This window comes from Streptomyces noursei, assembly GCF_016917755.1.
In the GTDB taxonomy this organism is placed as follows: domain Bacteria; phylum Actinomycetota; class Actinomycetes; order Streptomycetales; family Streptomycetaceae; genus Streptomyces; species Streptomyces yunnanensis.
The window spans coordinates 1,648,553-1,705,741 of sequence record NZ_CP070326.1 but is presented as its reverse complement, the minus strand read 5'-3'; the positions used below and the strand labels follow the sequence as shown (position 1 = coordinate 1,705,741).

General features: G+C 70.8%; 45 protein-coding genes and 7 pseudogenes. 16 read left to right on the top strand and 36 right to left on the bottom strand.

Annotated elements, in window-relative coordinates:
- Positions 1-38: 38 nt before the first annotated feature.
- Together JNO44_RS07270 and JNO44_RS44390 are read left to right on the top strand one after the other, a co-directional pair.
- The gene (locus JNO44_RS07270) at positions 39-209 is read left to right on the top strand and encodes a hypothetical protein (protein WP_167390785.1); all 171 of its coding nucleotides are present in this window, start codon (positions 39-41) and stop codon (positions 207-209) included.
- Positions 210-820: 611 nt separating this feature from the next.
- A pseudogene (locus JNO44_RS44390) lies at positions 821-1,090 on the top strand (cytochrome P450); the annotation flags it as partial.
- A gap of 29 nt (positions 1,091-1,119) precedes the next feature.
- Here JNO44_RS44390 and JNO44_RS07260 read toward each other — a convergent pair.
- Complete coding sequence (locus JNO44_RS07260) at positions 1,120-1,905, bottom strand: amidohydrolase family protein (protein WP_205362378.1); 786 nt, start codon at positions 1,903-1,905, stop codon at positions 1,120-1,122.
- A 469-nt stretch (positions 1,906-2,374) separates the two neighbouring features.
- Between JNO44_RS07260 and JNO44_RS07255 the strand changes: the two genes are divergently transcribed.
- Positions 2,375-3,772 (top strand): M64 family metallopeptidase, encoded by a 1,398-nt coding sequence (locus JNO44_RS07255; protein WP_240167467.1) that lies wholly within the window; start codon positions 2,375-2,377, stop codon positions 3,770-3,772.
- A 136-nt stretch (positions 3,773-3,908) separates the two neighbouring features.
- Here JNO44_RS07255 and JNO44_RS07250 read toward each other — a convergent pair.
- Together JNO44_RS07250 and JNO44_RS07245 are read right to left on the bottom strand one after the other, a co-directional pair.
- Positions 3,909-4,412: pseudogene (locus tag JNO44_RS07250) on the bottom strand (SDR family NAD(P)-dependent oxidoreductase); the annotation flags it as partial.
- Between the two features lie 83 nt (positions 4,413-4,495).
- Positions 4,496-4,816, bottom strand: a complete 321-nt coding sequence (locus JNO44_RS07245; RefSeq protein WP_073446211.1) for an NIPSNAP family protein — start codon at positions 4,814-4,816, stop codon at positions 4,496-4,498.
- A 103-nt stretch (positions 4,817-4,919) separates the two neighbouring features.
- Between JNO44_RS07245 and JNO44_RS07240 the strand changes: the two genes are divergently transcribed.
- The 3 genes from JNO44_RS07240 (at position 4,920) to JNO44_RS07230 (ending at position 6,987) form a co-directional block, all read left to right on the top strand.
- Positions 4,920-5,225, top strand: coding sequence for an ArsR/SmtB family transcription factor (locus JNO44_RS07240; protein WP_073446209.1), 306 nt, complete (start codon positions 4,920-4,922; stop codon positions 5,223-5,225).
- Positions 5,226-5,328: 103 nt separating this feature from the next.
- On the top strand, positions 5,329-5,682 hold the full coding sequence (locus JNO44_RS07235) for a MerR family transcriptional regulator (protein ID WP_189862410.1): 354 nt from the start codon (positions 5,329-5,331) through the stop codon (positions 5,680-5,682).
- 258 nt (positions 5,683-5,940) lie between these two features.
- The gene (locus JNO44_RS07230; protein WP_205362376.1) at positions 5,941-6,987 is read left to right on the top strand and encodes an ATP-grasp domain-containing protein; all 1,047 of its coding nucleotides are present in this window, start codon (positions 5,941-5,943) and stop codon (positions 6,985-6,987) included.
- Here the strand turns inward: JNO44_RS07230 and JNO44_RS07225 are convergent.
- From JNO44_RS07225 to JNO44_RS07205, 5 genes are all read right to left on the bottom strand, one after another.
- Positions 6,950-7,741 carry an SDR family NAD(P)-dependent oxidoreductase gene (locus tag JNO44_RS07225; protein ID WP_205362374.1) on the bottom strand — a complete coding sequence of 264 codons (792 nt, stop codon included), beginning with the start codon at positions 7,739-7,741 and terminating at the stop codon, positions 6,950-6,952. The two genes, JNO44_RS07230 and JNO44_RS07225, sit on opposite strands and share 38 nt — an antisense overlap.
- Positions 7,742-8,171: 430 nt before the next feature.
- Entirely contained in the window at positions 8,172-8,474 is a 303-nt protein-coding gene (locus JNO44_RS07220) for a beta/gamma crystallin domain-containing protein (protein ID WP_205369457.1), read from the bottom strand.
- Positions 8,459-9,073, bottom strand: coding sequence for a GOLPH3/VPS74 family protein (locus tag JNO44_RS07215; RefSeq protein ID WP_205362373.1), 615 nt, complete (start codon positions 9,071-9,073; stop codon positions 8,459-8,461). Before JNO44_RS07215 ends, JNO44_RS07220 begins: the two co-directional genes overlap by 16 nt.
- A gap of 278 nt (positions 9,074-9,351) precedes the next feature.
- On the bottom strand, positions 9,352-10,989 hold the full coding sequence (locus JNO44_RS07210) for an amidohydrolase (RefSeq protein ID WP_205362372.1): 1,638 nt from the start codon (positions 10,987-10,989) through the stop codon (positions 9,352-9,354).
- A gap of 93 nt (positions 10,990-11,082) precedes the next feature.
- On the bottom strand, positions 11,083-12,525 hold the full coding sequence (locus JNO44_RS07205; protein WP_205362371.1) for an APC family permease: 1,443 nt from the start codon (positions 12,523-12,525) through the stop codon (positions 11,083-11,085).
- Positions 12,526-12,699: 174 nt separating this feature from the next.
- On the opposite strand from JNO44_RS07205, the gene JNO44_RS07200 reads away from it, so the two are divergent.
- The 4 genes from JNO44_RS07200 to JNO44_RS07185 all read left to right on the top strand — a co-directional run bounded on the left by JNO44_RS07200 (position 12,700) and on the right by JNO44_RS07185 (position 17,606).
- Positions 12,700-13,416 (top strand): TetR/AcrR family transcriptional regulator, encoded by a 717-nt coding sequence (locus JNO44_RS07200; RefSeq protein WP_205362370.1) that lies wholly within the window; start codon positions 12,700-12,702, stop codon positions 13,414-13,416.
- Between the two features lie 138 nt (positions 13,417-13,554).
- Entirely contained in the window at positions 13,555-14,679 is a 1,125-nt protein-coding gene (locus JNO44_RS07195; protein ID WP_205362369.1) for a baeRF2 domain-containing protein, read from the top strand.
- Positions 14,680-14,936: 257 nt separating this feature from the next.
- On the top strand, positions 14,937-15,611 hold the full coding sequence (locus JNO44_RS07190) for a hypothetical protein (RefSeq protein ID WP_235092588.1): 675 nt from the start codon (positions 14,937-14,939) through the stop codon (positions 15,609-15,611).
- A gap of 135 nt (positions 15,612-15,746) precedes the next feature.
- Positions 15,747-17,606, top strand: coding sequence for a glycoside hydrolase family 15 protein (locus JNO44_RS07185; protein WP_205362367.1), 1,860 nt, complete (start codon positions 15,747-15,749; stop codon positions 17,604-17,606).
- Here the strand turns inward: JNO44_RS07185 and JNO44_RS07180 are convergent.
- The 16 genes and pseudogenes from JNO44_RS07180 to JNO44_RS07105 form a co-directional block, all read right to left on the bottom strand.
- Positions 17,596-17,814, bottom strand: a pseudogene (locus JNO44_RS07180) (cytochrome P450); the annotation flags it as partial. The gene JNO44_RS07185 and the pseudogene JNO44_RS07180 overlap by 11 nt on opposite strands.
- A gap of 181 nt (positions 17,815-17,995) precedes the next feature.
- Positions 17,996-20,824, bottom strand: coding sequence for a SpoIIE family protein phosphatase (locus JNO44_RS07175; protein WP_240167466.1), 2,829 nt, complete (start codon positions 20,822-20,824; stop codon positions 17,996-17,998).
- 73 nt (positions 20,825-20,897) lie between these two features.
- Positions 20,898-21,110: pseudogene (locus tag JNO44_RS07170) on the bottom strand (glycoside hydrolase family 3 protein); the annotation flags it as partial.
- A gap of 54 nt (positions 21,111-21,164) precedes the next feature.
- Positions 21,165-22,688, bottom strand: a complete 1,524-nt coding sequence (locus tag JNO44_RS07165) for a glycosyl hydrolase family 18 protein (RefSeq protein WP_205362366.1) — start codon at positions 22,686-22,688, stop codon at positions 21,165-21,167.
- A gap of 297 nt (positions 22,689-22,985) precedes the next feature.
- Positions 22,986-24,911: a helix-turn-helix domain-containing protein gene (locus JNO44_RS07160; protein ID WP_205362364.1), complete on the bottom strand. Its 1,926-nt coding sequence runs from the start codon at positions 24,909-24,911 to the stop codon at positions 22,986-22,988.
- A 257-nt stretch (positions 24,912-25,168) separates the two neighbouring features.
- Positions 25,169-26,266, bottom strand: a complete 1,098-nt coding sequence (locus JNO44_RS07155; RefSeq protein WP_205362362.1) for an alkene reductase — start codon at positions 26,264-26,266, stop codon at positions 25,169-25,171.
- Between the two features lie 121 nt (positions 26,267-26,387).
- A complete protein-coding gene (locus JNO44_RS07150) occupies positions 26,388-27,350 on the bottom strand; it encodes an Lrp/AsnC family transcriptional regulator (RefSeq protein ID WP_205362361.1) in 963 nt (320 codons plus the stop codon).
- A 251-nt stretch (positions 27,351-27,601) separates the two neighbouring features.
- Positions 27,602-28,771 (bottom strand): amidase domain-containing protein, encoded by a 1,170-nt coding sequence (locus JNO44_RS07145; RefSeq protein ID WP_205362359.1) that lies wholly within the window; start codon positions 28,769-28,771, stop codon positions 27,602-27,604.
- Positions 28,772-28,887: 116 nt separating this feature from the next.
- Positions 28,888-30,177, bottom strand: a complete 1,290-nt coding sequence (locus JNO44_RS07140) for a polysaccharide deacetylase family protein (protein WP_205362358.1) — start codon at positions 30,175-30,177, stop codon at positions 28,888-28,890.
- A gap of 60 nt (positions 30,178-30,237) precedes the next feature.
- Positions 30,238-32,223, bottom strand: coding sequence for a transglycosylase domain-containing protein (locus JNO44_RS07135; RefSeq protein WP_205369455.1), 1,986 nt, complete (start codon positions 32,221-32,223; stop codon positions 30,238-30,240).
- Positions 32,224-32,743: 520 nt separating this feature from the next.
- Complete coding sequence (locus tag JNO44_RS07130) at positions 32,744-32,914, bottom strand: hypothetical protein (protein ID WP_205362357.1); 171 nt, start codon at positions 32,912-32,914, stop codon at positions 32,744-32,746.
- A 270-nt stretch (positions 32,915-33,184) separates the two neighbouring features.
- Positions 33,185-33,460, bottom strand: a complete 276-nt coding sequence (locus JNO44_RS07125; protein WP_205362356.1) for a MoaD/ThiS family protein — start codon at positions 33,458-33,460, stop codon at positions 33,185-33,187.
- A 4-nt stretch (positions 33,461-33,464) separates the two neighbouring features.
- Positions 33,465-34,616 (bottom strand): acyl-CoA dehydrogenase family protein, encoded by a 1,152-nt coding sequence (locus JNO44_RS07120; RefSeq protein ID WP_205362355.1) that lies wholly within the window; start codon positions 34,614-34,616, stop codon positions 33,465-33,467.
- Complete coding sequence (locus JNO44_RS07115) at positions 34,613-35,446, bottom strand: hotdog family protein (protein WP_205362354.1); 834 nt, start codon at positions 35,444-35,446, stop codon at positions 34,613-34,615. The genes JNO44_RS07120 and JNO44_RS07115 overlap by 4 nt, the downstream gene beginning before the upstream one ends.
- 11 nt (positions 35,447-35,457) lie before the next feature.
- Positions 35,458-36,270 carry a methyltransferase domain-containing protein gene (locus tag JNO44_RS07110; protein WP_205362353.1) on the bottom strand — a complete coding sequence of 271 codons (813 nt, stop codon included), beginning with the start codon at positions 36,268-36,270 and terminating at the stop codon, positions 35,458-35,460.
- Positions 36,271-36,299: 29 nt separating this feature from the next.
- Entirely contained in the window at positions 36,300-38,021 is a 1,722-nt protein-coding gene (locus JNO44_RS07105; protein ID WP_205362352.1) for a class I adenylate-forming enzyme family protein, read from the bottom strand.
- 383 nt (positions 38,022-38,404) lie between these two features.
- On the opposite strand from JNO44_RS07105, the gene JNO44_RS07100 reads away from it, so the two are divergent.
- Positions 38,405-38,542, top strand: a complete 138-nt coding sequence (locus JNO44_RS07100) for a hypothetical protein (RefSeq protein ID WP_205362351.1) — start codon at positions 38,405-38,407, stop codon at positions 38,540-38,542.
- Positions 38,543-38,576: 34 nt separating this feature from the next.
- Here JNO44_RS07100 and JNO44_RS07095 read toward each other — a convergent pair whose 3' ends face one another.
- The 4 genes from JNO44_RS07095 to JNO44_RS07080 form a co-directional block, all read right to left on the bottom strand.
- Positions 38,577-39,275 carry an IclR family transcriptional regulator gene (locus tag JNO44_RS07095; RefSeq protein ID WP_205362350.1) on the bottom strand — a complete coding sequence of 233 codons (699 nt, stop codon included), beginning with the start codon at positions 39,273-39,275 and terminating at the stop codon, positions 38,577-38,579.
- 877 nt (positions 39,276-40,152) lie between these two features.
- Positions 40,153-40,479, bottom strand: a complete 327-nt coding sequence (locus JNO44_RS07090; RefSeq protein ID WP_205362348.1) for a group III truncated hemoglobin — start codon at positions 40,477-40,479, stop codon at positions 40,153-40,155.
- A 537-nt stretch (positions 40,480-41,016) separates the two neighbouring features.
- The gene (locus JNO44_RS07085; RefSeq protein WP_205362346.1) at positions 41,017-41,283 is read right to left on the bottom strand and encodes a protealysin inhibitor emfourin; all 267 of its coding nucleotides are present in this window, start codon (positions 41,281-41,283) and stop codon (positions 41,017-41,019) included.
- A gap of 30 nt (positions 41,284-41,313) precedes the next feature.
- Positions 41,314-42,366, bottom strand: coding sequence for a M4 family metallopeptidase (locus JNO44_RS07080; RefSeq protein ID WP_205362344.1), 1,053 nt, complete (start codon positions 42,364-42,366; stop codon positions 41,314-41,316).
- A 211-nt stretch (positions 42,367-42,577) separates the two neighbouring features.
- On the opposite strand from JNO44_RS07080, the gene JNO44_RS07075 reads away from it, so the two are divergent.
- Positions 42,578-43,927 carry an alkaline phosphatase family protein gene (locus tag JNO44_RS07075; protein ID WP_205362342.1) on the top strand — a complete coding sequence of 450 codons (1,350 nt, stop codon included), beginning with the start codon at positions 42,578-42,580 and terminating at the stop codon, positions 43,925-43,927.
- Positions 43,928-44,504: 577 nt separating this feature from the next.
- On the opposite strand, the gene JNO44_RS07070 is transcribed toward JNO44_RS07075, so the two are convergent.
- Entirely contained in the window at positions 44,505-45,080 is a 576-nt protein-coding gene (locus JNO44_RS07070; protein WP_205362340.1) for a CGNR zinc finger domain-containing protein, read from the bottom strand.
- Positions 45,081-45,162: 82 nt separating this feature from the next.
- Here JNO44_RS07070 and JNO44_RS07065 point away from each other — a divergent pair, with 82 nt between their 5' ends.
- The 3 genes from JNO44_RS07065 (at position 45,163) to JNO44_RS07055 (ending at position 48,908) form a co-directional block, all read left to right on the top strand.
- Positions 45,163-46,335, top strand: coding sequence for an epoxide hydrolase family protein (locus JNO44_RS07065; RefSeq protein ID WP_205362338.1), 1,173 nt, complete (start codon positions 45,163-45,165; stop codon positions 46,333-46,335).
- A 541-nt stretch (positions 46,336-46,876) separates the two neighbouring features.
- Entirely contained in the window at positions 46,877-47,254 is a 378-nt protein-coding gene (locus tag JNO44_RS07060; protein ID WP_235092569.1) for a DUF6193 family natural product biosynthesis protein, read from the top strand.
- A gap of 310 nt (positions 47,255-47,564) precedes the next feature.
- Entirely contained in the window at positions 47,565-48,908 is a 1,344-nt protein-coding gene (locus JNO44_RS07055) for an endonuclease domain-containing protein (RefSeq protein ID WP_205362336.1), read from the top strand.
- Between the two features lie 196 nt (positions 48,909-49,104).
- On the opposite strand, the pseudogene JNO44_RS07050 reads toward JNO44_RS07055, so the two are convergent.
- The 5 genes and pseudogenes from JNO44_RS07050 to JNO44_RS07030 all read right to left on the bottom strand — a co-directional run.
- Positions 49,105-49,185 (bottom strand): annotated as a pseudogene (locus tag JNO44_RS07050) (adenylate kinase); the annotation flags it as partial.
- An 8-nt stretch (positions 49,186-49,193) separates the two neighbouring features.
- Positions 49,194-50,498: pseudogene (secY, locus tag JNO44_RS07045) on the bottom strand (preprotein translocase subunit SecY); the annotation flags it as partial.
- 307 nt (positions 50,499-50,805) lie between these two features.
- A complete protein-coding gene (locus JNO44_RS07040) occupies positions 50,806-51,258 on the bottom strand; it encodes a hypothetical protein (protein ID WP_205362334.1) in 453 nt (150 codons plus the stop codon).
- A gap of 10 nt (positions 51,259-51,268) precedes the next feature.
- Positions 51,269-51,772, bottom strand: coding sequence for a SigE family RNA polymerase sigma factor (locus JNO44_RS07035; protein WP_039638587.1), 504 nt, complete (start codon positions 51,770-51,772; stop codon positions 51,269-51,271).
- A 350-nt stretch (positions 51,773-52,122) separates the two neighbouring features.
- Positions 52,123-54,786: a SpoIIE family protein phosphatase gene (locus tag JNO44_RS07030; protein ID WP_420882622.1), complete on the bottom strand. Its 2,664-nt coding sequence runs from the start codon at positions 54,784-54,786 to the stop codon at positions 52,123-52,125.
- Positions 54,787-55,195: 409 nt separating this feature from the next.
- Here JNO44_RS07030 and JNO44_RS07025 point away from each other — a divergent pair.
- Positions 55,196-55,748, top strand: a pseudogene (locus JNO44_RS07025) (flavoprotein).
- A 198-nt stretch (positions 55,749-55,946) separates the two neighbouring features.
- Here JNO44_RS07025 and JNO44_RS07020 read toward each other — a convergent pair.
- Together JNO44_RS07020 and JNO44_RS07015 are read right to left on the bottom strand one after the other, a co-directional pair.
- Complete coding sequence (locus JNO44_RS07020; protein ID WP_205362330.1) at positions 55,947-56,363, bottom strand: YeeE/YedE thiosulfate transporter family protein; 417 nt, start codon at positions 56,361-56,363, stop codon at positions 55,947-55,949.
- On the bottom strand, positions 56,363-57,013 hold the full coding sequence (locus tag JNO44_RS07015; RefSeq protein ID WP_205362327.1) for a YeeE/YedE family protein: 651 nt from the start codon (positions 57,011-57,013) through the stop codon (positions 56,363-56,365). Before JNO44_RS07015 ends, JNO44_RS07020 begins: the two co-directional genes overlap by 1 nt.
- Between the last annotated feature and the right edge of the window lie 176 nt (positions 57,014-57,189).

Below are 57,189 nucleotides of genomic sequence, written 5' to 3'. Positions count from 1 at the left end.
TCTTTGAAAGCTTCACAATGCCGGAAAGGGAGGAAGGTATGAGCATCATGCCATGGACCATCGAGCGTATTCGTGAGGCGCTCGCCAGCCCGTCCCTCGCCCGGCGCTTCGACGACGAGATGGATCGGGCGCCGGCTGACGAGCGGCCGCAGGTGTTCGCGAAGTGGCAGCGGATCGCGGGCGGCCTGCGGGCGACCGGCGACCACTGACGCCTGTTGTCTGTTGCCTGTTCGGGCGGGCCGGCCTGGTGACCCACCTGCTCGCGGCCCGTCCCGATAGCGGGCATCCGGGGCGCGCCGGTCGGGGATGTGCGTCGGGCCCAACCACGGCGACGTACATCCCCGACCCCACCCACCGGTCTCCAGGACCAACGCCGCGCGGCCGGAATGGTCACCGCCGGAATCGATGCGGGCGGGGCGGAGCGAAGGGGCCGAGGTGGCGAGGGGGAACCGGCCGAAGAGGGTGAGGGGAGGCAACCCGACCGGGCGGAGCAGCCGGGCCGGATCGGATCGACGTGCAGCCAGGGCCAGTTGACGATCGGGCCGGTTGACGATCCGGTTTCCGATGACGTCCAGGGGCATGGCCGCGCTCGCCGACCGGATTTCTGCCGGCTGCGCCCGACCACCTCTCATCGGGGCAATGTATGAGGGAACGGGATCTGGTCGTCGGCGTGGGAGGAGCAGCGGGTGGAGTCCTGTGAAGCGGGTCGCCAGGCGGACGGGTCGGCCATGAACATCCCGGGCCCGGAGCCCCGGGCCGACGGTGGGGCCGGCGCCATCGCGGCGGCCGGCGGGCTGCACGGCTATCAGTTGCGGCTGCACCCGACCACTGGCCCGAGCCCGAGAAGTTCGTGCCCGAGCGGTTCACGCCGGACGAGGTGGCCGCACGACCCAGGCTGGCCCACATCCCCTTCGGGTTCGGGCCGCGCGGCTGCGAGGGGGCCGCCCTGGCCGTGGTCGAGGCCACGTTGGTGCTGGCCGTGCTGCTCAAGCGCTTCCGGTTCCGACCGGTACCGGGGCACGAGGTGACGCCGATCGAGCGGTTCGTCCTCTGGGCGGCCGACGACATCCGGATGCGCGTGAGCCCGAGGGCTCCGGGTAGGCCGCGGCCCAAAGTCCTTCACAGGCCGAGCAGTTCGGCAATGGTGTCGCCCAGTACGCGATCGCGCAAGGCGCCCGGCCGGGTGACGCGTTCGACGGTGGCGCGGGCGAGGACCGGGTCGCCGTACGGGGCGTCCGATCCGAACATCGTCCGCTCAGGCACCTCGGTGATGGCCAGTCGTACGGCGAAGATGATGTGCGCCGTCGACAGTTCCAGGTAGACGTTCGGGGTTTGGCGGGCCAGCTCGATCGCCGTCAGCCAGTTGAGCCCGCCCAGTTGGCTGATCACCAGCGGGACGGTCGGATAGCGGCGCGCGAGGCCGGCCAGCGTCGCCAGGTCATCCGCGGTGGTCGGGGCGAAGCCGTGGACGACGACCGGCAGCCCGCGGTGGTCGGCGGCCGCCTGGAGCACCGGCTCGATCTGACCGGCTCCGTCCGGCGGCGGGGTGAGCTCACCGATGCCGCGGAAACCCCTGCCCACCACCTCCCGTTCGACCTCGGCCGCTATCTGCTGCGCCGTCAGGTCCAGACGCACCTTGCCGAATCCGAGGAAGCGGTCGGGGTGTGCCGCGCAGGCCGCGTCGAGTTCCCGCCGTGCGGCCCGGTAGCCGTCCGGGGCGTCCGACCGCCCACCGATCGTCTCGTGCAACACGCTCATCTCGCGGCGCAACGAGGCCAGATCGGTGGCCCGTTCGGGGTGCGGACGGGTGCCGAAGAGTACGGCGCGGTCGACCCCTGCCTCGTCGAGCAGGGCGAGGTGGCTGTGCACGGGGTCGTGGACGTGGCTGTGCGCGTCGATGATCAAGGAATTCTCCTGGTCGGAGGGGAACGGGCGGAGCGGTACGAGCGGCCGCGGGGGAGTGCGGTCGCCGTGGTGCAAGTGTCGAAGGTTGACACCGTGACAAGGTCAAGCCGAGTGGGGGGAGCTACGGACTGGACTGGACTGGACCGGGGCGGGGCGGGGCGGGGCGGGGCGGAGTGGGCCGGGGCGGAGCGGGTGTCGGGATCGGTGCGGATGCCTGTGAAATTTCCCCCGGGGGTCGGGTGCGGGGGCGGACGGCCCCCGCAGGCCGCGCCACGCCCCCGCGGTCTTTTCACACCCCACGCGCGGATTCACTTCCCGACCGCTCCCGACGACTCCACGTCGATCGGTCGGGCGTTCCGTGCCATCGTTGCCTGGCGTTCCGGCCGACCGCGTCAACTCGGCTCGGAGTCGACCGGCGCGCCATCAAGTAGCGTGGAAAGAGGAGCACTTCGTGCACATACCGATACCCATGCGTCGGATGAGACCGGTGGGCGCCGCCGTGGGTGCCTGCGTTCTGGCGTTCGTGAGTCTTTCCGCCTCCGCCGTGGCGGCCCCCGGCCCCCAGTCGGTCGGAGCGGAGACCCCCGGCCCCCACCGGGTCCGGGTCGAAGTCCCCGGCCCCGCCGGTGGCGAGGCCGGAGCGGGTTACCGTTCCGTCCCCCGGACCTTCCACACCCCGAAGGCGGCCTTGACGGGCCCGGGTCGGGCAGCCGACGGGCAGGTCACCAAGGTGATCGACAACGGCGACACCAAGGACCGCCTCGACGTCGTCGTCATCGGTGACGGCTACACCGCGGACCAACTCGACCAGTTCCACCTCGACGTCAAGGAGAAGTGGAACGACTTCCTGGGCGTGGAGCCCTACCGCACGTACCAGAAGCTCTTCAACGTCTGGACCGTCGACGCCGTCTCGGCGGAGAGCGGAGTCAGCGGCGACCCCGGTCAGGACGTCGTCCGCAACACCGCCCTCGGTGCGCACTTCTGGTGCGACGGCACCGAGCGACTGCTCTGCATCGACCAGCAGAAGGTCGACTCCTACGTCGCCAAGGCGCCGCAAGCCGACCTGGTGGTCGTGCTCGCCAACAGCACCAAGTACGGCGGCGCCGGCTACAACGAGGCCAGTGCGACCCTCGGCTACGACGGCATCGCCACCTTCTCCGCCCACAACAAGGACTCCAGCCAGGTCGCCGTCCACGAGACCGGCCACTCCCTCGGCAAGCTCGCCGACGAGTACTTCTACCCCGGCGTACCGGAGTACGAGCAGTACACCGGGCCGGAGATGCCGCAGGCCAACTCGTCCGTGCTGACCGCGGACGCAATGGCCGGTGCGCGCGCCAAGTGGTACCGCTGGCTCGGCGCGACCTCGCCGGACGGCGGGGCCGTCGGCGCGTACGAGGGCGGCAACTACTACGTCAAGGGGCTGTACCGCCCCACCGACAACTCCCTGATGCGCACCCTGGGCAAGCCCTTCAACCTGCCTGGCGCCGAAGCCATGATCGCCGGCTTCTACCGGCACGCCAAGCCGGCCGTCCCGGTCGGCGGCGCCCGGACCTGGAGCACCACGGCCCGCCTGGCGCTGCCCCGGGCGAACGACACCGCGCACGGCAAGGTGACCGTCCGCTGGTATCTCGACGGGAAGGAACTGCGCCGCCACCGCGACCGCGACCGGGTGGCGATCGGCGAACTGGCGCTGGGCCGTGGCGCCCACCGGCTGACGGCGACCGTCACCGACGCCACCTCCGCGGTGCGCGACCCGGCCGTCCGCGCCTCCCTGACCGGATCCACCAGTTGGACCGTGCAGCGCGGCCGAGGGGCCGCCGTGGACGCCACCACCCGGCCCGTGGCGAAGCCGGACGGCGCGCGGTAGTCGGACGCGGACGGACCGGACGCCGACGGACCGGACGACGGCTGGACGGGGTGGTGGAGTCCCCGTCCAGCCGTGGGTGCGGTGCCGGCCCGGCCGGCGTCCGTCGTCGTGCTCTCGTGCCCTGCGAGCCCTCAGCTCACCACGGGAGCGGGCCCGCGGCGTCGAAGTAGCCGCCGGTGGGGCCGTCGGGCGTCACCTGCGCCATGCGGACGATGATCTCGGCGCCCTCCTCGACGGTCTGCGTGCCGGCGTGTGCGTTCAGGTCGGTCGCGGTGTAACCGGGCTCCACCGCATTGATCCGGATGTTGGGGAACGCCTTGGCGTACCGCACCGTGATCATGTTGACCGCGGCCTTCGACGCCGGATAGGCGACGCCCGGGTAGGCGTACCCCGGCGCGTCCGGGGTGCTGGCGCGGGCCAGCGAGGCCAGGCCGCTGCTGACGTTGACCACGACCGGCGCCGCGGACCGCTGCAGCAGCGGCAGGACGGTCTGGCTGACGCGCACCATGCCGAAGACGTTGGTCTCGAACACCTGCCGCATGATGTCGGCGGTCACGTCCGCGGCGCCGGCCACCCCGCCGTCCGGCCCCCGCACTTCGACACCGGCGTTGTTGATCAGCACGTCCAGTCCGCCGTCCGCCGGGCGGTGCGGTCAGCCAGTGGTTTCCTCGTCCTGGGATCGGCGCTACCGGGCAGAGCCGTCGGCGGCCGGGGCCGTGGTGGTCACGGCACGGGGGAGAAGTCGGTCGGTGCGAGGATCCGGTTCTCCATGGTGAGCAGCAGGTCCGCACGCTTCATTTCGGCCAGATATGCCTGCCACTCCGGGTCGGCGTACAGCGCCGCCCGGCGGCGTTCCCGGTCGGCCTGGTCCTCGTAGGCCCAGAGGTGGACGACCTGGTCGTGCCGGCCTTCGACCGGGACGTACCACCCCACGCACCGGCCGAGGTACCGCTCCTGGAGCGGGTAGCCCTTCTCCCGGTAGAGCGCCACCCAGTCCGCCACGCGGGTGGGCCGGACGGTGTACACGCGGTGGTCGACGATCATGACGTTCCCCTGTCGCAGTCTCGTGCGGTGGTCGTTGTCCGTGCTCCCGTCCGACCATACATCGATGTTCGTCGATCATCGATGTAATGCCTAGACTGGTGCCATGCGCTCCCTCGACCATCCGCAGCTGTCCTCGGTCTCGCTGTCCGACGCCCTCGCCGCGCTGGCCGATCCGACCCGCCGGGCGATCGTGCGCGTACTGACCGACGGCCGGGAACACCCGGCCGGCGACTTCGACCTCGGCGTCGCACAGTCCACGCTCAGCCACCACATGAAGAAGCTCCGCCAGGGCGGCATCACCCACAGCCGACCGGAGGGCACCCGCTGCTGGGTCTCGCTGCGCCCCGAATTCGACGAGCGGTTCCCGGACCTGCTGCGCACCGTGCTCACCCTCGACGCGGACGCCTGACGCCGGGCCGCCAACGGGCCGCGCGGCGGGGGAATGCCGGCGCCGCGAACGGTGTTGGTGCCTGGCGTCGGGGCAAGGTCGACCCGGACGGGGAGCGGGAGCGATGCTGATCGGGCAACTGGCGAGGCGCACCGGAACGAGCGAGCGCCTGCTTCGGTACTACGAGCGCGTGGGCCTGCTCGCCTCGCGCCGACTCGCCAACGGGTACCGCGACTACGACGACGCGGCGGAACAGACGGTCCGTCAGATCCGGGCCCTGCTCGCGGCCGGACTGCCCACCACCCTGATCCGGCAGGTGCTGCCGTGCGGCCTGGCGGACGGCTCGCTGCGCCCCTGCCCCGGAGTCCTGGACAAGCTCCGCGCCCAGCTCGCCCACCTCGACCGGCGCGCCGAGGAATTGGCGCAGGCCCGGCTGACCCTCCGCCGGGCGATCGACGCCACCGAACGGACCGCCTAGGTCGTGTCCGCGAAGTTCCGTCGTTCGCCCGGAGGGCGGGGTGGTCGGTCCGTCGGTCTGCGGGCCCCGCTCGCGGCTCCGTGGCCGGTCACACCCTGTCAGGCCCCGCGCCACCATTACGCTCGGAGGTGTCGGGCTCGCGGATCGTCGCGGGCAAGCGGTGGCGCAGTCCGGCGAAGGGCGTACCGAACGTTCGCCGGTCGGGCCGGGAGAGGCTCCTGCCGGCTCCAGCGGTCAGCTAGGGAAGAGGAGCAGGGGATGCCGTCGGCGATCGACGCACCGGCCGAGGTCTGGGTGCTGGCGCGGGAACACCCGGCGCCGCTGATGAGGGCGACCCGGGCCCTGAGCCAGGCACTGGAGGAAGCGTACGGGCCGCGCTTCGCCGTCTGGCATTCCGATGAGCTCCTCTTCGGCGTGCGGGACGGCCGGTTGGTGCTGCGGAACCTGGGCGGCCAGGACGTCCCGCCGCCCAAGGTCGTCCTGGTGCGGCAGACACCCGGCTCCATGGCGCAGCACCGCGAACTGACCCTGCTCCGGCACCTGGAGCACCTGGGGGCCGTCCTGATCAACTCGGCGGCGGCCCACCAACTCTGCGGCAACAAGATCTGGCAGTTCCAGGAGCTGGTCTCCGCCGGACTGCCGGTGCCCGATTCCCTGTCGTACGCCACCGCGCCCTTCGCCGGGGTGGTGCGCAGCCCTCAGGTCGAGACGCCGTGCGTGGTGAAGAGCGTCAACGGGCGCAACGGCGCGCATGTGTTCCTGGCCCCGGACGCGGAGATGCTGCAGTCGCTGTCGGGCAGCCTCGCCCAGGACGTGCCGCTGATCCTCCAGGAGTACGTCGCCCCCTCCCACGGTCGGGATCTGCGGGTGATCGTCGTGGACGGTGAGCCGGTCGCGGCGCAGATCCGCAGCTCCCGCGACGGGTCCCTCGCCTCCAACCTCGCCCGGGGCGCCTCCGCCGAGTTGTGCCCGGGCCGCTATCCGGAGGGCGAGGCCCTGGCGGTCCGGGCCGCCCGCGCGCTCGGCCTGACCGTCGCGGGGGTCGATCTGCTCTTCACCGCCGACGGCGGGCACACCCTCTGCGAGGTCAATGCGGTACCCGGCTGGCGGCCCCGTATGACCACGGTGATGCCCGCGATCCTCGCCGCCGTCGAGAAGCTCCTGGCCGGGGCCGGGGCCGGGGCCGGGGCCGGGGTCGGGGCCGGGGCGCCGCGCGGGGATGCCGCCACCGGCCGGGCGACGGCGGCGGGAGGCGGCGCGGGCGGCCTCACCGACGCCAGAGGTAGCGTCCCAGGGCTCGTTTGAGGGGGCGGGGAGTGAGGGGGAGCAGCGCCGCCGCGACCTTGTAGGGAGCCCCGGGCACGCAACGCCCGCTGCCGGCGGCGACGGCTTTGAGGCCGGCGGCGGCGACCTGCTCCGCCGCCAGCCAGCAGAACCCCGGCACCCAGGCGGCGGTGAGGCCGTTCGAGGCGAAGTAGTCGGTCCTGGTCAAGCCGGGAAGCAGCGCGGTGACGTGGATGCCTGCGCCGCGGTTCTCGATGGCCAGGGCCTCCGAGAAGTGGGTGAGGAACGCCTTGGTCGCGGAGTAGGTGGCCAGCGAAGGTGAGGGCAACTCGCCCGTGAGGGACGAGACGTTGAGGATTCCGCCGTGCCCGTCCGCCCGCATCCGCGACAGCACGCACCGGGTGAGCCGCACCGCTGCCTGGCTGTTCAGCCGTACGGTGGCCTCCTCGTGGTCCACCGGGAGGTTGGCGAAGACGCCCACCGCCCCGGAACCGGCGTTGTTGACCAGGAGCTCGACCGGCCGGGCCGCGTCGGTCAGACGGGCCTCCACCCGCGTCAGCGCTTCGGTGTCGGTGAGGTCCGCCGGCAGGACCTCCACCTCGACGCCGTGCGCACGGCGCAGTTCCTCGGCGAGGTCCCGCAGCAGCGGCTCCCGGCGGGCGACGAGCACCAGGGTGACGCCCCGGGCCGCCAACTGCCTGGCCACGGCCGTTCCGATGCCGCTGGAGGCGCCGGTGATCAGCGCGGATCGGTAGGGATAGGGCCGGTCAGCCACAGGCGAGCTCCCCCGTCGGCGGGTGCGCGGGCCCCAACGAAGCGGCCGAAGAGCGTCCGTTGGGAAAGGGGCGCATGTCGAGCAAAAACCGTACAACACCTGAAGTCCGGCATGACAGGGCGCACGGGATCGCAAGATACGGGCGGGCGTGCGCCTCCGAGGCGGGTCGCGAGCGTCCGCCCCGCAGGGTCTCGGGCCACGGCCGGAGAATCTCCGACTCGGGGCATCGGGACAGCAGAACGACGACTCGCGGCGTGCGGCGACTGCTCCACCGACTGGTGCCGGCCACGCCGGGGAGGAGTTGCCGGCACCGGTGGCCAGGGTGCGAGCGGATTCCCGCTACGGAACTGTCATGCTCGGCCGACCTGGGGCGGTGGCCAGGACGGACAGTCGGTCAAAGAGCCGTCCTGGCAAGCGATCTGTCGCTTCGTCAGAGGATTTCGATGGCGGTGACCTTCGGCGGACGGTTCGGGAACGTGATGTCGTGCCACCGTTCGATCTTCACCGAATCGCCGTTCTCGTCGTAGTAGATCAGGTCGTTGTTGCCCGTGGAGATCCTGTCGACCCACCACCCGCCGAAGTCGGTCCTCCCGCGGTTCGCGTAGCAGTCCACGCTGTCGCGGCCGTCGCTGTGCGACCAGATCTTCAGGAAGTTCTCCCCGCCGCGGCATTCGACGTGGTCGATGGCGAACGCCCGGCGGTCTTCCGCGGTCCGCGTCAGTCGCCGCGCCAGATGTTGTCGAAGGCGGCCTGCTCGATCGCGCGCCGTTGCCGCATGGCCTCCAGGTGCATCAGTGCGCCGTGGACGGCGGCCAGCACGGTGTCCACGCCGTCGTCGTCCACCCCCGGGGGGTTCGCGGCCTCCGTCCGGTCCTCGCCGTGGAGCCCGAGGGCCGCCGCGAGGGCGGTCAGGACGGGCTCGTCGGCGGCCCGACGGTGTGCCGCGGCGCGTCGCTGCGGGGAATCGGCCAGCACGATCTGGCCGGCCCGCAGGGGGATCCCGCGGCGGCGCTGCCGACTGAGCAGCCCTTCCGCTTCCAGGGTCGCCAGATAGGTCGCGGACAGGCCGCGGCCGCGGCGCCACAGCCAGTCCTCGACCGACTCGTAGGGCGTCTCGCGGACCAGGTCCGCCGCGGCCCGGTCCAGCAGGGGATCGTCCGTGTTGGGGCGGTAGCCCGGCACGATGCGATCGTCGTCCAGGGTGAGGGCCTGGGCATCGAGGAGGTCGATCACCTCGGCCCCGGCGAGCGCCAGTGACAGGTTGCCCTGTTCCACGTGGTGGCCGGGCGCCACGTCCACGGCGGTGATCATCAGGTCCCGTGCGGTGCTCATCGCTCAGGTTCGCCTCGATCCGGAGGGTCGAAGGGGTCGTTCCGCACGTCACCCCCGGCGGCGGTCCCGGGGCCCGCCGCCGGCGGTGACCTGGAGATATCGCGTTGTCCTCGGTCGGCGCACGCCGGCGTCCGGCGCGCGGGCCCCCCGTCCTCCTCCTCCAGCAGACCAGCTCCGGCCCGATCGTGCGCGCCGAAGGGCCGGCGGAAGTGGGCGCGGGGGCCGGGGCGACGACCACCGGCCGCCCCCCTCCGCCCGCGCCACGGGTGCGGCCCGGGTCAGTCGGCCGTGTACACCCGTACCCCGCCGACGTACGTCTGGAGGACGGTGGCCCGGGCGATCTCCTGGGGCGGGGCGGTGAAGACGTCCCGGTCGAGGACGACCAGGTCGGCGAGGTGGCCGACCTGGAGCGTGCCGGCGTCGTCGAGGCCGTTGACGTGCGCCGAGCCCGCGGTGTAGGCGGCGACGGCGGTGCTGAGGTCGAGGCGCTGCTCGGGGAGGAAGACCCGGTCGTCGGTGGCGTCGGGCTCCTGGCGGTTGACGGCGACATGGAGGCCGGCGAGCGGGTCGGGGCTGCTGACGGGCCAGTCGCTGCCGGCCGCGAGGGTGGCGCCGGCCCGCAGCAAGGCGCCGAACGGGTACTGCCAGCCGGCGCGTTCGGGGCCGAGGAAGGGGATGGTCAGCTCGTCCATCTGGGGTTCGTGGGCGGCCCAGAGCGGCTGGATGTTGGCGATGGCGCCGAGCCGGGCGAAGCGGTCGAGGTCGTCGGGGTGGACGACCTGGAGGTGGGCGAGGTGGTGCCGGGCGGTGCGGCGGCCGTTGGCCGCGCGGGCCGCCTCGATGGCGTCGAGGGCCTCGCGGACGGCGCGGTCGCCGAGGGCGTGGAAGTGGACCTGGAAGTCCAGTGCGTCGAGTGCGGTGACGTACTGGCGCAGCGCCGTGGGGTCGACGAAGCTCAGGCCGGTGTTGGTGGTCGCGCAGCCGCAGGCGTCGAGGTAGGGGCTGGTCATCGCGGCGGTGAAGTTCTCGGCGATGCCGTCCTGCATGATCTTGATCGCGCCGGCCCGGAACCGTCCGTGGGCCAACTCGGCGCGCCGCGTGACGAGTTCGGGGATCTGCTCGGCGCCGCGGGCGCGGTCCCACCAGAGCGCGCCGGTGACGCGGGCGGTCAGGCTGCCCTCGCGGGCGGCGGTGAGATAGGCGTCCGACGGGTCGGCCTGCCCGTGGAAGGCGCCGAGCAGGGCGTCCTGCCAGCCGGTGATGCCGAGGGAGTGCAGCAGTTCCTGGGCGCGCAGCAGGCCGGCCAGGCGGTCGGCGGCGGTCCGCTGCGGCAGGACCGCGGCGAACAGGCCGGTGGCGCCCTCCTGGAGGACACCGCTCGGCGTGCCGTCGCTCTCGCGCTCGATCCGCCCGTCGGACGGGTCGGGGGTGTCCTTGGTGATGCCGGCCAGTTCGAGCGCGCGGGTGTTGACCCAGGCGCCGTGGTGGTCGCGGTTGGGGAGGTAGACCGGGCGGTCCGGTACCACGGAGTCGAGGAGTTGGCGGGTCGGCAGGCCGCCGGCGAAGCTCTCCAGCGACCAGCCGCCGCCGGTGATCCAGGTCCGCTCCGGGTGGGCGTCGGCGAACTCGCGGATCCGCCGCAGGGAGGCATCGGCGTCGTTCGTTCCGGTGAGGTCGCACTCGGCGAGCTCCAGGCCGCCGAAGACGGCGTGGACGTGTGCGTCCTGGAAGCCGGGCAGCAGCAACCTGCCGCTGAGGTCGACCACTTCGGTTCCGGGGCCGATCAGCTCCCGGACCTCGTCGTGGCCGACGGCGGTGATCCGCTCGCCGGTGACGGCCAGGCTGCTGGCCCGGGTGCGGGCGGCGTCCCCGGTGTGTACGGGACCGTGGGTGAAGACCAGGTCGGCCTTGGGCATGGGGGGGGTACTCCAGTCGGGTCGGCGGACCGGGTGCGGTCCGCGGCGGTACGGCGGTACAAGCAGTACAGGGGGAGGCGGATCGGGGGGCGGTTATTCGGTCGGTGCGGGCGCCCCTGCGTCCGGCCGCCCGGTGAAGTAGGGGGCGCGGCGGTGCCAGCGGGACCAGGCGGCGGCCAGCAGGCCCGAGACGAGCATCAACGCGACCACCGCGAGCTCGAACCAGCCGTTGTCGGCGGCGAGTTCGAAGTGGTCCGCCGATCGGTAGAAGTCCCAGGAGAGGTATCCGCCGACGGCGAGCAGGGCGAGCGCGCCGAGCAGTGGTGCCACGACCACGCGCAGTGCCTCGGCGGGCGCGGTGCGCAGCAGCGCGCGGAAGCGCACCGCGGCGGCGAGCGCGGTGAGGGCGTAGTAGAGCGCGACGACGATGCCGATGGCGTTGACCGCGGCGGAGATCAGCGCGCCGACGGTGGGGATGACCAGCGACAGCACGGCGAGGACGCTCGCGATCGCGGTGATCAGCAGGGTGCCGGCGGCGGGCGTCCGGTAGCGGGGGTGGAGCCGGGTCCACACCCGGCCGAGCGTGCCGTCGCGGCCCATCGCGTACATCCCGCGCGCCGTGGGGATGACCGCGGCCTGGAGCGACGCCGCCGCCGAGAAGGTCAGGGCGATCAACGGCAGTGCGGCGAGCGGCTGATGAGCCAGTTTGGCGCCGAAGTAGGTGAGCCCGTGCGCGCCGTTGTCGGCCAACTCGCCCAGTGGGAGGACCCGTTGGAAGGCGGTGCCGGCGAAGACGAAGAGCAGCATCATGATCGCCAGGGCCAGGAAGCCGCCGCGGGAGGCGTCCCGCGCGGTGCGGACCTCCTCGCCGACGCTGAAGACCGATTCGAAGCCCCAGTAGCAGAACACCGCCAGCACCATGCCCTGGGCGAGTGCCTCCAGCGAGGGGAGGGCGAACGGGTTGAACCACTCCATCGAGAACGGCTGGTCGCCGGCGATCAGGCCGTAGCCGCAGAAGCCGAGCAGCACCGCGTACTCGAAGACCAGCAGGTACCGCTGGAGCCGGGCGGCGAGGTCGAGCCCCCGGACGGCGACCAGGGCGGCGGCGATCAGGACGGCCAGGCCGATCAGGGTCGACTGGAGCGTGGAGTCCGGGTCGAGCGCGAGGCCGCCGATGCGGTGGACGGCGGCCTCGCCGAGGAGTTGGAGCACGGCTGAGCCGGTGACGGCGGTGGTGTAGGCCATGAAGACGACGGTGCCGACGACGTTGAGCCAGCCGGTCAGGAAGCCCAACCAGGGGTTGAGGATGCGCCCCACCCAGCGGTAGCTGCTGCCGGCGTCGGGTTCGACGCGGTTGAGGCGCCCGTACGCGCCGGCGATGGCGAGCACCGGCAGGAAGGCCACCAGCATGATCGCCGGCAGGTGCAGGCCGACGACCCCGGCCATCAGGCCCAGACCGATGCCGATGCTGCTGGTGGCCGCGGTGCTCGACGCGGCGATCACCACGGCGCCGCCGACCCCGAGCGACCGTTCCATGGCGGCCGGGCGGTCACCGCTTTCCGTTCCCCGGCCCGTGCTCGTGCCCTTGACCTTGGCTGTCAATGGATCACCGCCGTACTCGTGTGGAATCCGACCGGATGGCCGGTTGGCTGGACATGAAAGCCCCCGCGCACTTCACACGTCAATGACGTTGTCATAAGGTGCGGGGCCATGGCCGAACGAGTGGTTCCCGAGCGGCAGCGGCGACGCCGGAGGCCGACCAGGCAGGGCGTCGTCCTCTCCCGACAGCTGATCGTCGACACCGCGCTGCGGCTGGTCGCCCAGCACGGCGCCGAGGCGCTGACGGTGCGGCGGCTGGGTGCCGCGCTCGGTGCCGACCCCAGCGCGATCTACCGCTACTTCCGCAACACCGACGACCTGCTCCTCGCCCTCGCCGACGAACTGATCGGGCGCGCCCAGCACGGCTGGCGGCCCACCGGCGACTGGCGCGCCGACCTGCGCGAGATCGGCCTGCGCATCCACCGCGCCTACCAGGCACACCCCCAGGCGGCGCTGCTGGCCGCGCACCGCACCACCGGGCGCACCCACGAGACCCGCGCCGTCGAGGCGATCCTCGGAGTGCTCCGCCGGGCGGGCTTCCCGGCCCCCGAGGCGGTCCGCGTCTACCACGCCTTCGTCGACCAGAGCCTGGGCTTCGCGGCGCTGGACGCGGCGGCCCTGGCCCTGCCCGCCGCCGCACAGGCGGCCGACCGCGAGGTCTGGCAGGCCGACTACGGACGGCTGCCGGCGGACACCCACCCGCACATCGCCGCGACCGCCCCCCAGCTAGCCGCCGAGATGCGCCGCAGCGGCTATCCGTACGCGCTGGAACTGCTGTTGGAAGCCGTCGCGGCTCGCCTGCCCGGGCCGGCCGGGCGGGCGGACTGAGCGGGTCCGAAGCGCCTCGGCCCGCGGACGTGCGGTGCGCCGGGCGCGCCTGGTCTCGGCGCGCGGCCCCGGTGCCTTGGGGCTCTACTGGGAGGGAAGAACACCAGGCAGCCGACCGACACGGCGCGTGGAGGCATCGTGGACCTGGCCTTCCTGAATGCGGTGTACGCGAGTGGGGGACCGTACGCCTGCGCCTATCTCGACACGTCACGTGACGCCGAGGAGCCGGAGCAGGCGCTGGCGCTCCGCAGGCGGCAGGTCTGCGAGGCGCTCGTGGAACAGGGCGCCGACGGCGCCACGGTGGAAGCCCTGGCGGCCGTCGCGGGCGGTGACCAGGAGATCGCCGGCCGACACGGCCAGGCGATCGTCGCCAGCCGCGGGCGGGTGGTGCTGACCGTGGAGCTTCCCGAGCCGCCGGCGCACGACGAGGCCGAGTTCACCCCGCTGCCCGACCTGATGCCGCTGGCCCTCCAGCACGCCCCGGACATCTGCTACGTCGCCGCCACCGTGCACAGCACGCCGCGCCCGCGACCGGAGCCCCCGGACGGATGGGAAGTGGCCTTCCAGGCCGGGACGTGGCCGAGCAGTGCCGTCGCGCCGGGCGTCTGCCACCTGATGAGCGGCCCCGCCGCGGGCTGGACCGACGGGGCCGGGCTGGCCGCCGCCCGCATCGCCGAACTGGCGTGCCGCACCGACGCCGAGACGATCGTGCTGGGCGGGATCACCCGGGCCCGCAACGCGCTCGCCGACCACCTCGCCGAACGCTGGCGCAAACGCCTCGTGACCAGCGGCGGCAACGGCTACCCCGCGCCGCCCGGCCGGGCCCTGATGGAACGGGAGCTCACCGAGGCGTTCCAGGGGCAGCTCCGGATCGCCGACCGGGCCCGGCTCGAGTTGTTCCGGGCCCGCCGGACCAGCCGGCACGGCGCCGTCGAGGGCCTGTGCAGCGTGGTGGCCGCGTTGCGCCGTTCCCAGGTCAGCTCGCTGCTGCTCAGCGTCCCCCTGGATCTCGCGATGCGCCTCCATGTGGACGCCGGCGGGGCGCCGCTCGACCCGTGCGACGCGGCACTGGCCCCGTACGGCGCGCTCGGCTTCCGTATGGGCCCCGCGCCCGCCGCCGTGATCCGCGCCGCGGTACGCACCGGCGCCGGACTGGTCGTGGTGCCGGAGCAGCAACTGTCGCTGGCCGACGGGTTGGGCGCGCTGCTGCGGTACGCCGGGCCGGAGCGCACCCCCTACTTCGCCCGCCTGCTCCGGCTCTGAGTGATGGCGGCCCCGGGGCCCGGGGAGGCGCCCGATACGCCGTCCGGCGGCCGGGGAGCGCGGACCGCCGGCCGCTCACCCGTCTGGCCCGGACGACGCGGTGCGCCGCCTCGCCGGGTCGTAGAACTGACAGTCAGGCGCGGTGCGCACGGCGGGTCGGCCGGCCGGTCCGCGCATGCCGTGCGGCCGGCGCCCGCGGAGCCGGTGACGAGCAGCGGGAGAGCGTGATGCGAACGACCGACGGGGCAACGGCCCGCATGCTGCAGACACCGAAGGCCGCCGCGGTGGCCGGGATCGTCGCGGCGCTGCTGCTGGGCGCCGCCGTGCTGCTCGTCCACCTGGCCGTGCCCGAGCGCCCCCAGGACACCGCCGACTGGGTCGAGGACACCTCCCAGCGGGACTTCCTACACGGCGCGCTGGCCCTGCTGCCGTTCGCCGGGATCTTCTTCCTGTGGTTCATGGGCGCGATCCGGGACTACGTCGGGCAGGCCGAGGACCGGTTCTTCGCCACCCTCTTCCTCGGCAGCGGATTCCTCTTCGTGGCCATGCTGTTCGTCATGGCGGCGACGACCGGGAGCCTGCTGGCCGTGACGGACGTGTCCACCTCTTCCTCGGCGGGGGAGCGGGCACTGTGGCAGTACGGACGCCACCTCGTGCTGGAGCTGCTGACCGGCTACGCGACGCGGATGGCCGCCGTGTTCGTGGTGTCGACGACGACGATCGGGCACCGGCTGGGCATCTTTCCGCGCTGGCTGGCATGGCTGGGCTATCTGGTCGCACTGGTGCTGCTCTTCGCGGTCGGCGGCACCAGCCACCTCGAACTCGTCTTCCCGCTGTGGATGCTGGCCGTCAGCAGCCACATCCTCGTGGTCACCCTGCGTCGCCGCCGGGCGGGCGGCCGGCCGGATCGGGGCGCGGCTGCGACCCCCTGAAACCCGCCCCGGACCGGGCCGGCGCCTCCGCCGCGCCGCACCGCGTCCGCCCCTGCCGTCGCCGTGGCCGCCGCCGTCGCGCGTCCGTCGGCGCGGGCGGACAGTGGAGGTACGTGCCCAGGAAACGGGAAGATCATGGAACGGTACCCACCCATCGCGGACCACGGCATCGTCGGCGATCTCCAGACTGCCGCGCTGATCTCCTCCGAAGGGGTCGTCGACTGGTTCGCGGCACCCCGGTTCGACTCGCCCAGCGTCTTCGCCGCCCTGCTCGACCACGACCGCGGGGGCCACTTCCGCTTCGCGCCGGACGCCCCGGGCAGCACCTGCAAACAGCTCTACTACCCCGACACCGCGGTACTGGTGACCCGGTTCATGTCCCCCGACGGTGTCGGCGAGATCTTCGACTGCATGCCGCCGGACCGCACCGGGACGCCGTCCGACCGGCACGTCCTGATCCGCGGGGCGTGCGCGGTCCGCGGAACGGTCCACTTCGGCCTGGAGTGCCGCCCGCGCTTCGACTACGGGCGGGCCACCCACACCTGCGAGGTGCGGGACGACACCGCCACGTTCCGGGCGCCGGGCATCACCGCGCACCTGCAGAGCAGCTTCCCGCTCCGGCCCGACGGCGTCGACGTGCGGGGCACGCTCACCCTGCGCGCCGGACAGCTGGCCACCGCCGTCCTCACCGTCGACGGGCCCGACGCGCCGGCCCCACCGCCCCTGACGCCGCACGGCGCGGCGGAGCGCTACTGGGAGGTCGTGGACTTCTGGCAGCGGTGGGTGCAGACCTCCCGCTACCGGGGCAGGTGGCCGGGGGTCGTGCACCGCTCGGCGATCACCCTCAAGCTCCTGACCTACGCCCCCACCGGAGCGCCGGTCGCCGCGGCCACCATGGGACTGCCCGAGCAGGTGGGCGGCGAACGCAACTGGGACTACCGCTACACCTGGGTCCGCGACAGCTCGCTGTCGGTACGTGCCCTCCTCGACCTGGGATTCGTCGAGGAGGCGGCGCAGTTCACCCGCTGGCTCGGGGACCGCCTGCAGGCCCGGGACGGCGAGCGGGGCGAACCGCTGCAGATCATGTACCGCGTGGACGGGGACCCCGACCTCCCCGAAGAAGTCCTGCCGCACCTCGCCGGCTACCGCGGCTCCGCGCCCGTACGCGTCGGCAACGCCGCCACCGACCAGCTGCAACTGGACATCTACGGCGAGGCGCTCTACGCCCTGTCGGAGGGGCGGGAGATCGCCATGCGGGCCGGCTACCACGGCTGGAAGAACCTCGCCCGGACGCTGGACTGGCTCGCCGACTCCTGGGACCGCCCCGACGAAGGCATCTGGGAGACCCGCGGCGGACGCCAGCACTTCACCTTCAGCCGGATCATGTCGTGGGTCGCCTTCGACCGGGGGCTCAAGCTGGCGGCCGAGTACAGCCGCCCCGCCGACACCGCCCGCTGGACCGCCGCCCGCGACGCGATCCCCGAACAGGTCATGCAGCGCGGCTGGGACGCACGGCAACAGGCGCTCGTCCAGTACTACGACGGCACCGTGCTCGACGCCTCGCTGCTGCTCCTGCCCCGCGTGGGCTTCCTGGCCCCCAGGACCCTGAGCTGGCTGTCGACCCTGGACGCGATGGAACGCACCCTGGTGTCGGACAGCCTGGTCTACCGCTACGACCCCGTCGCCTCACCCGACGGCCTGCGCGGCTCCGAAGGCACCTTCAGCCTGTGCACCTTCCTCTACGTCGACGCGCTCGCCCGCGCCGGCCGGCTCCGCCAGGCGCGCTACACCTTCGAGAAGATGCAGACCTACGCCAACCACGTCGGCCTGTTCGCCGAGGAAATCGGCCCCAGCGGCGAGCAGTTGGGCAACTTCCCGCAGGCGTTCACCCATCTGTCGCTCATCATGGCCGCCACCACGCTCGACGACGCGCTGGACCGGCAGCGGGCCGCCGCGACCGGGCAGGACGGCCCCGCGGACCGCCTCAGTCCCTGATCCGGGCGACGGTCAGCGGGAGGTGCCGGGGGCCGCGCAGCACCGCGTTGTGCCGGTACGGCGGCGGATCCGCGGCCAGTTGGGGGTCGTCGAGGCGGCGGACGAGTTCGGTCAGGGCCAGTTGCGCCTCCAGCCGGGCCAGCGGGGCGCCGAAGCAGCTGTGCAACCCGTGGCCGAAGCCCAGGTGTTCGTTGTCGGGGCGGTCCGGCGTCACGGCGCTCGTACGCGCGGGCGCGCAACCGGGCCGGGCCCGGCTCCGCGCCAGCTTGGTGAGCGGGCCGGGGAGGCGCACGCGCACCTGGCCGTCGGAGTGATGCGTGCGGCCGGCCGCCGGCGGCCGGCCGCGGGGCTGTCCAGGGCCGGTCCGACGGGTCAGGGTCGGACAGCCGCTACGGACCGGAGGGCTCGCCCCGGGCGCCCGGGCCCGCTGGGCCGCCCGGGGCGTCCGAGTCGTCCGCGCTGATCGGTCCGTCCACGCTGGTCGGTCCGTCCACGCTGACTGGTCCGTCCGGGCTGACCTGGCCGTCCGGTCCGTTCGGGGCGACCTGGGGCAGCTGTTGCTCGGCCCAGATGACCTTGCCCTGCGGCGTGTACCGGGTGCCCCAGCGATCGGTCAGCTGGGCCACCAGGAACAGGCCGCGGCCCCCCTCGTCCGTCGTCGCGGCATACCGCAGGTGGGGCGAGGTGTTGCTGCCGTCGGCCACCTCGCAGACCAGGCTGCGGTCCCGCAGCACCCGCGCCTTCACCGGCGGCGAGCCGTAGCGGATCGCGTTGGTGACCAGCTCGCTGACCACCAGCTCCGTGGCGAAGGCCAGCTCGTCCAGGCCCCACTCGGTGAGCTTGTCGGAGATGCTGGAGCGCATCCCCGCGACGGCGGCCGGGTCGAACGGCACGTCCCACGCCGCGACGCGGTCCGGGCCGAGCACCCGGGTGCGGGCGATCAGCAGGGCCACGTCGTCCCGTGGGCGGTCCGGGAGCAGCCGGTCGAGCACCGCCCGGCAGTTCTCCTCCGGGGACCGGCCCGGATGGGACAGCGCGCCGCGCAGCAGCTCCATCCCCACGTCGAAGTCCCGGGTGCGCTCCTCGACCAGCCCGTCGGTGTAGAGCACGATCTGGGTGCCCTCGGGCAGGTGCAGCACCGTGGTCTCGAACGGGACGCCGCCCAGCCCCAGCGGCGGGCAGGCCGGCAGCTCGGGGAACTCCACGGTGCCGTCGGGGTGGACCAGCGCCGGTGGCGGATGCCCGGCCCGGGCCATGTCGCAGCGCCGCGAGACCGGGTCGTAGATCGCATACAGGCAGGTGGCGCCGGTGATGCCGGTGCCGCTGGCGGTGTCCGCCTCCTCCTGGTCGATCTGGTCGACGAGGTCGTTGAGGTGGCCCAGGAGCTCGTCCGGCGTCAGGTCCAGGGTGGAGAAGGTGTGCACCGCGGTGCGCAGCCGGCCCATGGTGGCCGCGGCGTGCAGCCCGTGGCCGACGACGTCGCCGACGACCAGCGCCACCCGGCTGCCGGACAGCGGGATCACGTCGAACCAGTCACCGCTCACCCCCGACTGGGCGGGCAGGTAGCGGTGGGCCACCTCCATGGCGCTCTGCTCGGGCAGGGTGCGCGGCAGCAGGCTGCGCTGCAGGGTCACCGCCAGGGCGTGTTCCCGGGTGTACCGCCGGGCGTTGTCGATGCTCAGCGCGGCGCGGGCCACCAGCTCCTCGGCCAGCGACCGGTCGTCGTCGTCGAAGGGCTCGGGCTTCTGCGACCGCCAGAAGTTCGCCACGCCCAGGATGTTGCCGCGGGCCGTCAGCGGCGTGGTGATCAGCGAGTGGATGCCGCAGCTGATGACGCGCCGGGCCCGCTCCGGATCCTGCAGCTGCCAGCTGTGGGTCGTCGAGAGGTCGGACACCACCTCGGAGCGTCCGCCGGCCATACCGCGCGCCTGGGGCGTGCCGGGCACGAAGGTGATCAGCGTCCCGGGCGGGAGGAAGGGGAGGTCGTCGAGGATGCCGTGCGCCGCGGTGCGCCGCATCTGCTGGGGGCCGCTGCCGGCCGGCTCGTCGCCGCGCAGGACGGGCGCCGCGAGGTCGACGGTGACGAAGTCGGCGAGCCGGGGGACCGCGACCTCCGCGAGCTCCTCCGCGGTCCGCGCGACGTCGAGGGTGGTGCCGACGCTCACCCCGGCCTCGTAGAGCAGCCGCAGGCGCTCGTGGGCGACCTCGGCGCGGCCGGAGAGCAGCCGCAGCTCGGTGGAGTCGCGGAGGGTGGTGACCGTTCCCATGCCCGCGGCGTGCCGGTCGGTGTGCCGTTGGTTGACCGCCAGGAGCCGGCCACCGGCCTGGTGGATCTCGTCGGTGGCGGCCCGGCCCGACGCCAGCAGGGCGGCCAGCCCCGGGGCGAGCCCGGGCAGCTGGGACACCTCCTGCCCCTCGGCGTCCTCGGGCAGCGCGAGCAGCCGCCTGGCCTCGTCGTTGGCCAGCAGCAGCCGGCCGGAGCCGCTGACGATGACCACGCCCTCCCGCACGGCGTGCAGCACCGCCTCGTGGTGTTCGTACATCCGGCTCATCTCGACGGACCCCAGCCCGCGGGTCTGGCGCCGCAGCCTGGTGGTGATCACCGCCGTGGCGGCCGTGGCGAGGCACAGCGCCGCGCCGGCGATGCCGAAGATCACCGGGAGGTGGGAGGCGATGGCGCGGCTCACGCTGGCCACCTTCATCCCCGCGGAGACCAGGCCGACGACCGTGCCCTTGGCATCGGTGATCGGCACGATGGCCTGCACCTCGTGACCGAGCGGCCCGTGCACGCTCTCGACCCGGACCTTGCCGGTGAGCGAGGGGCCGATGTTGCCGACGAAGCGCTTGCCGATCTCCTCGGGCTTGGGGTGGGTGTAGCGGATGCCGTGGGTGTTCATCACGACGATGAAGTCGACGTCGGCCCGCTTCCGGGCCGCCTCGGTGAGCGGCTGGAGGATCTTCGACGGGTCCGGGGCCTTGAGGGCGGCCTGGACGCCGGGGGAGTGTGCGAAGGTCTCCGCGACGGCGACCGAGCGGTTGCGCGCCTCCTGCTCGGCGTCGTGCCGCGAGGTCAGCAGCAGTGCCGCCAGCGCGCCCAGGACGAGCAGGAGACCGACCGTGAGCTGGAGCAGGAAGACCTGCCCCGCGAGGCTCTGCGGACGTCGTTCGGTCAGTGACCTTACCGTTGCGCGCCGATATCGGCCGGACCCTGCGGCCATGCTGCTATTTCTAACACTCCCCGGCCGGGAGCGCTGCCCTGTTGTCCGCCGTCGGTGGCCTCGTCGGCGGTGGCTAGGGCGCGGTCCGGCCCGGGTGGCCTCCGGCCAGGACCTCCGCGGCGGCGACCCCGCAGGCGGCGGTGGCGCCGTGCGTGAAGATCCGGACCGCTCCGGGGAGGCCGTCGCCCGGCAGGCCCATCTCGACCACGACCGCGTCCGGACGTGCGGCGGTGAGGTCGGCGAGGGCCCGGCCCATCCAGGCGTGCCGGGAGGCGTCCCGGACCACTCCCGCTGTGGCGCGACGCGCCGGCCCGGGCCGCCCGGGCCGGCGCCGGACGGGTCAGCAGGCGCCGAGGTCCTGCCAGACACCCCACTCCCCGGTGCTGCCGGGCTCCTCGCCCGTCGTCCACCACTTGGCCTTCCAGGTGTGCCCCTTGTAGGAGACCTGCTGGCCGCCGGTGTAGACCGTGCCGCCGGTCCACGGGCTCGCCGTGCACTGGTTGCCGCTCCCGCCGGTGACGGTCAGGTCGTAGGACGCGCTGTGCGTGCCGGCGGGGCCGGTGCCGGTGACGGTGAGGTGGTACGTGCCGGAGGCCACCGCCGCGGTCGTGGACACGGTGAGCGTCGAGGTCCCGCCGGCCGTCACCGAGGTGGGGCTGAGCGAGGCGGTGACACCCGCGGGGGCCCCGCCGACGGTGAGGTCCACCGTCCGCGCAGCCCCGGCGGTGACCGCGGTCCGCACCGTGGCGGTGGTCCGGCTGCCCGCCGCCACCGAACCCGCACCGGGACTGGCCGTCACCGTGAAGTCGTCGGTCGGCGCCGTGCCGCTGCCGGTGAACGGCTCGAAGATGTGGCTGAAGTCCCAGGTGTTCTGCGGGATGCTGGAGCAGGTGTCGCCGGACGGGGCGCCGGGGCAGCCGCCGTTGTCCCGTTGCAGCGACCAGAACGACAGCGTGCTGATGCCCTTGCCCACCGCCCAGTTGTAGACCTGGGTGGCGTTGGCCAGGCTGAAGGTCTCGGCCGGGCCGAAGTCGTCCACCCCGGGCATCTCGATGATCCCGATCATGCTCCACAGCTGGGCCGGGGTCTTGTCGGGAGAGAGCGTCTTGAGCTGGTCGTAGAGCCCCTGGGCCGCGGTCTCGGTGTCCTTGGCCATGTCGTGCGTGGCGTTGTCGTAGTAGTCGAACGTCATGATGTTGGCGACGTCCACCCGGGCCCCGTTGCGCACCGCGTTCTGCAGCAGGGCGACCCCGCTGTCGGCGAGGCCCCGGGTCGTCGTGGGCAGGGTGTACGAGATCTCGACCGTGCGCCCGTTGGCGGCGGCCCAGTCCTGGACGAGCTTGATGGCCTTGTTCCGCCGGTCGACGGCCGCGGAGTTGTCCAGCGAGTCGGCCTCGATGTCCATGTCCAGCCGTGTGACGTCGTAGGTGGTGATGACCTTCTCGTACGCGGCGGCGATCTGGTTGACGTCGGTACAGCTGTCGGCGATCTCGGTGCCGGTGGTGTCCGCGGTGTATCCGCCGAACGACGGGATGACGTCGCCGCCGTTCGCGCGGATGGTCTTGATGTCGTCGCCGAACGAGGACGTGGCGATGGGGGTGTCGGTGCTGCCGTTCCACAGGGCTGTGCAGGAGCCCTTGGCGGCCGTCTGGATGAACGCCATCGTCAGGTGTTTGGCGCCTGACTGGGCGGACAGCGCGGCGGGACTCTCGCCCGTCCACGACTCGAAGTAGGGGGCGAACACATGGGCCGGGAGCGGGGTCGCCGCCTGGGCCGCGCCCCCGCCCAGGGCGGTCAGGCCGGCCGTGGCCACGGCGGTGACGGTAGCGGTGAGGAGTGCACGGAGGGAGCGCCTGCGTCTCATGTCTGTCCCGGGTGTGAGGGGGGTGACCGCCAATTCCCGTTGGTACGCAGCGGTATGGGATATGGGATAGCCCTGCGGTCAGGGGCATGTCAATGGACTGGACCAAGATAGGACTAGACCAATCGACGCCCGGGGCAGTCACACCCCTGCGCAGCGCCGCCGCGGCCCGCTGGACCACCACCACCGGCGGGGCGAACCGACCGTCACCGCGTCCCGGTCGGCCCACCGTCCGTGACCGCGACCGGCACGGCGGGCAGCGCGACGGGGGCGTCACGTCTCGGCCGGCGGGTCGCCGCGTCAACTCCCGGTCAGCCGATGGAGCCGGAGCGCGATCTGCAACTCCAGCGCGCGCTCGGGGCTGTTCCAGTCCTCCCCGAGCAGTGCCTGGACCCGGTCGAGCCGTTGGACGACCGTGTTGACGTGCACGTGGAGCTCGTCCTTGGCGCGGGTCAGGCTCCCTCCGCAGCCGAAGTACGCCTCAAGGGTGCGCACGAGTGCGGTGCCGCGTCGCTCGTCGTACCGCAGGAGCGGCCCCAGGACACCGGCGACGAAGCCGTCCGCGTCCTTCTCGTCGCCCAGGAGCACGCCGAGGAACCCCAGGTCGGCCGCGCAGGCGCCGCCCTCCCGGCCCAGCACGCGCAGGGCCCGCAGGCACCGGATCGCCTCGGCGTGGGCGGCGGCCAGTGCCTGGGGTCCGGCCGCCGGTCCGGCCGCGGCGACCGTCACCGGCGCGCCGGCGAGCCGGGTGAGGTGCCTGGCGGCGCTTCTGGCCACGTCGCCGGGGGCGGTGCCGTTCTCCGCGAGCAACACCACCACCCGGCCGGCGTGTTCGGCGCTGATGCCGTCGCCGGCGACGCGGTGGCGCATGGCCGCCCCGGCCAGTCGCTGCCGGGATGCGGTGTCGGCCTCGGCGACGAGCAGCAGATGGGGCCGGTCGAGGTCGAAGCCCAGACGGCGCCCGCGCTCCGTCAGGCCGAGGGGATCGCGGTCGGGGGCGTTGAGGAGATCGCTGATCAGTTCCCCACGGATCCGGTTCTCCGCCTCGGCGACGGAACGCCGTTGCAGCAGGAGCAGGGCGGTGACGACGCCGGCCCGCTCGAAGAGCCGCTTGGCGGCGTCGTCGAGGTCGGGCCGGCCGTGCAGGACCAGACTGCCCAACACCTCCTGCCCGGCCAGTACGGCACACGTCCAGCGGCCGTCGCGGAACACCGTGCGGCCGGCGGTCCGGGAGTCCGCCACGACCTCGGCCACCGTGCCGCGGCCGGGGAACGCGGCGCCGCCGGGGCCGACGGCGGTGAGCACCCGCCCTTCGGGGTCGTGGATCGCGATGGCCCCGTCGAGCAGGTCGGCGACCGCGGCGGCCACGTCCCGCACATCGCCGCCGCGCAGCACCAGATCGGTGAGCCGGTCGTGCGCCTCCTCGGCGCGCTGCATGGCTGCGGCGTGCTCCTGGATGACCTCGTTGGCCGCCGCCAACTCGGCGAGCGCAGCCTGGGTGTTGGTGATCGCCGCCGCGGTGTCGATGGCGATGGCGGCGTGCGCGGCCAGCGAACACAGCAGGGCGATCTCGTCGGGCGAGAAGGCCCGCGGGGTGCGGTCGGCGGCGAACAGTACGCCGATGACCTCGCCACCGCCGCCACCCCCGGACCCCAGGAGCAGCGGCACGCCGAGGATCGCGACCAGGCCCTCGTCGAGGACCCCGGCGTCGATGGTGCGGGTGTGACGGAAGCGGCTGTCGGTGCGGTAGTCGGGTGTGACGTACGGTTGGGCGTTCTGGGCGACCAGGCCGCCGAGGCCGTCGCCCAGCCCCAGTCGCAGCCCCTGGAACAGCGCGGACACCGAGCCGTCGGTGACCCGCATGTAGGTATCGCGGGCCGCCGGATCGGGGAGCGTGAGGTACGCGGTGTCGGTGCCCAGCAGCGTCCGGGCACGGCGCACGATCGACTGCAACACGGCATCGAGGTCGCGCAGTCCGGCCAGGTCACCGGCCGTGTCGAAGAGGGCCGCGAGCTCCGCCTCACGCCGCCGGTGCTGCCGCAGCACGCCCCTCACCCGCAGCACGGTCCGGGTGGCGCCCTCCACCTCGGACAGACCCTGCGCACCGACCCCGTTGACGCGCGCCTCGGCGGCGACCGCGCCGAACTCCTCGGCCGGGGCGTCCGCACCGAGCAGATCGATCAGGCGACGCAGGTACGGAGCGGCGGACACGGTATCTGGGTTCATGAGGCGAGCCGTAGCAGGAGAGAAGGGAAAAGGGGAAGGGGGGGACGGGGGACAGGAGGGGCAGATCTCCCGCCCCCCTCACCGATGATGGACCGCGGCGTCGTCAGCAGGATCGGCGCGGCGACCCCGATGGCGTAAGTGAGAAACGACAGCAAGGTCCCCGTCAACGGGTCGGACTCCGGAAAGAAGACCCGACCGAAGACCAGGGCCGCGGCGGACCCGTAGAGAAAGTAGTCGGCAGTCCCTTGGGCGGGTGTTCAAGGCCGGGTCTGCGCCATGGTCGGGTAGTCGGTGTAGCCACGGTGGTCGCCGCGGTAGAAGGTGGTGGGATCGGCCTCGTTGAGCGGGGCACCGGTGCGGAGGCGGTCCACGAGATCGGGGTTGGCGATGAAGTGGGTGCCGAAGGAGAGGATGTCCGCGAGCCCGTCGTCCACCAAGTGCAGTTGACGGGGGCCGGCGGGCCAGTCCTCGGGGGCCTCGTGCGGGTTGAGCATGTACACCCCTTCCCAGCTGCGGCGCAGTTCCACGGTGAGGGCGCGGTGGCCGGGGAACTCGAACACATGCAGATAGGCCAGCTGCGGAGGCAGCTGGTCGATCAGCGTCAGGTAGAGCTCGTGCGGGTCGGGCTCCACGAGGCCGAAGGCTGGGCAGCCAGGGCTGATGCGAAGCGCCAGCCGCTCCGCTCCGATGCGTGCGGCCACGGCTTCGACGAGTTCGACCGGGAACCGGACGCGTCCGGCGATGCTGCCGCCGTAGGCATCGGTGCGGCGGTTGGCGTTGCCCGAGAGGAACTGCTGGATGAGGTAGCCGTATGCGCCATGCAGCTCGACGCCGTCAAATCCGGCATCGATCGCGTTCGCGGCCGCGTCGGCGAAGTCGGCGATGGTGCCGGCGATCTCCTGCGTGGTCATGGAGCGCGGTACGGGGAAGGGCTTGCGGACGGCGGGCTCGCCTCCGTGGATGCGCACCTCCCCGTCGGCTGCGACGGCAGACGGCGCGAGGGGATGCCGGCCGCCGCCCAGGAGTTCGGGGTGGCTGTTGCGGCCCGCGTGCATCAGCTGCGCGTAGATGCGGCCGCCCGCTTCGTGGACAGCCTGTGTGATGGGGCGCCAGGACTCGACCTGGCGGGCGTCGTGCAGGCCGGGGGTGTCGGTGTAGCCCTGGCCGACGCGGTTGGGTTGGATGGCTTCGGCGACGAGCAGTCCTGCAGTGGCACGCTGCCGGTAGTACTCGACCATGAGCGGGGTCGCGGACAGGCTCTCACCGTACGCGCGGCGACGGGTCAGCGGCGCCATGGCGATCCGGTTGGGGAGGGTGAGCGGACCGACGGTGATCGGGTCGAACGCGGTGTGCATCGAGGCGGTTCCTTCCGTACGGACGGGTTTCACGCGCCCACCGTCGTCGAACCCACCGGTCCGCAACAGGAAGGCCCCCGGAAGTCGGCGATATCCGATGTGCCAGGGCCCTCTGCCGGCGCTATCCGACGATCGGGGAGGCTTGCTTGAACACCCGCATGCTGGGTGCGGTCTCCACCGACCGCACCCCGGGCAGCGCCGCCACGGGACCCGTCAGGTACCCGTACAGCGCCGTGCTGCCGCTGCACTGCACACTCGCGTAGAGATTGGACGCACCGGTGGTGGCCGCCGCGAAGCTCACCTGCGGATGTGCCGCCAGCGCCTCGCCTGCCGCTGCCAGGTCGCCCGGTGCGATGCTCAGCCACAGCGCGGCGGACGTCCGCAGTCCGAACACCGCCGGATCGAAGTCCACGTCGAAGTACACGACCCCGCCCGCGCGCAGTTCCGCCAGGCGGCGCCGCACACTTGTCTGCGACCAGCCCGTCGCCGAAGCCAGCGACCGAAACCCGGCTCGCCCGTCGAGCGCCAGTGCCTCCAGCAGTGCGTGGTCCTCTGCGGTCAGCTCTACCGGCGACGTCACCGGCTCGGTGGCCGGTGGCCGCAGCCGCGCTCGCTGATCGGAGGTCACCGGCCCGTTCTTCGTCAGCGGACTGGTACTGCCGCCGAAGAACGTGTGCAGGACGCAGTGCGCACTCACGTCGGTCACCCGGGGGGTGCGCGGGAGGCGGGCCAGCAAAGTCGACTCCTCCGCCGGAGCGTCGGCCTGCGCCTGCACCATGCAGACGAGCTCCGAGCCGCCTGAGGCGATCTGCACCCAGGAGGTCTCCGGCTGCCGTGCCAGCGCACGCGCGAGCCCCACGGCCGCCTCCGGCACGCACCGCACCCGCACCACCCACACCTGCCGCCCGACGGCCTGCGGGCGTACCGCCCCCAGCACCCGCACCCCCGCCTCGGCCCGCAGCCGTGCATACCGGCGCGCGATCGTCTGGTCCGACACCCCAAGCACCTCACCGACCAGCGAGAACGCCACACGTCCATCGATCTGCAGCGCCTGCAGCAACCCGCGGTCCAGCCCGTCCAGCATGCGTCCTCCTCACTGACCACGTCGTCGATGAGCGGGCGGGCGGCCGGTACCCCGGTTGGGGACCGGGGTACCGGCCGCCAACCGGGGGCTGCCCCCACGGAGTCGGCACACGGCGAGAACTACGGTGCGGATGCGCGTCACCGTGCGTGCCGTGGGCGTTCGCGGTGGCTGCGACGGTCACACCACCGTGCGGGGACTCCGCAGTGCGGTGGCCGAGGGCCGCAGCGCAGGCCGCTGGTGTCGGGCACCGCTCAGGTGCGGTAGGCGTAGTACGCGGCGTACGGGTACGACGCGACGAGGCTGGCCACCGACCTGTTGTAGGTGTCGTTGGAGTGATACGTGACATACGGCATGCCCTGCTGACTGCGCTTGGTGACGATCATGGAGTGGTCCTTGGACCCGTCCTTGTCGAAGTCCACCTGCAGCACGTCGCCGACGTCCATCTGGTAGACGTTCGCGAGACTGGTGGCGCGCTTGGAGGACAGGGCGAACCAGGAGAACTCGTTGACGCCGACGAACGAGTCCGACTGGATCTCGGCGTTGCCGAACCACTTGTGGAAGTCCGTCGTGTAGCCGGGGACGTGCTGCCAGCCGCCGGCCTTGAGGGACTGGCTGACGAAGTTGGTGCAGTCCCCGCCGGCACCGACGCCGCTGAAATCGGGGAAGTCCGGGTTGTAGCTGTTCCAGTACTTCGTCGCGTAGGCCGCCATGGCCTTGTAGTCGTACCCGGTGTTCGTGTTCTTCGGGGCGGGCCGTGCGGGCCACGTCGTGGCCGAGCGGGTCGCCGAGGGCGGGTCGGCGGCGGTGGCCGGCGCGGCGACGGAGGGCTTGGCGACCTGGTTCACCGCGAGGTAGCCGTCGTCGGTATCGCGGACACCGGTCAGCCGCCAGTCACCCTTGCGGTCGGCCTGGAAGGAAAGTTCGTGGTGGGCCCGGAACCCGGTGGTCTCGGGCTCGGCACCCTGGGCCTCCTCGTACGCCAGAGTCGTGGTCTCGGTGACCTCGACCGTGGCATACCGGCCTTCCACCCGGGTGGCGTCCAGCGTGACACGGGTGCCGGCTCCGCTGTACTTCTCGCCGAGCCGGGCGAGGCGGGACTTGCGGGCGCGCAGTTCGTCGAGCGTCGATCGCTCCTCGCGCGACTGCGTCTCGGACAGCCGCACCTTTCCGGTGAAGCCGGACGTCCGCTGCGGGTGTGGCTTCTGGCGCCCGCCCCGGGCATCGCTCACCAGGGACTGCGTGCGATCGGTGAAGACCGCGTCGGCCAGGCGCTGAAATGCGACCTTGGTTGCCGAGTCCACCGTCGGGCCGGCCGGGGCCGCCGCGCTCGCGCTCTGGTTGGGCAGCAGGATTCCCGTGGCCACCGAGGCTGTCGCCACCGTGACTATGGTGGCGCGGCTCCACTTGCGGCCTGTTCTCATGGATTTCAACGATGTTCCCCTCTGCTCCGGTAGACAGCCCGGGCGATCGAGTTTCGCGTGAGATAGGTGAAATGCGTAAAGGGGCCTGGGCGATGGGAGCCAGGCCGGTTTCCGGGTCACCGGACGACCGTGGACCAGTCCGGCGACTGGGCCGGATCCAGGCCGCGCAGGCGCTGCAGCGTTTCGGGCTTCTGCACGTCGAGCCAGTCGGCGAGTTCCTTGAAGGACACGCACTTGACGCCCTTCTTGGTGCAGACTTTCTTGATCACCTGGTCGACGGCCTTCATGTAGATGCCGCCGTTCCAGTCCTCGAAATGGTTGCCGATGAACAGCGGTGCCCGGCTGCCGTAGTAGACACGGTTGAAGCCTGACATGTAGGAATCGACGGTCTGCTGCTCCCAGGCGACGTACTTGGCCGGATCGCCCTTGGTCTCGCCATGGGACTGGTTGTAGAGGAAGTTGAAGTCCATCGACAGACCCTGGTAGTTGCCGCCGGGGTACGGAAGCATCTGCAGCGGAAAGTCCCAGATGCCGTTCTTCTTGCTCGGCCATATCTGGAAGTCGCCCGGGGAGCTCGCGTCGTAGCGCCAGCCGTAGCTCTTCATGGCTTTGAGCAGGTTCGGCTGCCCCTCCAGACAAGGGGCTCGACCGCCGGTCACCTCCTTGCGGAAGTCGAAGGGCAGCGCGGGAGTGTCCTTGTCGCCGGTGTTGGTCCGCCACTTCTCCACGAAGTCGTAGAACTGGTCGATCTCGCTCTTCCACTCCTCCACGCTCCAGTCGGCGCCTCCCTTGGCGCCGCAGAAGTGGCCGTTGAAGTGGGTGCCGATCTCGTTGCCGTCCTCGTAGGCCGCGGCGAGCTGCGTCAGGGTGGTGCGGATGTGCTCGTCGGTGGGGTAGCTGATCGCCGCGGAGCCCACCGGGTGCTGGGGCGGGTGGTAGAGATCCTTCTTGCTCTTGGGCAGCAGGTAGATGCCCGTGAGGAAGAAGGTCATGTGGGCGTCGTGGTCCTTGGCCATGTCGCGGTAGTGGGAGAAGAGCCGGTCGTCGCCCTCCAGCGCACCGTCCCAGGAGAAGACGACGAACTGTGGTGGCTTCTCCCCTGGTTCGAGCGGCACGGCCTTCAACTGCCCCTTCTGCGGGCCGGTGTAGGAGGTCGATCCGTCCCCGAGGATCTTCGGCTTGCCGTCCCACTCCGGCTCCCTGCGAGGCTGCGGCGGGCTCTGGGCGACCGATCCCCCCTTGCCGCCGGAAGGAGCCGAAGCCTGGCCGTCGGTCTGGATCAACACCAGGTAGCCCGCGGCGGCCGCGCAGACGACGAGGGCGGCTGCCGCAAGGGCTGCGAATCGGGTACGGACGGTGCGGCGGGGTGCGCGCGCCTTACGGCGGCGGCCCGGAGTCGACTTCATACAAGGCTCAAATCTGCGAGGGAGGTTCCGGTGCGGATGCGGGTGCGGACGGTCCGCCGGTCAGCGCAGTGGGCCCATGGCTCCCGCCCAGATGTCGTACGGGGCGCTGTCGGCGGCGGTTCCCGCGAGCCCCTTCAGCGGCAGCGGTTCGAGGCTCTTGGCCAGATCCATGCGGTAGACGACCACGGCCGTCGACACGGCGCGGGCCGTGCCGACGTACCAGGCGGCCGTGTCATCGGCGACGGTGCCGGCCTTGCCGGACACCGCCGCCGCGGCGGGAGCGGCGTCGGGGTGGGCGGAGCGGAAGGAGTCGGCGAGCGCCTGCGTCACCTCCCCGGCCACCTGGGCGGATACCGCGCGGTGCGCGTCCGGGAGGTCCAGCCGCACGGCCGAGCCGTTCCGGGTGACGCGGCGCACGGAGTACGGCTCGACGTGCTGTCCCGCGGCGGCGAAGGTGGCGTAGCCGCTGGCCATGCGGATCGCGCTCGGCGTGGAACTGCCCAGGGACAGGGCGGGTACCTGCGGCCCCATGCTCGACGACAGCAGCCCGGCCGCCTGGGACGTCTGCTTGACCTTGTCCAGGCCCGTGTCCATGCCCAGTTGCATGAAGGGGGTGTTCACCGACTTGGCGAGCGCCTCGCGCAGCGTCATCCGGCCCCAGGACTTCCGGCCGTCGTTGTGGGCGGTGACCTTCTTGCCGCTGCGGTTCCAGTAGGGGCCCTCCGGTGTGCTGACGGGCACGCCGTCGTCGCCGTCGTAGAGGGACCGCGGGGTGACCCTCTCCCTGGGTGCGTCCCGCCGCCTGACGACGCCGTGCTCCAGACCGGCCGCGTACACGAACGGCAGGAAGGCCGAACCGGCCGGTACCGTCCCGGCATTGGACTCGTTGTAACCCTGCTTCCGGTGGTCCGGGCCGCCGTAGACGGCGAGGATGCGGCCGTCGGTGGCCAGCGACGCGACGCCGTAATGGGCGGTGGCTGCCGCGTCCGGATGGGTCTGCCGGACCTTCTTGCGCGCCTTGGCCACCACGTCGTCGAGGGCCGCCTCCCGTTTGCGGTCGAAGGTGGTGTAGATCTGATAGCCGCCCAGGTCGAACTGCCGGTCCGAGAGGTGCCCGGCTTTCTTGGCGTATTGGGAGGCGAGTTCCACCAGGTAGTCGCTCTGCTGACCGGTGTCGTACAGCGGGTTCTGTTTGAGCGGCTCCGGGAAGGTCCGGTACCCGGCCCGTTCGGACGGCGACAGCCTGCCGATCTTGACCATCCGGTCCAGGATCCAGTTCCAGCGCTCCACCGCCCGGTGGTGGTTGGCCGCACTCAGAGTGGGGTCGTACAGGCCGGCGCCCTTGAGCAGCGACGCCAGGAAAGCGGCCTGGCTCGCGTTGAGTTCGCTGGCGTCCTTGCCGTAGTAGGCCTGTGCGGCGCGCTGGATGCCGTAGGTGCCGCGGCCGAACCAACTGGTGTTGAGGTATCCCTCCAGGATCTCGTCCTTGCTCAGCCGGTTGTCGAGCTTGAGAGCGATCATCGCCTCGGTGAACTTGCGGCTGACGGTCTGGTCCTGGTTCAGGTAGACGTTCTTGACGTACTGCTGGGTGATGGTCGAGCCGCCCTGGGTGTCGCCCTGACCGACCGTGCGCCACAGGGCGCGGGTGAGGCCCTTGAAAGAGACGCCGGGGTCGCTGTAGAAGCTCTCGTTCTCGGCCGCCAGCACGGCCCAACGGACGTCCTCGGGTATGTCTTTCAGCTGCATCGCCTGCCGCTGCACCCAGCCGGTGCGGGCCATGGGGGTTCCGTCGGACCAGAAGTACACGTTGTCCTGCTGGGTGGCGTACGCGTTCAGGTCCTCGGGTATGTCGGTGACGGCGTAGGCGACGGCCAGGAACAGTCCGGTCAGGCCGACGGCCGTCGACACGATGCCCAGCCACTGCCGACAGGAGGGCACCCAGCGGCGCCAGCCGGTGCGGCCCGCACGCGGATAACGCGGCCTGAGCCGGCGCACGAACGGCGCCAGCCGCGCGATGAGGGGGCCCAGCAGCGTACCGATGCGCAGGCGGGCGGATGACGACTGCGCGGCCCGGCGGCCGGCCCGCCCGTCGGTCCGCTCCGGCCGTCGCGGCAGTATGGTCTCGCCGGTCGGTGCAGGCGGTTCGACCCTCAGCTGCAACGTGCGTTCGGGGTCTGTGGACGTGGGTGCCGGGACGCCGCTCCCTTCACTGGCGAGAGGCTCCCGACGCGCGATCCGCCGGCGGCCCGACGGCCCGTGGATCTCATCCGGGCTACCTGGCCCCTGCCCAGCCCCTGTCACTCCGTGTCCCCTCCGCACTCTGCGTGTGGCTCGCGCGGGGTGACGCAGCCGCCGCAGACGCAACTGCCATCCCGCACCCCCCCAGCCACGCCGCGGCCTTCACCACATATACAAACCTATCAGCGACCTTTTCGAAATCTCCACACAAAGACCGAATGGAAACAATCGGGCGGTGCCTGACGCGCCCTCATCCCGTCATCGCCGACAAGCCAGGAGCGATCGGATACCGGTGGGCCGGTGGATGCCGCGGCCGCGGCGAGCGGGGTCACCAGGGCCGGGAAGGGGCGCGACCGTCGGCGCCCCAGGTCGTGTCGCCCCCGACCCTCCACACGCCCGGCCGGTCCACCGCGGAGCGGGCCGCCATCCAGCGGGCGGCGACGTCCGGGCCGAAGAGGTCCTCCGCCAGGACGTCCCCCCACCACCGCACGTGATCCATGAACAGGCTCACGGTGGCGCCGAGTCGGGCGGCACGGCGGAGGCCCGCGTGAGCCGCGGCCCCGGGGTGCCGGGTGCCGTGCTGCTGGCCGGGACGCCGCTGGCTGTTCTCGGGACGAGGGCGAGCACGGGCCTTTGGACCGACGTCCACGACACGGGCAAGACGAGCACCGATCCGCTCGAAGCGCTGCTCGACCATGACGGCCGGAACATGAACAACTGTGGCGAGTGCGGGTGCTCTGGGCTGCGCGGCTCTCGGCGATGGCGAGTTCTATCGGCGGGAGCCTCCGGCGATGGCGGTGATGATGTCGATCGTGTCGTCGGCCGCGGTGGGTTCGTCGAGGGTGTCCGATGCCAACCGGTTGCCGTTGAGGAACAGGCGGTGGACGGCACTGATGTCGCCGTTGCCCTCGAACAGGATCGTCGCCAGCTGGGGGTACTCGGAACAGAGTTGCTCCAGGCCGGCACGGACGGTGGGGGCGTCGTAGGTCAGGTCCTTGCGGTAGTCGACGTACTTGCGCAAGATGCCGCTCACGTGGATCTTCACGGTGTCACTCTCCCGGCTCCCGCAGGGTGGGCCTGATTGTCTGAGTGAGGTGCACGCCGAGGTCGATTTCGACCTTCTCCTGGGGGTTGCCGCCGGCCAGAAGGCCGGAGAAGTCCCGAAGGTGACGTGCGCAAGGACTGGTGTCCAGAAAGCCTTGGGTGCCGGTCAGGCGCTGTGCCATGGCCGCGACTGTCAGCGCGTGTTGTCCGACGGTGTACTTGGCGATCCACGAGAGAGGTGACCACAGGGAATCGTCCTCGCCGTATGCCTCCAACGCCTGGTAGAGGGTGGCCCGGCAGGATTCGACGGTAGCGTGCATGCGGCCGAGCAGGCTCTGGACGTTGGGATAGTCGGCCAGTGGGGTGTCGTGCCGTTCGGTGGCGGCGACGTGCATGGCGCAGGCTTCGGCGATGGCCCGCATCCGCCCGGTCGGGGCGGCGACGAAGAAGGCGGCCTCGGCGTTGAGAATCCTTTGCGCGTGGGCCAGGCCGTCGGTGTCGACGATGCGGTCGCAAGGCACCGCGGTGTCCGTGGCGCGCACAGTGCCGAACCCGGCCGAGCGGAATCCGCTGACGGCAAGCGGGGCGATGCTGACGCCCGGGTCCGTGCGGTGGAGCAGCACAGCGGTGGGGCGGCCTTGTGCGTCGGGGACGTAGGTGAGGAACGCATCGAGTATCCGTGCGCCGGCCACGATGCTCTTCTCCGTGGTCACGGTGATCGTGTCGCCGCGACGGCTGAGGCTGCCGCGGAAATCGAAGGGGTCTCGTTGTTCGGTGTACGCGAACCCGATCAGGGGGAGACGGCCTCCGTCTGTCAACGGCTCCAGCAGATCGGTGCGTTGGTCGTGGTGCAGGCGGCGGATGGTTCCCGCGGTCAGGTAGACCAGGAGGGGGAAGGACAGGTCGGTGCAGCGATAGCCGATATGTTCGAGGACCAGGCCCCAGCGCACCGGAGCGAATCCGTGACCGGTACAGACGTTGGTGGGCAGGGCGCAGTGGAACAGGCCGTGCCGGGCGGCCTCCTGCAGGAGTTCCGCTTGGAGCGGGGCCGCGGCGGCGTCGCGAGCCGCAGCGCCTGGGTTGACGCGGGTGTCGAGAAGGCGGTGCAGCCGACGGTCGGTGTCTGCGGCCACGGCGCCGATCAGTTCCCGGTTCACGGCTGCGCATCCAGGATCTCGACGGCTTCGCCGTGCAGGTGGCCGTCGTCACCGCTGATGCGGTGGGCGAAGGCGAACCGCGTTCCGTCTTGGTGCAATGAGGTGTCGATGGTGGTCCGGTCGTGCAGGAACAGGGGCCGCCTGAGGCGGAATTCAAGGTGGCTGATGCGGCGGCGCAGTCCTTCGCGAAGCAGGGGTTGCGTGTCGGCGAGTGTGTCGATGAGATGCTCGCGACTGCTGCCGATCAATCCGGTGACGTCGACGAAGCACCACTGGTCGGCGGCCTCGCAGACCTGCCGATCGATCAGCCGTGTGTAACTGGCCTGCACCAGGGCCGGGGCGGTGGCGGCCAGGCGGTCGAGCAGTGGAGTGAGCTCATCGGTGAAGGCCGCCTGGTCGTCGATCTCATCGGGTTGGTAGTGGCCGGTGAGGCTGGGAGGAAGTGCCTGCGGGGTCGCCGCCATGGCCCGTGCCACATCGACGGCCAGGGCCCGGCAGCGCATTGTCACAACGGCCAGTTGGCGGCCGTCCGCGCTGATGTGCGTGGTGGTCTCCATCAGGTTGCGCTGCCGTAGCAGGCTGCTGGTGGTGGTCGCGGTGAGCCGTTCGCCGTCCAGGAAGCCGAACGGCTCCTGGTAGGCAAGTCGAATCCCCGTCACCGCGAACCCGGCATGGTGTTCGCGGATCATGGTGGGGAAGGCCACCGCATGCTGGGCTGTCCACGCGGTCCAGCCGGCAAGCATGATCCGCACCGCGGCGACCGGATGGAGCTGAAGAGAGGTGAAGTGACTGGAGTCATAGGGGAATTCGACTGTGGAGTACCTGGCCACGCTCTTCTCCCTCAGCTCGTCGGCCTGGTCGCCGAGGCGACGTGGATCGGAACCGTGCAGAAGGGCGCCGAGCCGCTGTCGCGCTCGTGGAGGTCGGACAGCCACCGTCGTAGCTGGCCGGGCGGTGCTCCTCGGGACTCATGCGCCCACAAAGCGCAGGCGCGCAACTGCAGCACGGTGTCGGCCGTTTCCGCATCGCATCTCTCGCGGTGCACTTCGCTCTGCACGGATACCAGTCCGTGCTCGCGCAGAAGTCGGCGTGCTGCGCTTCCGGACCGTGGCTGGGCGAAACTGCTGCGCACCCACGCGGTCAGCGAGCCCGACTCGGTGTAGAGGGTGGGGCAGGTTGCTGCTGCCTCCTCCATGTCGGGTTCGACCAGGACGACGCAGCCCCCTGGGCGCACCACTCGCGCCATCTCCGCCACCGCGGCGCTCGGATCGGTGTCGTGCAGCAGCAGTCGCTCACCGCGGACAGCCGCAAAGACCCCGTCTCTGAACGGAAGATGATGCGAGTGCGCCTGCATCACCGAGCAATCGCCTGCGCGGGCGCGTGCTTCGGTGAGCATCTGGTGACTGAGATCGACTCCGACGGGGCGGGCGCCGCACTGCCGGCCCCACAGGACCAGGTCGGTGCCGGTTCCACACCCCACATCCAGCACCGGCTCCCTCTCAAGAGCCTTGCTGGCCATCGCGAACGAGCGTTGCTTGGCCGCCTGTACCCCCGGCAGAGCCGCAAACCCGTCAAGGCATCCGATCAGTACAGCGGGCCGATCGGCCGCGTCGACCCTGCCGAATCCGCTGCGTGTTCCGCTGGACTCTGGCACGACAGCCTCCACGCCGTCCCGGAGCCCGATCAGGTCCAGCGGCCCGTGCCGACGGGCCGGGCACCGGGCATCAGCTTCTCCCGCAGCTGGACCCTGGCGATCTTCCAGGTGCCGGTCCGCGGGAACTCGTCCCAGCGGATGCGGACCGGCGCCGCCAGCTCCGGCAGGTCCCTGGTCGCCCGCTGCCACTCGCCGGGATCGAGGGGAGCATCGCCCGAGGTGCTGTAGACCGGGACGGGCGGCTGCTGGGCGGCAGGCAGGATCGCGATTTCGGTCAGTTGGGGCAGCCGGTCCAGCAGCACGTCCTCGAACTCGATGGCACTGCCGCCGGCGATCTGGTCGATCTCCCGGTCGATCAGCCGGACCGCCCCGAACCGGTTGATCACACCGAGGTCTCCGGTGTTCCACCATTCTCCGTTGCGTTTGAGTTCGTGACGGTCCTGCTCTCCGATATAGGCCAGGCAGCGGCCTGGTTGGGAGAACTCGATGAGGCCGACTTCGCCCCGGCGCAGCGGGCGCCCGGATGTCGGGTCCACGGCCCGGATCTTGCCGTATGACGGAATCGGCCAACCCAGACTCTGGTTGACCGGGGGCCGCTTGCCGCGCTTGCGCACCGACCGGCGCACGTACGGCCGCAGTGCGATCGGGCCGCATTCGCTCTGGCTCCATGCCTGGATCCACAGCGCCAGGCGACGGTCGCTGGCATCCAGGAAGGCGCGGATGGTGCGGGTGTGGATCGCGTCGAACGAGTTGAGGAACAGCCTCACGTTCCCGAAGGGGCGGGCCGCCTCGCGCGCCATACCCTCCCAGGAAAGGTACATATTGGGCATGGCCTCCACGACGGTCGGCCGGTGCTCCGTCAGGAGTCGGTGTACCGCCGGCGACGTGGCGTCGGAGAGCATGATCATGCGCAGCCCGATGGTCGCCACCGTGAGCTGATTGGCCATCACCCGCTCGTGCCAGAAGGGGTCGCAGAACGCCCAGGTGTCCTGCGGGCCCATCCACAGCGGCCAACGCTCGGACTCGACCAAGGCCATGCCGTGTACCGACGTCGCGGAATGCATCACGAGCTTGGGCACACCGGTGGTACCCGATGTGTGCGTCACCCACATCGGCTCGTCGGTCGCCCGCAGCCGAGTGGCCGGCACGGACCCACCGCGCAGGCTCGCCAGGTCCACCAGATCACGTCGGCCGTCGGTGCCATCGACACAGACCGTCCGCCGGGTCAGCCTGGCGACGGCGGTCGGATCGAGAGCGCAGCGTTCGAGATGGGCCCGGTCGGTGACCAGGAACGGCCGTTCCAGGCGGCTGAGCAGGATGTGGCAGATCGGCGTGCCGTCCACTGGTGGACCGTACACGCCGGACAGCGGTGCCGGGACGGCGCCGATCCGCGCCGCGGCCGACGAGAGGACCAGCAGGTCGAAGTGGTTGGCCTTGAGGATGGCCACGCGGTCCCATGCCCGCACGCCCAGCTGGTGGAGCCAGGCAGCAGTCTCATCAACCAGGGATGCCCATTGCGTCAGCGTCCGGGTCGGCGGACCCTCGGGGTCGATGTCCGGCGGCCGGTCGGCAATCAGCAGTTGGGACGGGTTCCGCTCCGCCGCGACGTGCCATACCTCGCCGATGCACCTGGTGGCCGGGGGCCGGCCCCCCAGGAAACGGGGCAGGATCCTGCTCGCACCGCGGGTAGCCGCGTACTCGGTGAGGAACTTGGGCAGTTCATCCTGCTGCCCCGTCACATGTGGGGACATGCCGTCACCTTCTTGCGTAGTCGTCGGTCACGTCACGGCGTCGTTCCCGTCCCGAGCCCAACGCGTACTGCCTGGAGTGCGCCCACGACACCTTCCGGCTCTGCGTCGCGCCGGACGGTGCTCTACGGCGCAAAGCCCTACCGACCGTGCGCGGCAACCCTTTTCAGTCTCCGCGAACTTCCTTCTATGCAGGCGTGCCGGGGCTGTGCGGTACCGGAATCGCCGGCACCACGAGAGCATCCGCACCGTACGAACCTCATGCGGAGGTCCCCCGTGCGCGCCGATTTTCCGTCAACGTCCAGAGAGTAGAGCCGCCCGGCAATCCCGCAAACAGGCTGTTCCGCAGAGCGGAACACACCTGCGGACGACGCCATCTTCAAGGTATGAGTGTTCCGCTCAAGGGAACGGGTGGGGACGCCGCCCGCCACAGCGGCCGCCGAGGACACGTCGGCTACTGCCAGGCATTGCTGCTGCGGGACGGGGAAACGGCGGAGATCCTCGTCGTGATCGCCGGCGGCTGACCCCGCCGCCGGGTCGGTGGCCGGTCCGCCTGGGTCAGTTCAGGCAGCGGGCCGCGGCCGTCAGGGCATGTGCGGTCCGGCGGACCTGCTCGACCAGCATGGTCACGCACACACCCGGGCAACCTCCGCCGCCGATCTCCACCGCGGCCACGACCCGGCCGGCGCGGTCGGTCACCGGAGCGGCGGCACGGAACGCCCCAGCGTCCGAGGCGTCGGCGTGGACGGCGATCCGGCGCCGTCGGATGTCGGCCAGGGACCGCGCCAGCCCCGCGCCCGCGGTTGCCGTGCCTGGTCGGAGCGGCCGCTCGGCCTGCGCAAACGCCAGCAGCACGCGGCCCGCGGCCGTCAGCGCGGCCGGGAGCCGGTCGACGTCCTCCGCTCCGTCGTCGAGTCGGTCGGGCCCGTAGATCCGCTCGATGAACTCCACTTCGTCTCCCACGAGTACGCCCAGGCCGACCATCTGGTGCGTCCTCTCGTAGAGCTCGACCAGATGGGGCAGATACCACCGTCGAGGCAGAGCGAAGGACGGCCGGGCGGGGACGCCGACCCGGGGCGCGGCCAGGGCGAGCAGGAATCCGGCACCCGCGCGTCGCACCAGTCCCGCGTCGCACATCGATGCCAGCAGCCGGTGGACCGTGGTCTTGGGTAGGCCGGTGCGGTGGGTGAGGTCCGTCAGCGACAGCGGAACGGTTGCCTCCGCCAGTTCGGCCATGATGACACCGACCCTGTGCACGACACCGGTCACCTGGGGAGTGCTGGCAGTCAGCCTCGACAGGTCAGGAGCACGGTCCGGCGCTCCGGACGCCACGCTGCACACCACACGCATACCTCTGAGCTAGGTCTGGGCAGCCCGCCGCGATCAGGAGGCGCTGCACCGCCGGTGACGGCCGGGATCCGACGTCTCACGGACCTCGCCCAGGGGCAGCGAGGCGCCTCACACGGGAGAGAACCGTGGGTGGTTGGCGCGCGGGACTCCCCGGCGATCTCGGCTGTGGCCAGCCTGATGCTTGCCTTCGCGCAGCAGGGCATTCACGTCACCGGGCATCTCTCGCGCTCCCAGCGCGGGAAGCGGCCGGCTCTGTCCAGTCGACCCCGGCCCGCGGGCGAAGGCAATCCCCCGCCACCGGCGCACGGATGCAATCCTCGCGCCCGGCCCGCGACTGCATGTGCCACCGGCCAGCCCACACGACGTACGCCCCCTGGACGCGCAATGCGCGCCGCTGCGTCCCCACTCCCGATGCCGTACACCCGGCCCGAACAAGGCTGGAGATCTTCCCATGGCTGGCCTACTACGACGCTCGAAGGAATCACAGCGCCCTTGGCTGCCTCTCGCCTACCGAGTCCGAACAGCAACACCAGAGAGAACGAAGACTCACCCGTGCAGCATGCCCCCCTGTGTCCACGCTCCGGGGGCACCTCGACAACAACCGCCCTCAGCACCACACGCTACGACTACGAGCTTGCCCGCTACCATCGCCTCGGTCCCGGTGACGCCTCCTGGCGATGGCAACGGCGACTTCACCGTCCCCCACCGGCCCGTGCTCGGCCTGCTGCCGCCACCGCTTCGGCCCCAGGCCCTCTCCGACGAGCCGCCGATGACGTCGCGAGGGCTACCCGGCCAGAAGGATGCGCATCGAGTGCGCGATGTTCACGGCCAGGGTCTTGGCCCGGTCGGCGGCCGGGCCGACGAAGGTGGCATCAACGCTGTCCTGCCATAGGGCCAACCAGCGTTCGAAGTGACGAGCGCTTAACGGGTGTGCGGCATGCACATTCTGGTGAACCGCCAGCAGATCCCGGCTGGGTGAGGGTTCGTCCAGCAGCTCGCAGCACCAGAAGTCGGTGACGGCCTCGACGTGGCGTATCAGCGGCGTGCCCATACCGGCGAAGACGGGGGCGAGCAGTTCGTCCTCGGCGGCGCAGGCGCAGAACTCGGCCACCAGCCTTTGCACATCGGCTCGATTGGCCAGGGCACGCCCGGGGAGCCCGGTGGTGGGTCGGGCAGGGCCGCGCTGGAGGAGCGTACTCACCGGGAACGTCGACCGTGAGCACGGGCTCGCGGCTTGGGCGGACGGCGCAGGGGACGACGTCAGCCCGTCGCCGGCACGACCGGAGGTCGTCGCCGCGTTCGACTCAAGGGGGGCATTCGTCGGCGGCAAGGATGAACGTATCGACGGTGTCATGCAGGGCGCCTGCCCGCTGACACGGAGACTGCGCCCTCCCTCACTCGTTTGGATGTCGCGACCCCGCCACGCGTTGACGAACGTGGCCCTCTCGGTGCCGCCGGGGCGGGCGTTCTCGCGCATGCCCCTCTTCATTGCGAGGAAGCCGAATCCGGCCGTGATCACGCGGGAGCCGTGGGCCTGTCACCCGTCGTCGGCCGGTGCCCCTCGGAGGCGGTCGCGGTTGACGCTCTGCGGACCCGCTCAGTGGTCCGCAGTTCACTGTGACGCGTCTCCGGCAACGGAACAGTCAGGTCAGGCACCTTCGTGGAGCAATCGCTCGAAGAGCTGGCGCTGGGCGTCGGTCAGGTGGGGGTCCGCGCAGTGTGCGGTGTGGTCGTCCACGGTGATCTCGTACTCGAAGCCGTCGGGAACGACGGGCGACGACTCGGGTTCGGCGGCGGTCACCGCATCCGTTGCGAGGCGTTCCAGTTCAGCCGCGTCGGGACGGCCGCTGGTCTCCAGTTCTGCGTGGAGCGTGAGACCGGCGAAGCCGCCGCTCCGGGTCACTCGGATGTGCATGGAGCGCCTGCACGGTACGGGAGTTCGGGATCAGCCATTGCCGTTGACACCGACCTGCCCCCATGCCTTGCGCACCGCGTCCTCCTCGGTTCCCGGCCCGTACAAGGTGTGTGCGGTCGCCGTGGTGGCTTGAGCGAACGTCGGGAAGTCGGCGTCGGAAGGCAGCGTGCCCGAGGTGAGCGTCTGGTACCAGATGCGTCCGGCCTTCTCCCAGGCATAGCCGCCGAGCGCCATGGCCACCAGGTAGAACGCGTGGTTGGGGATGCCCGAGTTGATGTGCACCCCGCCGGAGTCACGCAGGGTGTTCACATAGTCGGCCATCACCGCGGGCTGTGGGTCCTTGCCCATCAGCGGGTCGTCGTAGGCGGTGCCGGGGGCCTTCATGGAACGCAGTGCCACACCGTTGATACCGGAGACGAGGACGCCGTCCCCGATCAGCCAGTCAGCGTCCTCGGCGGTCTGCCGCAGCGTGTACTGCTTGGCCAGCGAGCCGAAGACGTCGGAGATCGACTCGTTGAGGGCGCCGGACTGGCCCTGGTAGTCCAGACCCCCGGAGTACATGGTGACGCCGTGCGTCAGCTCGTGCGCGATGACGTCCAGGCTCGCGGTGAAGTTCTGGAGGGTTTTCCGGTTCCCGTCGCCGAAGACCATCTGCCGGCCGTTCCAGAGAGCGTTGTTGAAGTTCTGGCCGTAGTGGACGGTGGCATCGAGCGGAAGCCCCGCGCCGTCGATGGAGCGACGCTGGAAGACGTCGTAGTAGAACGTGAATGTACTTCCCAGGCCATCGAACGCCTCGTTGACTGCCTGGTCGGTGGTCGGCGTGTCCTGCTCACCCCTGGTGCGGTTGCCCGGCAGGTCCGTGCTCTGGCCGGCGTCGAAGACGGTGCGGTCAGGCTGGTCGGTGACGAACGGTGGCACGGCGGGCGCCTCGATCGGGACTGCCCGCAGTCGCTGCTGACGCTGCTGGTCGTCGAGTTCCCTGGTGCGCAGGCCAACCTCGCGCACCTCAGGATCGTCGGAGTCGGCCAGGGCGTCGACGATGTGCGGTGGAACGATCGAGCAGACATGGGCGAGATACTTCATGGCACTCACCGTCCCCCGACATCCGGCGGCCTTCCCGGCCCTCGGGCTTGATTCGCCGGCATGGCGCACAGGGAGCGGATCCAACGGTCATCAGGGAGTCACCGACGCCACTGAGCAGGGGGCGGGGCCTGGGACCTACGGTGGGACTGGAACCCTTTTCAGTCGGCGCGGCCTGGACCCTCCGGACCGCCTGATCCGCGGGAGGTGCCAGATGCCGTCGGACTCCGCGCTTCTGGGCCAGATCGACCACCTCGTGGTCCTCATGCTCGAGAACCGCTCCCTCGACAACATGCTCGGGTTCCTCTACACCGAGCAGGACAACCGCTCCCCGTCCGGCCAGCCCTTCGAAGGTCTGACCGGTGCCGAGGCGAATCCGGACGGGAACGGCAGCAAGGTCGCCGTCTTTCGGATCGACGACACCAAACCCACTGCCTACTTCATGCCAGGCTCCATACCCGGCGAGGAATATCACCGCGTCAACAACCAACTGTTCGGTACGCAACAGGTGGACACGCCTGCTCCCGCCGCGACCAACGAAGGCTTTGTCACCGACTTCGCGGAGATGTTCCCGACCAGGCAAGGCAACTCCCCGGGCGTCACCGCGAGCGACATCATGGGCTGCTTCCCCCCGGAAGCCCTGCCCGTACTGTCCGGACTGGCCCGCGGCTACGCGGTATGCGATCACTGGTACTGCTCGGTGCCGACCCAGACCTTGCCCAACCGCGGCTTCGCCCTTGCCGGGACCAGCCTGGGCCTGGTGAGCGACAAGGCATGCATGGCCCAGGTGAAGAACACCCGGCTGATGTTCGACACGCCCAGCATCTTCGGCCGGCTCAGCGGCAAGGAGATCGACTGGGTCGTCTACGGCTACAACCTCCTGCCGCTGACCATGGCCAACTTCCCCGACACCCAGCAGGCCGATGCACAGCACTTCGGCCACTTCATCGACTTCAAGAACGCCTCCGCCGACGGCTCCCTGCCCGCGTTCGCCTTCTTGGAGCCCGCCTGGAAACACGACGGGAACAGCCAACATCCCAACGATGATGTCGCGGCGGGTGAGCAGCTCATTCTCGACGTGTACAACGCGTTGCGCACCGGGCCGGACTGGGCCAAGACCCTGCTGGTCGTCACCTATGACGAGCACGGCGGCTGCTACGACCATGTGCCGCCGCCCGCCGGCGCGACACCGCCCGTTCAGGAGGCCGGAGAGGCCGATTTCGACTTCACCCGGTTCGGGGTACGGGTACCCACCTTGCTGATCTCCCCGCGCATCGAGCCCGGGACCGTCTTCCGCGTTCCCGATGACAGCGTGCCGCTGGACCACACCTCCGTGCTCAAGACCATCGAACAGCGCTGGGACGTGCCCCCACTCACCGCCCGGGACGCCGCCGCCCCCGGCTTCGGAGCAGTCCTGACGTTGGACAAGCCCCGCGACGACAACCCTCTGGACGGCGTCATCGTCCCCGTCCCCAAGGGGGACAACCCCGCCCGGGCCGTGCCCTCCCACCTTGAGGAGATCTACAACAGCCTCGTCGCCCAAGACCTCCTCCCGAACCCCTGAGGGCCGCCGGCCTCCGCGTCGCGAAGTGCCCTTCCAAGCGGAACGGGTGGTGGCCGGCTGCGGGACTCCGGGCAGGTTCCGCACGCGAAAACGGTGGCCGGGGTCGGCGCCATTCCGCTCGCGTGACGCCCACCGAGGTCGGCGAGGCGGACGCGCCTGACGATCCGGTCAGCGCCGGCGATGACGCCGCTCTCTTCGACGTGCGCCCCGTCTTGGCGGACCCTGACACAAAGCGGTCCCGGCTTGCCGTGCACACCGGCTTCAGCGGTGTTCTGCACGTCCGACTGACCAGCCTCAGCGCTCCTGACAGCCCGCCGCGACGAGATCGCCGCGGCGGGCGAGGGCGCATCCGTCACCGCCAAGCTGTACAACTATGCGGACATCAAGTGGCGTGATATCCATGCCCGCGTACGCGGCCACAGGGAGGCGGAGAGCTGCGAGCCGACATCTCGGGTGGGGCCGTGTCGTTCGTCCTGCCCCACAACGCGGGCATCGTGGCGTGGCAGGAGTCGCAGGTGCGCGCTTTCCGCCAGGCCGGCTCCCAGAACAGGAAGACCTAACGGAGTCCTACCAACGATCAATCCACCGCTCTGAGGTTTTTGCGCTGGTTGGCATTGAAGCGCGCTTTCTTTTGGCGATTCCCGCACGTGTTCATGTCGCACCATTTGCGGGTGCGGCTTTGACTGGTGTCGAAGAAGGCGGCTTGGCAGGTCGGCGAGGCGCACAAGGCCAGTTTTCCGTCGCGTTCGCCTGCGACGATACTGATCGCGTCGGCGGCGATCACACCGAGGGCGTCTTCCACGCGGGAAGCCGAGCTGAGCCGCCATCGCCGCTGCCCCTCGGGCGTCAGGACAGCCGCGGCCCGCCCCCGAGCGCTGCAGTCATTGATGACTTGGACGGCCGACGCAGGGAGAGCGTCCTGGATCGCGGCCGCTGTCGCGACGGCGTGAATCGACTCCCTCAGTTCCCGAGCGAGGTCGAGTTGGGCAGCGGTGCAGGAGCCCACGGCGAGGCCGTTCACCACCAGCCAGTCGACGAGCCGTTGTGGCGTGGGAATGCGCTCCACGGCGTCGCCATGACGCTCCGACAGAGTCCCCGTGAAGCTGGTGGCCAGCACCTTACCGAGGCGGAAGTCAGGGAACTCAGCACGCATGGAACCACCTTAGCCGGTTGCGGCGTGACGCGGACGACTGCTAGAACCGTCTTAGCCGGTTCTGCGATGGCCAGGAGGTCTCATGCCCCGTCCCACCCGCGACGTGCAAGCATGTGAAGCCCACGCGACTGACGCCGACCTCGACGATCTGCGCGCGCGACTCGCCGCGGCGCGGCTACCGGAGGCCGAGACGGTCTACCGCGCCGCGCCCGACCCTCGCCGATGGGAACAGGGCGTCCCTCTCGCCGACCTCGTCGATGTCGTGAACTACTGGCGCACCGAATACAACTGGCGGACGTTCGAAGAACGCCTCAACCGGATCGGCCAGTTCCGCACAACCATTGATGATCTGGGAATCCACTTCCTGCACCGCCGATCCGCGCGCGCGGATGCCACTCCTCTGATCTTGACGCACGGCTGGCCAGGCAGCATTGCCGAGTTCATCGATGTGGTGGACGAGCTGGCGGATCCGAAAGATGCGGACGCGCCGGCGTTCCATGTCGTGGTCCCGTCGCTACCGGGCTTCGGTTACAGCGACAAGCCGGCCACTACTGGGTGGGGAACCGAAAAGATCGCGGCCGCATGGGTGGAACTGATGGGAAGGCTCGGCTACAGCACGTTCGCAGCCCACGGCGGCGACTGGGGAGGCAATATCACCACGGTTCTCGGCGGCAGGTTCCCGGCGCACGTTCTCGGCATCCACACGACGTTCGCGGAGGGGCCGCCCGGGTTGACGACGGACGGGCTGACGGCGGTCGAGCGCAAATGGACCGAGGAAACCCGCGATTTCTGGCGCCACCGCGCGGCGTACGCGAAGCAGCAGGCGACCCGACCGCAGACCATCGGCTACTCGCTCGTCGACTCACCGGTCGGGCTTCTCGCCTGGATACTCGACAAGTTCGCCGAGTGGTCGGACACCGAAGACAGCCCGTTCGAGACGATTTCCAGAGACCGCGTTCTTGACAACGTCACCCTGTATTGGCTGATGCGGACCGGAGCGTCGTCGGCCCGCATTTACTACGAAAGTCACAACTCGCTCGATCCCGACCTGCGGGTCGACGTCCCGTCAGCAATCACTGTGTACCCCCGCGACATTGAGAAGTATCCGCGCGCCTGGGCACGGGAGCGGTACCGACAGATCGTCCGATGGAGGTCGCCTGAAAACGGGGGACATTTCCCGTCGCTGGAGGTTCCCGAGTATTTCGTCAAAGATCTACAAGAGGGCCTCGCGGCAGTGCTGGCCGCTCATCGGTGAACGCGGATGGGTGCCGGCAATCGATCACCGACTGATCCGGCTCAAGGCGTTGCCCGACGGCTTCCAGACCGAGTTCATCGAGACGGCGGGACGTGTCTCGGTCAGGGCGCGGAGAAGATAGCGTCGACATCTCCCTCCACCTCGGCGGCAGGACCACCGGAAGTCTCATCCCCGACCTGCTCACCGGCGCCGGCGGCGGAGCGGCGGCGATGGAGCACTGGCTCGGTCATCGACCGGAAGTGTCACCGCAGTGGCGATGCGAGGTGTTGCTCGCGGTCCGGACCGGCGAGGAGGTGTTGAGTCTCCTGGCTGGACGTTCGGCCGGGCAGTTTCGAGGAGCTGGCGGAGACGCTGGATGCGACGGCGAAGGCGGGCATCGCTTCCCGCACGAATCGGGCGCTCAGCTGGGGAGAGTGGGCCGAGCGGGGGCGCTAATCCTGTTCCAGCGTGGGCAGCGGAGTCAGGGGACGACCTTGAGCTGGGCCAAGAGTTATCACCGCGAGCTGGCCGAAACCTTTCGGTGTCGAGCAGAATGCGAGACATGACGGAGGGCGTACCCGAGGAAGACATCATCGAAGCCGCGTGGCAGAAGCTGCTCACTGCCCATCGTGTGGACGGCCGGTTGCTACGTGCCGCCTACGCAGAGCCCCGACTACGGCAACTGTTCCCCTGGGTCGGCATGGGCGAGCTGCACTTCAGCCGGTGCACGGAACTGCGTTGGACCTGGGACGTCCCGTTCATCGCCCCGATGATGGGCGGCGGATTCCTCGTCAGCGGGCCCTCACGGTCCCAGAGCGTCGGCCCCGCCCCGACCGCGGAGGCTGCCATCGCGATGGTGGTCGAACGACTCCCGCCGGGCTGCGGTCGAGCCTTCGTTGGCACGCCAGAGGAACTGGCCGAAAAGGAACAGTCGGAGTAGTCGGAACGGATTTCGCCCCCAAGCGCCGGCCGCCGCGCGGGCCACGACAACCTCCTCCCCCCTGCTCCTCAAACTCAACAAATGTCGGAAACCGGCACGTTGTGGCATCTGTTCATATGGCAGAGCTCCACCCGCCCGGGAGCGAAGCCGCTCCACGTTCCGGCGCAGGCCGCCAGCGCTGTCTCCGGAAGGAATCATGCTGGCCACCGCCAGCAGCACTGAAGGCTGCGACATCATCACCCCTCGCGGCCCTGGCTGACCGAGGCGCCTGGAGGCCCGTTGCCGCGTTGTGGGCCGTTAGCCTGTCGGTATGTCGGAGCGTGTCATGCCCGGTCGTACGGACGGCCTGATCGCCCTGGGCGTCGCGGACGCTTTGTGGGTCGAGTTGACGGCTGCCAGTGCTGTGCCGACGGCTTCGGGGGCATTCACCTGCTCTCCTGCCCATTCCCGGGTGGGGTACGTCCTGCTCGGCGGCCATGTGGTGGCGACGGTGAGGGCGAGCGGTGGCCAGTGGAGTGTTCCGGAGGCTGAGGTGCGTCGGGCGGCTGCGGAACTGAACGCGGTGCGCATGGATAGGCAGGACCTGGTCCGTATCGGCCCGTTTGGTGGGGCGCCGAGGCAGGAGTGCCACGAGGAAGCGCCGCTGCGTTGGCGCCAGCGCATCACGCGGGAACTGCGGGAGCTGGGCGGCCCCGAGCGGGCAGCGCAACGTGAAGTCAGCCGGCCTCACCATCTGGCGGGGATCGACTGGCGACAGATGCTCGTGGAGCAGACCCGCGACGGGACGCAGCGGACGTGGTGGCTGCCGCGCGCCGTGGTCAGGCTGCTCGATGCGGCCGAGCACGCCGAAACGCAGTGGGTGCAAGCCGCGCGAACCCACCAGGCAAGAGCAGCCGACGCCGAGCCGCCTTCCCGCCCCCGGCAGGCCCGAGCCGCCGACGGTCCGCAGACGACGAGCCCAAACGTCCCCACCGCCGCACTGCGCCCGTACGACGGGGAGTTGGAAGGCCAGCTGTACTCGGTGCTCAGCAGGAAGCCCGGTACCTCCCGCACGGTGGCCAGGTGGGCGTGTGCCGTCTGCCGCGCAGCGCCCGCCGCCGTCCTCGATCACTGCCACGAACACGGCTACGTCCGCGCCCCCGTCTGCCAGTCCTGCAACACCCAAGAACGCCCCGACCACCTGTACAGCAACGACATCCGCGTGGCGAACCGCTACAGGCGCCTCTTCCACACCGACACAGACGACTGGCTCCGCCACTGGCACCGCTGCCCCGGCTGCCGCACACGCACCACCCTGCCCCTGCCACACCTCGCCGCATGGACCGCCCACATAGCCTGCCGCTCGCTGCGCCCCACCCACCGCGCACCCGGCGGGCGCAAGCCCTGCGGTGTCCTGCGCGTGTCCTGGACGGGCAGTTGGCAGGCTTCCCGTTCCTGTCTGTTCACTGTCGCCGTCGACTTCTGCCCCTCCGGCGAGCACCGTGTCCTGGCGCGGGTCCCCTACCGCGAGGCCGCCGAGCGATTTCGTGCCTGGTTGGCCGAGACGGTCCCTGCCGTGGCCGCCGCGGCCGGTCCTGATCGCTTGGACGGCCTCCCTGCCCAGTCCCGGCCAGTCATCGCAGACACCAGCGGCGAGGGTCTGGCACTGTTCTGAGCGGGCATCGGCAGACCTGTCGGTGCTGGCGATTGTGGCTTGTCAGGGCTACCGAGGCGCGAGCGCCGGCGCCGGATCTCTGCCGCCCGCGCACACCACTGTCCGTGGGACGCGGATTGCTCCGGCCACGGCAGTGGGCCGGGTGCGGGGACGGCCGGCGGGCAGGCGGATGTGCACCTTCGTCAGGGCGGGGATGAATCTCTAGGATCGCCAGGTCCTTGGCAAGGTACGCGGCCTGGGTACCCTTGCCGGTCTCCGGAGGTCCGACGAGGACGATTCGCGTCGGCGGAGGAACCCTCCGTAGTTGCGCTGCTGAAGTTGGCTTTCGATCTGTTTCACGGTCTCCAGGCCCACACTCACGATGATGAGGATGCTCGTCCCGCCGAACGGGAAGTTCTGGTTCGCGTTGAACAGCACCAACTCCATTGTGGGTACGAGTGCGATCAGCCCCAGGTACAGCGAGCCCGGCCACGTGATCCGGTTGAGCACGTAGCTGAGGTACTCGGCCGTCGGGCGGCCAGCCCGGATGCCCGGGATGAAGCCACCGTGCTTCTTCATGTTGTCGGTGACTTCTTCGGGGTTGAAGCTGATGGCCACGTAGAAGAAGGCGAAGAACACGATGAGCAGGACGTACGCGGCGAGGTAAACGGGGTGGTCTCCCTTGGCGAAGTTGGTGGCGATCCACCTCGCCCAGGCCGCCTTCGACCCGCTGAACTGAGTGATGAGCGCCGGGACGGAGAGCAGCGACGACGCGAAGATGACGGGAATCACACCTGCCTGGTTCACCTTGAGCGGGATGTAGGTGGACGTACCGCCGTAGGAACGGCGCCCGATCATGCGCTTCGCGTACTGCACCGGGATGCGCCGCTGGGCCTGTTCGACGAAGACCACCAGGGCGACCATTGCCAGGCTCACCAGGATCACCGCGAAGAACGCGATCCAGCCGTCGGCGAGTTTGCCGGTGAGCTTGATCTGCCACAGTGCGCTCGGGAAGCGGGCGGCGATCGAGATGAACATCAGGATCGACATGCCGTTGCCGATGCCGCGGTCGGTGACCAGCTCACCGAGCCACATGGCCAGGCAGGTGCCGGCGGTCATGGTGATGACCATCGTGATGGTGGTGAAGACCGAGTCGTTGGGCACGATCTGGCGCGGGCAGCCCTGGAAGAGCGAACCGGCGCGGGCGGCGGTCACCAGGGCGGTGCCCTCCAGGGCGGCGAGCGCCACGGTCAGATAGCGGGTGTACTGGGTGATCTTCGCCTGGCCGGACTGTCCCTCCTTCTTGAGGGTCTCCAGCCGCGGGATCACCACGGTCAGCAGCTGGAGGATGATGCTCGCCGTGATGTACGGCATGATCCCCAGCGCGAAGATCGTGATCTGCAGCAGCGCTCCACCGCTGAACATGTTCACCAGGCCGAACAACCCGCTGTTGGCGTGGGTCCGAGCCATGCAGAACTCGACGTTCGCGTAGTTCACCCCTGGGACCGGGATGTGCACTCCGATCCGGTAGAGCACCTTGATGCCCAAGGTGAACAGCAGCTTCTTGCGCAGGTCGGGCGTCTTGAACGCTCGGGCGAACGCGGTGAGCACGGTGCCTCCTGCGCCTCCCGCCACGCTTAGGGCCGGGAGGCGACGGTCTTGAGGATCGACGAATACGTAGCGGCTGTACCGCGCGGAGCTCGCCCGCGCGGCGGGTTCCGAGGCAGGGCTCGGTGGCCGACTTGGTTGCCCGGGGTGCGGTGCGCGCGCAAGCGAAGTCGCCGTCTCCCTCACGCCAGGTGTGCGGACGCTGGGCTTGCGGACACACTCATCGGGACCGCTTGAACGCGGCCAGGGCGCTACCTGACGGTCGAGGTTCGGGCCGGCGTCGGAACCGGTTCGCAGGTTGAGGGACGGGTTACGGCATCGGCAGTGGACCGGTGGTTGAGGCGCAGGTCGGCGTCGGAACCGGCTTGGGGGGTGATGTACGGGTGGGCATCGGGGGCTCGGAGGGCGAGGGGCGATACGGCGTCGGCACCGACCGGGTGGTTGACGTGCAGGTCGGCATCGGCGCCTGTGGGGCAGTGGGCACGGGGCGGGGCGCCGACGGCGTCGGGACCGACTCCGCGGGGGTGCCGGGGCGGCGCTGAGGGCCGGTGGGGTCGTCCTGCGCGAAGGCGCTTGGCAGGACCATCAGTCCGACTCCGAGCCCGGCAACGGTCAGCACGGATCCGGTGGCCGTCCAGGCCGCTCGGGCCCGCCGGCGTGCGCGAACGCCGGCGTGCAGTCGGTCTCGGTGCCGGTCCTCATAGAGCGTGTCCTCCTGGCTGTCGCGCATCACCCGCGCCAGCTCCTGCTCGAAGTGATCCATAGCTCCCTCCTCACTCCACCGGCTCTGCCTCAGCCAGAAGCTGACGCAGCCGTGCAACGCCGCGGGTCGTCAGTGAGCGGGCGGTACCCACCGGACAGCCCAGCACTTCCGCGACATCTCGCTCGGGCAGGTCCTGGTAGTAGCGCAGCACCACCGCAGCCCGCTGCCGTGCCGGCAGCAACGCCAACACGGCCTCCAACCGGGTCTGTTCGTCCACGGCAGCGGTCTCGTCCGCCACCTCGGGCGGGTCGGGCAGCTGGTCCACAGGGTGCTCGCCCCACCAGCGACGCCGTGCCGAGCGAGCCGCGGCACGGGCCAGGACCCTGCGCACATACGCCTCGGGCGCCTGCTCGGCCACCTTCGGCCAGGCGAACCACAGTTTGACGAGCGCTTCCTGCAGCAGATCCTCGGCCCGGTGTCGGTCTCCACCGGTGAACAGCCGCGCCAGGTGAAGCAACGCCGACCACCGAGCCGCCACGAACCGGTCGAACTCATCGGCCCGCAACTGCCCCATCAGCGTCCCCCCTCACCTCAACACGCCCCTACACCTTCCATAAAGGCACTGGCCCCTGCCCCGCTATGCACCCCCGATGGGTGACGTGGCTCACACCTAACGCCCTGGCCGTGCCAACGGTGCGGCCCGAGCCGGCGTCCTGACGATCACCGCCCCGCCAGTCAGTCGCCGGACAGGCTGTCCTGGACGTACTGGACGACGTTCGCCTCCGGGCGGAACAGGCCCATCATGTACCGCGAGAAGATCGTGCCTCCCATGGAAGACACGGGCTGACTTCCGACCAGATCGCCTGCTCTCGCCCGCCCTCGCCGACATCGTTCGTTCTCAGGGCGCGGACCGCTCTGCCTCTGTCAGGTCACCGCCTGCTCGGCCCAGATGACCTTGCCCCGGGCGACGTAGCGGGTGCCCCAGCGTTCGGCGAGCTGGGCGATGAGGAAGAGGCCGCGGCCGCCCTCGTCCTCGTGGGCGGCGTAGCGCAGGTGGGGTGAGGTGCTGCTGGTGTCGGTCACCTCGCAGATCAGAGTCCGGTCGTACAGGAGGCGGACCTTGATCGGGCCGGGGGCGTAGCGGATGGCGTTGGTGATCAGTTCGCTGAGGATCAGCTCGGTGGTGAACGTCTGCTCTGCCAGCCCCCAGTCCGTCAGTTGTCGGGTGACGTCGGCGCGGGCGCCTGCCACGGCCGAGGGGTCGGACGGCAGGTCCCACTCGGCGATGCGGTCGGGATCCATGAGGCGGGTGCGGGCGACGAGAAGGGTGATGTCGTCGCTGCGGCGGTCGGGTTGCAGCGTGCTGATGACGACGTCGCAGGTCTCGTCCGGTGGGCGGGAGGGGTGGGCCAGGGTCGTGCGGAGGATTTCCAGTCCGGTGTCGAGGTCGTGTTCGCGGTCCTCGACGAGGCCGTCGGTGTAGAGGACGACGCTGGCGCCCTCCGGGAGCCGTAGGTCCACGGCCTCGAAGGGGAGACCGCCCACGCCGAGCGGTGGGCCTGCGGGGAGCTCGGTGAATTCCACGGTGCCGTCGGGGTGGACGACGGCGGGCGGCGGATGGCCGGCCCGGGCCATGGTGCAGGTTCCGGTGGTGGGGTCGTAGAGGGCGTAGAGGCAGGTGGCGCCGGTGATGGTGAGTTGGTCCTGCGCCGGGCCCGTATCCGTATCCGTATCCGGGTCCGAGTCCGTATCTGTTGCCGTGTCCTGGTCGATGCGGTCGACCAAGTCGTCGAGGCGGGCCAGGAGTTCGTCCGGTGGCAGATCCAGGGCCGAGAAGTTCTGTACGGCGGTGCGTAGCCGACCCATGGTGGCGGCTGCGTGCAGGCCGTGGCCGACCACGTCGCCGACGACGAGCGCGACCCTGTATCCGGGCAGCGGGATGACGTCGAACCAGTCTCCGCCCACTCCGGTCCGGGCGGGCAGATACCGGTAGGCGACGTCGAGGGCGGTCTGTTCGGGCAGCACGCGGGGGAGCAGGCTGCGTTGGAGGGTGACGGCCATGGCGTGCTCGCGGGTGAAGCGGCGCGCGTTGTCGATGCAGACGGCCGCGCGCGCCGCCAGCTCCTCGGCCAGGGTCAGGTCGTCTTCCTCCAGGGGTGGGCTTTCCCGCATCCGCCAGAAGTTGGCGACACCCATCAGCACACCGCGCGCCTTGAGCGGCACGGTGATCAGTGAGTGCAGGCCGTGCTCGATGACGATCCGCGTGCGCTCGGGGTCTCCCGCGCGCCATTCGGAGGCGGCGGGCAAGTCGGTTACGAGCACGGGCTGTTCGCTGAGGAAGACGGTGGCCATCGGCGTGGCGGGGGCGTACCGGTACACCTCGCCCACTCGGTACTGCGGATGGGTGAACGTACCGCTGAGCGCCACGCGACGCAGCTCCGGCGCCTGCGCGTATGCGCCGGGCGGCGGCTCGTCACCGCGCAGGACGGGCTCGGCGAGGTCGACGGTGACGTAGTCGGCGAACCAGCGGGCGGCCACCTCGGTGAGCTCCTCGGCGGTGCGGGTGACGTCCAGGGTCGTGCCGACGGCCACGCTCGCCTCGTAGAGCAACCGCAGCCTGCGCTGGGCGGCCTCGGCCTTCCCGGCGAGGGCACGCAGCTCGGTGGAGTCCCGCAGAGTGGCGACGCTGCCGGGCGGGCCGCCGTGGCGGTCGGTCGACCGGTTGTTCACCGCCAGGAGACGGTCGCCGACGGGGAGCACCTCGTCGGAGGCATCGTGCCGGGAGAGCAGCAGCTGTGTCGTCCTGGGGTCGAGGCCGAGGCTGTCGACCTGCCGCCCCTCCACGTCCGGGGGCAGAGCGAGGAGCCGGCGCGCCTCGTCGTTGGCGAGTACGACTCGGCCCTCGTCGCCGACGATGACCACACCCTCGCGCACGGCGTGCAGCACCGCGTCGTGGTGCTCGTACATCCGCGTCATCTCGGCCGGCCCGAGACCGTGGGTCTGCCGCCGCAGCCGCCTGCTGACCAGGGCCGTCCCGGCCGTGGCCAGGGCCAGTGCGCCGGCGCCGGCAGCGATGAGGAGCGGGAGCAGCCGGTTGGCGGAACCGCTGATCTTGCTCATCTTGAGCCCGGACGCCACCATGCCCACGACCCGGCCCCCGTCCATCACCGGGACGACGGCCTGTATCTCCTCGCCGACCGGACCCTGGAGGCTTTCGATGGTGACGTGGCCGGCCAACGACGGTCCGATGGTGCCGATGAACTTCTTGCCGATCCGTTCCGGCCGCGGGCTCGAATAGCGGATGCCGTCCCGGTTCATGACGACGATGAAGTCGACATTGCCTGCCTTGCGGGCCGCTTCGGCGAGCGGCTGGAGTACGGAAGCCGGGTTCGGGCTCCGCAGCACGGTGGGCAGGCCGGGGGCGTGGGCGAAGCTCTCGGCGGCGGCCAGCGAGCGGGCTCGCGCCGCCTGGAATCTGTCGTTCCGAGCCAGCAGCGCCAGCGCGGCCACCCCCGCCGTGACGAGCAGCACGATGATCAGCACCTGCAGCACGAACATCTGCCCGGCGAGGCTGCTCATGATCACCATGGGCCGGGAACGCCGCTTCGGCGGCTCCGGAGAGCCTGGCGGCCGCTGTCGACGCTCACGCGAGGAGCGGCCCGGGATTCGGGCCATGCCCCTTGTCTAACCTCGCTCCGGCGCGGACGGCAGACACCACGCCGGGCACTCGCACGGCTTGCCCAGTCCTGCGTCCCGCCCAGTCCCGTCAGTCCCGGTCAGTCCTGCGCGGTCCGCCTCGCGCCCCACCGGATGAGCCCGTGGGTGGAGCTGTCCTCGGGAGTGCAGGTGGTCCGGCCGTACGTCCAAGACCGGTCTTGCAGTCCCTGCGGTCGCAGCAGCGATACCAGCAACATGGTGAATCGCGTGGCCGTCCAGGGCAGCCGTCGGCCGAGCGTCGTCTGGGCCTGGGCCTGGGCCTCGCGGTGGCGGAGGACCGGTGGTCGAGCCGTACGCAGGTGCCGTCCTCGATGGAGGGGGCCGGGCGCAGGCCGCCAAGGTCGCCCAGGTCGCCGGGGACGTGGGCGTCATCACCACCCCACAGGGCCTCGGCTTCATAGACACGACGGCGATCGAGGCGCAGACCGGCTGTCCCATCCGTCCCCAAGCTCTCAACTGCGTTCGAGCAGGGGCCCCCTTGCCTGGCGCTCACCCGGTGCCCCGCCCCCTGCCGCCCGCCGACGCCGTTGCGGTCGCCCCGGCCACGTTTCAACACGATCAACAAGTGGGCTGTCGGGATCTCCGACACCCTGGCCCTGGGCATCCCGTGTGAGGCGTACGGGTTCGGCATCCCCACCGCTGTCCTGCCGTACGTGAACTCGGCACAGGCCGCCCACCCCGCGTACCGGCAGAGCTTGGACCGGCTGCGCGAGATGGGCGTCCTGATCGGGGTGTACGAGCCTCCCCGGCCCAAGGCCGACGGCGGTGTCGACCGCTTCCACTGGGAGGAGGCGCTGGAACTGCTCACACCCCAGCTCTCCAGCCAGATCTGATAGAGCCGTCACGACTCAGCCGCTGACCACGCGCGCTTCTTCGTCCTCTGGCCGGGCTCCCATGACGGCAGGGCTCCCCTGACGGCCCGGGTTCGGCGCCGCCCGGTCCCGGGTGTGCACGGGCTGCCGCAGGCCGTCGGGGAGATCGTCAAGGCGAGAGCCCCAACGTTCATGGCTCGTGTCGGTGGGCGTGCTTGGTTACAGCCCGCAGGAGCCGCGGTCGAGGTGGAAGTATCGGGCGTTGGCCCATCGGCACAGCCGGATACCGACGATGACGCCGAGGATTGTGATCAGGGCAGGCAGGTATCCGCTGGCGACCTGGATGATCGGGATTGCAGGGCACCCACCTGAGATCGCCCAGCCCGTACCGAACAGCACCGCGCCGGGGATCACACCGGCATGGATGCGCCCAGGGGTGCGGCGGACCCGCAGCAGAGCGAACGCGCACACGATGATCACCACAGCACCCGCGAAGGACAGGAACATGCGCAGGTCCTGGAAGGTGAACATGCGGTTCAGCTCGGCGTAGTCGCCGAAGCCGATGTTGGTGACGGTATAACCGAGGGCCAGTCCGGTGATGACGGTGGCCAGCAGAATCGCGCCCCGTGTGCGCATCAGATCACCTTCCACAGGAGGAACGACACCGCGACGGCGGTGCCGAAGAACACGGCGGTCGCGACGATGCTGACCGGCCGTAGTCGGCCGCAGCCGCTGAGTCCGTGGCCGGAGCTGCACCCACCGGCCAGCCGAGTGCCGAAGCCGACCAGCACGCCTCCCACGAACAGCACGGCGATCATGGTGGTCGGATTGGCGGTGACCAGGTTCCGAAACCCCGGGCCCATGTCGTGGCGGAGGTGGAACCGTCCGGAGGTGACCGCGGCGATGAATCCACCGAGGAAGATCGACATCAGCAGGGCAGCCTGAGTGACCAGCGGGGCCGGGCGCAGGCTCGTGGCTGACGGGCGCTCACTCGCTGCCGGTTCGGTGTCGGCTTCGAGCGGCTGCGACTTCCCGCACGGTTCCTGCGGCACAGCGGACGCGTCGGTGCCGAAGTGCTCCGCCGTAGCTGCGGCGAGCGCCTCGGCGAGAGCCTGGTCGTCGGTGAACTCCTCGTCCATTCGCTCGAGTTGGCGTTCGCGGCGCCAGTGCACCACGCGATCCCATGCGGCCGACACCCCCAGAGACCGATCGGTGATGAGGGTGTGGTTGATGGTGACCAGAGCGAGCCCGATAGCGCCCGCCCACCAGGGCCAGTAGGTACTCATGCGGGTCCTCCCATCCAATCGGCAAGTCGAGCCCACCAGCCGCGCTTTGAGCCGGGCGCAGCGAGGCTGTCTGAAGGTCGGGCAAGCTGTGGGGACGGTGACGGTTGGTCATGCCAGGCAGCCGCTGGCGTAGGTGTTTCCCCGAACTGGGCCATGGCTTCCGGTATCGCGGTTCC

Bases quoted from the DNA above. Each gene is read 5' to 3' on its own strand.
- JNO44_RS07270 (WP_167390785.1), top strand. From the start codon at position 39: ATGAGCATCATGCCATGGACCATCGAGCGTATTCGTGAGGCGCTCGCC.
- JNO44_RS07255 (WP_240167467.1), top strand. From the start codon at position 2,375: ATGCGTCGGATGAGACCGGTGGGCGCCGCCGTGGGTGCCTGCGTTCTG.
- JNO44_RS07245 (WP_073446211.1), bottom strand. From the start codon at position 4,816: ATGATCGTCGACCACCGCGTGTACACCGTCCGGCCCACCCGCGTGGCG.
- JNO44_RS07240 (WP_073446209.1), top strand. From the start codon at position 4,920: ATGCGCTCCCTCGACCATCCGCAGCTGTCCTCGGTCTCGCTGTCCGAC.
- JNO44_RS07235 (WP_189862410.1), top strand. From the start codon at position 5,329: ATGCTGATCGGGCAACTGGCGAGGCGCACCGGAACGAGCGAGCGCCTG.
- JNO44_RS07230 (WP_205362376.1), top strand. From the start codon at position 5,941: ATGCCGTCGGCGATCGACGCACCGGCCGAGGTCTGGGTGCTGGCGCGG.
- JNO44_RS07215 (WP_205362373.1), bottom strand. From the start codon at position 9,073: ATGAGCACCGCACGGGACCTGATGATCACCGCCGTGGACGTGGCGCCC.
- JNO44_RS07210 (WP_205362372.1), bottom strand. From the start codon at position 10,989: ATGCCCAAGGCCGACCTGGTCTTCACCCACGGTCCCGTACACACCGGG.
- JNO44_RS07205 (WP_205362371.1), bottom strand. From the start codon at position 12,525: ATGGAACGGTCGCTCGGGGTCGGCGGCGCCGTGGTGATCGCCGCGTCG.
- JNO44_RS07200 (WP_205362370.1), top strand. From the start codon at position 12,700: ATGGCCGAACGAGTGGTTCCCGAGCGGCAGCGGCGACGCCGGAGGCCG.
- JNO44_RS07190 (WP_235092588.1), top strand. From the start codon at position 14,937: ATGCTGCAGACACCGAAGGCCGCCGCGGTGGCCGGGATCGTCGCGGCG.
- JNO44_RS07185 (WP_205362367.1), top strand. From the start codon at position 15,747: ATGGAACGGTACCCACCCATCGCGGACCACGGCATCGTCGGCGATCTC.
- JNO44_RS07175 (WP_240167466.1), bottom strand. From the start codon at position 20,824: ATGGCCGCAGGGTCCGGCCGATATCGGCGCGCAACGGTAAGGTCACTG.
- JNO44_RS07165 (WP_205362366.1), bottom strand. From the start codon at position 22,688: ATGAGACGCAGGCGCTCCCTCCGTGCACTCCTCACCGCTACCGTCACC.
- JNO44_RS07160 (WP_205362364.1), bottom strand. From the start codon at position 24,911: ATGAACCCAGATACCGTGTCCGCCGCTCCGTACCTGCGTCGCCTGATC.
- JNO44_RS07155 (WP_205362362.1), bottom strand. From the start codon at position 26,266: ATGCACACCGCGTTCGACCCGATCACCGTCGGTCCGCTCACCCTCCCC.
- JNO44_RS07150 (WP_205362361.1), bottom strand. From the start codon at position 27,350: ATGCTGGACGGGCTGGACCGCGGGTTGCTGCAGGCGCTGCAGATCGAT.
- JNO44_RS07145 (WP_205362359.1), bottom strand. From the start codon at position 28,771: ATGAGAACAGGCCGCAAGTGGAGCCGCGCCACCATAGTCACGGTGGCG.
- JNO44_RS07140 (WP_205362358.1), bottom strand. From the start codon at position 30,177: ATGAAGTCGACTCCGGGCCGCCGCCGTAAGGCGCGCGCACCCCGCCGC.
- JNO44_RS07130 (WP_205362357.1), bottom strand. From the start codon at position 32,914: ATGGATCACGTGCGGTGGTGGGGGGACGTCCTGGCGGAGGACCTCTTC.
- JNO44_RS07105 (WP_205362352.1), bottom strand. From the start codon at position 38,021: ATGTCCCCACATGTGACGGGGCAGCAGGATGAACTGCCCAAGTTCCTC.
- JNO44_RS07100 (WP_205362351.1), top strand. From the start codon at position 38,405: ATGAGTGTTCCGCTCAAGGGAACGGGTGGGGACGCCGCCCGCCACAGC.
- JNO44_RS07085 (WP_205362346.1), bottom strand. From the start codon at position 41,283: ATGCACATCCGAGTGACCCGGAGCGGCGGCTTCGCCGGTCTCACGCTC.
- JNO44_RS07080 (WP_205362344.1), bottom strand. From the start codon at position 42,366: ATGAAGTATCTCGCCCATGTCTGCTCGATCGTTCCACCGCACATCGTC.
- JNO44_RS07075 (WP_205362342.1), top strand. From the start codon at position 42,578: ATGCCGTCGGACTCCGCGCTTCTGGGCCAGATCGACCACCTCGTGGTC.
- JNO44_RS07070 (WP_205362340.1), bottom strand. From the start codon at position 45,080: ATGCGTGCTGAGTTCCCTGACTTCCGCCTCGGTAAGGTGCTGGCCACC.
- JNO44_RS07065 (WP_205362338.1), top strand. From the start codon at position 45,163: ATGCCCCGTCCCACCCGCGACGTGCAAGCATGTGAAGCCCACGCGACT.
- JNO44_RS07060 (WP_235092569.1), top strand. From the start codon at position 46,877: ATGACGGAGGGCGTACCCGAGGAAGACATCATCGAAGCCGCGTGGCAG.
- JNO44_RS07055 (WP_205362336.1), top strand. From the start codon at position 47,565: ATGTCGGAGCGTGTCATGCCCGGTCGTACGGACGGCCTGATCGCCCTG.
- JNO44_RS07040 (WP_205362334.1), bottom strand. From the start codon at position 51,258: ATGGATCACTTCGAGCAGGAGCTGGCGCGGGTGATGCGCGACAGCCAG.
- JNO44_RS07035 (WP_039638587.1), bottom strand. From the start codon at position 51,772: ATGGGGCAGTTGCGGGCCGATGAGTTCGACCGGTTCGTGGCGGCTCGG.
- JNO44_RS07030 (WP_420882622.1), bottom strand. From the start codon at position 54,786: ATGGTGATCATGAGCAGCCTCGCCGGGCAGATGTTCGTGCTGCAGGTG.
- JNO44_RS07020 (WP_205362330.1), bottom strand. From the start codon at position 56,363: ATGCGCACACGGGGCGCGATTCTGCTGGCCACCGTCATCACCGGACTG.
- JNO44_RS07015 (WP_205362327.1), bottom strand. From the start codon at position 57,013: ATGAGTACCTACTGGCCCTGGTGGGCGGGCGCTATCGGGCTCGCTCTG.